Source organism: Blastocatellia bacterium, from assembly GCA_025055075.1.
Lineage (GTDB): Bacteria > Acidobacteriota > Blastocatellia > HR10 > HR10 > HR10.
This window is the reverse complement of record JANWYV010000018.1, coordinates 1-57671: the sequence shown is the minus strand read 5'-3', so window position 1 is coordinate 57671 and position 57671 is coordinate 1. Positions and strand designations below refer to the sequence as shown.

Genomic DNA, 57671 nt, shown 5'->3' with positions numbered 1-57671 from the left:
GAGCACATACGATGTGCCGTTCAGAAGAAGCGCCCGATCTCCATCTACCGCCGAACGCATCACGCGGTCGGCCCACGCCCTCAGTTCGGGGACGATCCGCACCTCCGCGCCCGGGAGGACGCGCAAGCGCCCCTGGAGCGCTCGGTTCAACTGTGCGACGCCCTCTTGAATCTGCTCCGGCGCGGGATTCGGAGAACGTCCCCAAAAGACATGGGGCGTGGTCACAGCGAGCGTGACCCCTTCTTCCGCAAGCCGAACGCCGAGCGCGATGGCTTCTTCCCACGTCCTCGGCCCATCGTCCACGCCGGGCAGAAGATGGCAATGCAGATCAATCACGACGCGCCTTCCGAAGACGAACGGTCGTCGGCGATCGTCGGAGGCGTTCCCGCGCGTTCCTCGCGCTCTTCCGCCTCGCGATCGCTCGCGTAGTAGTAGCGGTAGTAGTACGAGTATCCGTCCTGAGTCACGTCCACGCGATTGAGAACGACGCCGAAAATGCGCGCGTTCACATCCAGGAGTGCCTGATGCGCACGATGCACCAACTCGCGCGGCGTCTCTCCGCAGCGAATGATGAGGATGACGCCATCCACCAGCGCCGAGAGCACGAGCGCATCGGGCGTGGAAGCCGGGGGCGAATCCACCAATATGAAGTCGTAGCGCTCGCTCACCTGCGCGAGCAACTCCCGCATCTTGGCCGATCCCAGGAGTTCCGAGGGATTCGGTGGGATCGCGCCGGCGGGGATCACGAAGAGATTCTCCGCCGGTTGATGAAGGATAACGGCATCCACCTCGAGCGGACGCGTCAGATAGGCCGAGAGCCCCGGATGATTCTTCACGTTCAGGGCTTTGTGAAGCCCGGGCTTGCGCAAGTCGCCATCGATGAGAAGGACGCGCGCGCCCATTTGCGCGAGCGAGATCGCCGTGTTGACGGCGGTCGTCGTCTTCCCTTCGCCCGGACTACTTGAGGTGAATAGGATCGTGCGCGGCGGATGTTCGGCATGCGAGAGCAAAACCGAGGTGCGCAATGTGCGGAAGGCCTCGGCGAAGCTCGACCGCTGCCGCTGACTGATGAGGACCGGGCGCTCCTCCTCCTTCGCTCGATGGAGGCGCGGCAAAGTGGCCCATCGCTTCCGCTCCAAGCTCTCCAACGCCGGCACTAATCCGAGCACCGGCAGGCCGAGCAGGCGATCCACGTCCTCGGCAGATTTGACCGTGTTGTCCAAATACTCGACGAAGAGGGCGAGGCCAACGCCGAGGATGAGTCCGACGAGCACGCTGAGTCCGATGTTGAAGAGCTTGCGGGGCCGCGCTGGGCGCAAGGGAATCTCGGCTTTATCGAGAATTTGAACGTTGGTGGTCGTCAACGTCGAGAGCAACTTCACGTCGTTGAGTTTCTCGAGCAAGCCCTCATAAAGTTGCGTCGTCACCTCCACCTCGCGCTTGCGCAAGCTCAATTCGATGGCTCGCTCGTTCTGACGGAGCGTCTCGGCCCGCTGCCGCTCTAAGGCCGCACGAAGATCGCTCTCCCGTCGCACGGCCGCTTTGTATTCGGCCTCAATGTTGGCCAAAATACGCCGCTTGGCTAGCACGAGTTGGCGTTCGACTTCGGCGATCTGCTCGCGCACGCGAGCGACGCGCGGATGCGTCGGTTGATATTCGACATTGAGCTGCGCCAACTCTTGCCGCAGCTCGGCCAAGCGAGCGTTCAATGCCTGAATCTGCGGATCGGCCAATACCGGAGGCAAGGCATCCACTTCGCCTTCGCGACTCAGCCGATAGAGCGTCTCGGCCCGAATGCGATCGGTCTCGGCCTCGATCAAGCGCCGATTCAAATCGGCCAATCGCTCGACCGTGATCGTCTGATTCTCGCTGAGCTGCACAATTTCGTTCTCTCGGCTATAGCGAACCAACTCCTCTTGCGCCTTCTCGGCGCGATCGCGCAAAAGGGCCAATTGCTCCTGCAACCACTCGGTCGCCTTGCGGGTCGAATCCGAGCGCGCCTCGAGCATGTACTCGCCGTACTGGGTGAACAACTCATTGACGGCGCGCGCCGCCAACTGCGGATCGTGCGCGCTGTAGGTGACGGCCACCACGCGCGTATTGCGCACGAGTTCGACCTTGAGATTCGCCAGGAAGCGATCAATGAGCAACACGCGCCGCCGATCCGGATCCGCGACGCGCGTCGTGATGTCGGCGAACTCCGGATGTCGCTCCAAATGGAGCGCCTCGATGACGCGCCGCGCCAGCTCGCGACTCCGCAAGACGTTCTGCTGCGTCTCCAGATACTGCGCGTCGTTGGAGGAGAGATCAGCGCTGGTCTCCCTCTCCCGCGTCACCCGCAGGGGCAATTGCGGATTGATGATGATCCGCCCCGTGGCCTCGTAGATGACCGGCAATTGATACATGCGGATCGTCACGATGGTGACGACCACCAACAGGACGCTCAACACGATCCATCGCCGCTTTTTGATCACCCGCCAATAGTCGAGCAAATGGACATCGCGCTCCCTTCCCTCCTCCTCGCGAAAGACGCTCGCCGGATAGAACTTCATCACAGGCCCTGACGCTGCCCCGGGAGCCTGCAGCGACGACCGCTCCGGGGGCGTCGCTGGAAGAGAAGGCTTCTCGTTGGACTCAGCCATACGAATCTCCTCCCCACTTCATCGTAAGAGCCAGATCAGCTGCGAAGCCGCTCCCAAGCTGAACGCGTTCAACATCGCCATCCCCACGTTGCGCATCGAGGAGGAAGGCACGAAGACGATGTCGTTGGGCTCAAGCGGCACGTCCTTCACCTGGTCGCGCTCCACCTTATCTAAGTCCACAACGATCTCCACCCGCTCGCCTCGTCCCGGCACGTGTCGCAGGATTGTCACCTTGTTCTTCTGAGAATGCGGACGCAGACCGCCAGCGAGCGCGATCGCCTTGGTGAGCGTCATATCGCCGCGAATCCGAAAGGCGTTGGGGCTGACGACGTTCCCCGTCACGAAGATCTGATCGGCCTCGGGCACGCTCACGATGTCTCCCGGATAGACGCGCGTGTTGACCAAGTCCCACTGTCCGCTCAGTAGCTGTCGGAGGTCCACGATCTCCAATTGCGGTTCCACTTCATTCTCGCTCGAAGGGCGCTCCGCTTCTGCCGATCGCACGGGCCGCTTCCCCGTGCGGATGATGTGCACCATATTGCCCGCATTTTCAGTCACCCCTCCGGCCGCCGCTAAGAGATTCAGCAGGCGCATGCCGCGCACGACCTCATACCGATCCGGCTTGCGGACCGCGCCGATCACAGCCACAAATCGGCTGCGCGACTCTTTCACGCGAACGACCACCTGGGGATTCTTGAATAAGGCCATGAGCTTCTCGCGAATGATCTCGGCCAGTTGATGCTCCGTATATCCCGCGGCTTTGATCGGCTCCGGAAAGGGGAGGATGCGAATGTATCCTTTGAGGGAGACGCGCACCTCGCCGCTCAGATCCGGTTGCTCGAAGACGCGAATCTCCAACACGTCTTCGGGGCCAATGACATATTCCTCCTCCTCATCGGGCCACGAGAGCATCGGCGGCGCCCCTTGCTGCCCTTCTTGGACAGCAGGAGCTGGTGGGCGCGCGCTCGGCGCCTGCGTTCCCTCCACCAGAACGCTCCCACAAAGTCCGAAAATAATCGCGAGGTTCAAAATCCCCATAACCCCCTCTCCCTTTGCTTCACGCCGTGCCGGGACGCCCCGGCTCGCGTTCAAAACCCACACCGGTTAGTGGCGATCTCCCGCCCGACTTGCGTCACGACTTCGACGACGCCTCCAGCCGCCAGATCAGCGGGCGTCGCCGCAAAGAGGGCCTGGTAGTGGCCGAGGAAAGGTCCATCAGCCCCTGTGACGACATTCATCACTGTCAGGCTAGGAAGCCGATTCCGAAACAGCACGCGGACGATCACAGGTGCTCCTCCAATCGGCGTCGTGCCCAAGGCGACTCGCCCGACGACCCGAAGCCCATAACCAAACAGCTTCTCTGCCCGACACTGAATCACCAGTGGGGGGCGCTCGGTCACGTCCGGCACAAGCATCGGTCCCGGCGAATATCCCACGCGCGCGCGCTCGTCCCGCTGTAAAAGCGGCAACATAGCGAGCCCCGCGACCATTTCTGGCGCGATGGCACGAAGCGTCTCACTGGACCGAGAGCGCTCATCCACCGGGCGAACGAACAGCCTCTCCTCGCGCACGAAGAGCGAATAAATCGCTGCTCCCTTCGATGTCCCTTGACCATGTCGCGGACTCAAGCGAAGGGAACGATCCGGCCCTTCGACTTCGATCTCGTCTTGACTTCGGATCGTCGCCTCACCGTAGAGCACACGCACGCGTACGCGCGAGCGCTCGCGCGCGATCCGCACTCGACTGGTCGGGCCGATGAAGATTACTCCCCGGCTGTCGCGCAACCGCACAAAGGCCATGCTCGATGTCGTCTCAATATCGCTCCCGTCCACGACGGCGCTTCCCCAAAAGATCGGAACGCCATTGAGCCGCACAAGACCATCCCCGACGATGATCACCTCACCCAGGATTGCGCGCGCGGGGGGATTTTCTCCCTTCAATGCCAAAGGATGCGGTCCGCGACTCTCGGCCACCGATTCATCGGCCATCTCCGCCGACCCACGGCTTGTCCACGCTCCAACCATGAGGACGAGCACGGCGCACCCGATTCCCCATCTCACCACTCGATGTCCGCAGCCCCTACTCCTCATCCATTCGCTCCTTCACGAGAACGTTCGCGCGTCGCATGGGCCTGTCCGCTCGCACGGGCCCTTCAGCGCTCCACTCATCGCCATAGGAGACGCTCGTGGGATGCGCCAGCACGCCATCGCCCAAGACCAACGAGGCCGCCTCCATCTCCTTTCGCCGCTCGCATATGCTCCTGACTCCATTGGCCCGTATTGTAGGTTTCGCCCCTCGCAATGTCAAGGAGATTTTGGACGCGACGCGCTTGTTTTGTCGAATCCAGCGCATGACCTCTTTGGAGATTCACCACTTTCGAACTAAATCCCGAAATTGCCGAGTCTTACGATAGATCGAGACCCCTCCTGACTCCCTCCACGACGCGAATCCGTTTTTCTCAGTTAGCGCACAGCGTTGATGTGAAGTCTGAAATCGCGAGGGACTCGATCCGCCGGGATGAGCTTGTGGATGCTCTCGACCGGTGCTACACTGACCAGGCGATGAGACGGGTTCGGCATCGCATTCGCGCGTCGTCCTGCGCGAGCGGGAGCGACCGACCTCAGACTGTTGAGGCTGCGCAGAGGCGCCTTCGTATCGCGCTCAGCTTCCTCCTGATCCTGTGGGCCGCCGCTGGTGGCGCGATGAAGCGTTCGGCTCACTTACCCATTCCGTCGGCTTTTGCTCAATCGAAGCGACCGCAATATGTCCCCACTCACCTGATCGTCGGCTTCCGTCCGGGCGTGCCGCTTCCGTCCGAAGCTACAGTCGCCGCCGAGAAGCAGCCGGAAGGGATCTTTCGAGACCTCGTCAGGATGGCTGGGCTCCGCGAGATCGTGCGCCTGAGTCCCGCGCTCCCTCTCCCCCGCGATCGCCAGAGGGCGAGTCAAGTGCTGGCGCGACGAGCGCCGCGCTCGCTCTCGGAGGCCGCACTCCTTCTGGAACGCTTTGGCTTAGACCGTCTGATGCTGCTCAAGTTCGACCACCCCGTTGATCCTCCGCGATTGGCGGAGACGCTCATGCGCCGGTATCCGACGGCGATCGAATTCGCCGAACCCGATATCGTGCTCCGTCCCCAAATCGTGCCCAACGATCCGCTCTTCGGCCTTCAATGGTATCTTCGCGACCGCAACGTCTTCTTGGAGCGACGCGCGGATATCGGGGCCCCAGAGGCGTGGGACATCACGACGGGCAACCCGAACGTGGTCATCGCCGTCATCGACACTGGCATTGACGCCACGCATCCCGATCTCGCGCGGAAGCTGTTTGTCAATCCCGGAGAGATCCCTAACAACGGCGTGGACGATGATCGCAACGGCTTCGTGGACGACGTCTCCGGATGGGACTTCATCCGCCGAGATAATGAGCCCGACGATGAGAATGGACACGGGACGTGGATGTGCAGCCTGGCAGCCGCCGAGACCAACAATGCCCTGGATATCGCCGGCGTCAGTTGGGGCAGTCGCCTCCTTCCGTTGAAAGCAGGAGACGAACGAGGGAATTTTCCGACGTCCGCGATCATCCAAGCCGTGAACTACGCTGTGACGATGGCTCCCTTTGGCGTGCGCGTCCTCAACATGAGCTTCGGCGGACCGGGAACGAGCCTTGGACTCGAACGCGCGTTGAGCGCGGCCAACGACGCAGGCCTTATTGCCCTTGCTGCGGCTGGAAACGATGGGCAAAACAACGACGTCGCCTCCTATCTCCCTTCGTATCTCACGACGCGGCTTGACAACGTCGTCGCCGTGGCGGCCACGGATCGGTTCAATCAGCTCGCTTCTTTTTCTAACTACGGGCGGGTGAACGTGGACATCGGGGCACCGGGCGTAGCGATCCTTGGCCTCACGACGCGGAATCTTTCGGCGGAGCTGGGACGCAGCAGTGGCACCATCACTGGGAATGGGACCTCTCAAGCGACGGCCATCGTGAGCGGTATCGCCGCGTTGATCTACTCGGCTTATCCCGAAAGTGCGCCGATTCAGGTGAAAGTCCGCCTTCTGGCCAACGTCGATCGGATCCCAGAGCTGGCCGGGAAACTCGTCTCCGGTGGACGAGTGAATGCCTTTCGCGCCCTCGATCGAGATGAGGTCCCACCAGCCCCGATTACCGATTTGCGTCTCATGAGCGGTGCCGCTTCACTCGCGCTCACTTGGACGGCGACCGGAGATGACGATCGCGTGGGGCAGGCCGCTTTCTACGATATTCGTTACAGCGTGTCGCCAATCACGACGAGCACGTTGCGCTTCGCCACTCGGGTCAAAGATCCACCGCGTCCGCAACCGGCGGGGACGATCGAAACCTGGACGCTTCCCCTGGACCTCCCACGGCGCACGTATTATTTCCTGATCCGCGTCTTCGACAATGCCGGGAATGTAGCCGAGTCGAACCAGGTCGAGATCACCATTCCCTGAAGCCTTGGAATCGCGGGGAATAAATGGCGCGCTCGAGTGTGTTCTCTCAGTGAGCGAGCAGCGATGACGCTTGCGCCGAGCGTCCGAGAGCGCTCTCGCGGCGAGGGTTGACGATGATTCGGCGATGGCGAGCGCAGAATCACGCCGAGCGCGAATTCGAGCGCCAAGCCCTGGAATATTTGGAGGGACTGTACAACTTCGCCATGGCGCTCACGCGAGACCGAACGGAGGCGGAGGATTTGGTGCAGGAGACGTATCTTCGCGCGTTTCGTGGTGCGGCCCAGAGATTGCCGACCGGCGATGTCAAGGCTTGGCTCTTCACGATCATGCGGAACATCTGGATCAACGACCAGCGGCGAAAGCGGCGACAGCAGGATACCGAGGAACTGGACGTTAAAGAGGAGGATGAGGGAATGAGGGGGCGCCCTCTCGCCGACGAACGACATCGTCCGGATGTCATGCACGAACAACGTTCCCTCGGACAGGAGATTCGCCACGCTATTGAGAGTCTGCCCGCCGTCTATCGCGAGGTCATCGTCTTGCGATTCCTGGAGGGATTCAGCTACAGCCAGATCGCCGCAATCATCGGCTGTCCGGCAGGGACGGTCATGTCGCGCATCAGTCGCGCTCGCGCCGAGTTGCGGAAACGATTGAATCATCACGTGGTGGGCACTGTGAATGTGCCGAAAGAAGAGGGGCATACGGCGAGTAAGAGGATTCGCGGAGCAGGAGAGGCCTATGAGTGAACACATCGTCCATCTGATCGAGCTGTATCTGGACGAGGAGTTGGAAGGCGAAGAGCGCCAGCGATTCGAGGAGCACGTCGCCCAATGCGCAGAATGCCGCGTGCGCTTGGAGCGCGAGCAGCGCTTCATGGCCCTGCTCGCGCACGCGCGGCCGCTCTACACCGTGCCCGAGGGAGTCCGCAGGCACATCGAGCAGTTGTGGGCGCGCCCATCCGGATCCCGCATGCGCGTCTTCGCATGGGCGCTCGGCGTAGTCGCCGTGGTCCTGGCGGTGTTTGTCTTCCGGGCCTACGTCTACGATAGCGTCCGTCGCTCATGGGCTGATCCCGGGAACCGCCGTTCGGAATTTGCCCTTTTGGCCGTGGACACGCACCAACGCTGGGTGCGCGGACAACTCCCGCTTGAGATTCTCAGTCAGTCCCCTGAAGAGATCTCGGCCTGGTTCGCTGATAAGGTCCCCTTCAACCTGAAGCTCCCGAGCTTTCGCGAACTCCCCGGCCAGCCGAAGCCCTATCAACTGGAAGGCGCGCGCTTGGTAGGATTCAAAAATGACTACGCAGCCTATATCACCTACCGCATGCGCAATCGCCCGATCTCGCTATTGGTCACCTCGGAGACGGTCGCCCGTCCTTCTGGGGGCGAAGAGATTCGCTCCCAGGGCCTAGTCTTCCATTTCGAGGAGATCAACGGATGGAAAGTCCTCTCTTGGTCAGATCGCGGCCTGACCTACGCCTTGGTCTCCGACTTTGAGGAGCGAGGCCAAGCCTCCTGTATGGTCTGCCATCCGAGCGCCAGCGAACAGCATAAGCTCGAAGGCCTGCGGCGATGAGTCCCCGGCTTACGCGCTTTCGGCGTGATCCTCGCGGAAGCCTTCGCCCGAAGTCCCGGCCTTCTGGGTGAGCCGCTGAAGGAAGCGCGCCAACTCCACTGGCGCGCGCACGTGCGTGCCCTCGCCGATCTTCTCCCGCTCATCATACGCTTCGATGGCGAAGGTGACCGTACGCTCATCCACCGCGATGACTTCCGCGCGGGCCGTCACCCTCATCCCCGTCGGCGTTGCCGCCAGATGCCGCACCGATACGGAGACGCCAACCGAAATCCATCCGCTCGGGAGATAGGGCTGGATCGCCTCGGCCGCCGCGATCTCCATTAGGTAGATCATCATCGGCGTCGCGAAGGCCTCCGGGAGGCGAGCATCCAGGCGCGCGATCGTTAACTCCCGCGTCACTGTCCACGTCTTAGTCCCCGAAGCGCCGAGCGGAATGTTCATACTCGAACCTCCTCGACTTCGTCCGTCGTTTCAAACCGTCACATTATACTCGGCCTCGCATTGACACGCCTGTCCATCGTGCTATGCTAGAGAGGGAATTCATCCGAACCGAGGGAGTAGGGAGCATGTCGGAGTACAAAGTCGGACGTCCTGTTGGACTCATCGAGACGATCTTCGAGGACTTCCTCGCCCGTGTTGAAGAGAAGCTGGCCGATTCGCGACTCGATCGCAATGAGATCGTGCGCGATTTGCTCTATGAGCTCTACTTGGCCGAAGCTCCGAACTTCCAGAAGCTCGGCGATTACACATTTCCAATCGCCGCACGCGCGATGATCGCGTGTTTCGATCCGCGGAACGTGACATTAGAGGCCGAGGGGAGTCCGGACGTAGACCAGCAGAAGTACGCCGAGCGGAAGCCGCTCATCTGGTTCTGGCAGGTGTTCGACAGCTCGCCATTGGGACTGAATGCGCACGTGGGACAACGCTTGCGCCGCATCCTCGCGCCGTACATCTTCGCGCGCGTCGGAGCGAATTTCGTGTGTCATCGTGGGCTGCGATGGCGCTATGGTTATCAGATCGCGATCGGCGAGAACGTCACGATCGAGAACGATGTGACTTTGGACGATCGCGGCACCATCGAGATCGGGGATGACGTGCACATCGAGAATGGGGCGCATATCGCCGCTTCCGCTGTTGGAGCGACGAGCCTCGGGCGAGGGGTTCGGATCGGCGCGCGGGCGATCGTATTGGCCGGAGCCCGCGTCCCCGAAGGGACGACGGTTCCACCAGCAAGCATCGTAGGACCGTGAGCGAAATGGACCGACTGAGGATCGTGACACGAGTGTGGTATGGAATTGTGGGAGTGAGCCTGGTCCTCTCGCTCCCAAGAGGAAGCGCTCTATGGATTGAGGCCCGCGATCATGCACCACGGGGGCATTCATCCCAAGCGTCTTCGACGCCGTCCTCCCAAAAACCCCCAACGCCTTCCAGTGCGGAGGCTCAACGTTCGCAGGAGAAGAGAGAGCCGGAATCGGCTTCTCGCGATCCACTCACGGATCCGGAGCAAGAGCTTCTAGACCGCGCGGCGATCGAACATCGAAAGGCCGAGCATCGCCGCGCTGTCGAGGCATCGGAGCAGCTCCTGAAGCGAGCGCGGGAGTTGAGCGAACAATGGGAGAAACGCCATCACTCCCGACGCTCGGAGGAGTTATTGCAAGAGATCGAACGTTTCGCCCGTCGCATTCGCTCCATCAGCGGGGCTGGCGATCTGTCTCCCCGGGAGCCGTTGCCCGAAGATCCGGCGCGCGCGCTCGCACGATTGCGCGAATCGGCCGAACGGTTGCACGACGCGGTGAAAGCGCTCACGGCATATGTCATTTCGGTCGAAGTCATGGAGCGTGCGGATGAGATCGTGCGGCTAGCCCGCTACTTGCGCCAGCATGCGCGCACGGATCGGGGGACGTGAGATGCGCATAGGGAGTGCGCTCATCCTCATGGCGCTTGCGTTCAGCTCGGCGAGAGCGCAACGTCCCGAGCAAGAGCCCGTCATTCGCTTGGAAGCTCCACTGGTACTGATGAACGTCACGGTGACGGGGGGCGACGGTCGCTATGTCTCCAGACTGAGCGAGCGCGACTTCACGATCCTCGAAGATGGGCGCCCGCAGCCGATCGCGCACTTCAGTGCCGAGGAGACGCCCTTCGCCGTAGCCATTCTGCTGGACGTCAGCGGGAGTATGGAGCGCATGCTGCGGATCGCCCGAGCGGCAGCGCGCAGCTTCGTTCAAGGTCTGCGCGAGAACGACGTCTTCGCCCTCTATGCCTTCGCCACTCAATTCGCGCAGATTCAACCCTTCGGCGCGTATCCTGAGATCGAGCCAGAAATTTGGAGCCTGAAGGCCGAGGGGTATACGGCGCTCTACGACTGCTTGGTGCGCGCCGCTCGTGACTTGGCCGAACGTCCGGAGAAGCGACGCGCCATCCTGCTGCTCTCCGATGGAGCGGATACGGCCAGCCGCGCATCGCTTGATGACGCGCTTCGAGAAGCGCTGGCCGCGAATGTGACCATCTATGCCGTGGACCTCATGGATGAGGCGTCCGCTTCGGCGGCTGACGTCGTGCGCGCTCGCATGGCTTTGCGCACTTTGAGCGAGCAAACGGGCGGACGTTATATCCGCGATCCTGGCGGGGCCCAGATGTACGCGACGTTCCAGGCCATCGTTCAAGAGTTGGGCCACCAGTACACGCTCGGCTATTACCCGACATGGGAGCGACGCGACGGACGATGGCGCCGCATCGAAGTGCGCGTCGCGCGAACAGGCGTCACTGTACGCACACGGCGCGGCTACTACGTGCCACGAGGATAGACGAGACGGCTCCAAGGCCAAGCTCAGAGTGGGCGCGCGTTCATCCCCGTCAATCTCTGCGCCTCTCCCGAGAGCGAGGCATTGTCCTCAGGTCTCATCCCTCGATGATGACCTGGGCGATGGCCAGATCGCGCCCGTGCGTCAGGGAGACATGCGCGCGCTGTCCGCCGAGCGCACGCAGACGTTCGTGCGCGCCGGCGTGAAACTCGATTCGGGGTTGACCGCTCGGAGATGGTAAAATCTCCACGTCATGCCAGCGAATGCCGCCGCGTTTGCCGGTGCCGAGGGCCTTGAGCGCTGCTTCTTTGGCGGCGAAGCGCGCGGCGAAGCGTTCGGCCGGATGCGCGGATCGCTGACAGTAGGCGATCTCCGCTGGCGTGAAGACGCGCCGAAGAAAGCGCTCACCGAATCTCGCGATCGCGGCCTCAATGCGCGCGATCTCAACGATGTCTATGCCGATGCCAACGATCATGCGCGATTTTCAACTCCGAACGACCGACGGTCTCTCAGCTCTCGTCTGCGTTCCCCTTCTCTCCCTCGGCGTGCTCGTCGCCACGAGCACGCGGCAGAGGCAAGAGCATGCCGCAAGCGCCCTATCTTTTCAAGGCGCGCCGGACATGGTGTCACAGGGCGGACCGCCGATCGCGAGCGCGCGATCTGAAGACGGTGGGCGCGCGTTCGCGCAATTCCTCTCGGCCATGGGCTTGGCGCATCGTCCATTGCTCACCTTGCGGCAGCGGCACACGAACCACTGCGTCATCCTCGATCCGGATGCATGGGGCGGGACGCCAGACCCTCCGCCGCTTGGGGACGCCATCGCGACGCGGGAGAGCGAAGTCGTGCTCGGGATTCATACGGCCGATTGCGCACCGATCTTCCTCTTCGACGCGCGAACCCGCGCGCGTGCTGCTGTTCATGCCGGATGGCGCGGCACGCTCGGACGAATCGTCGAGCGCACTGTTCAGGCGATGGTCGAGCATTTCGGGACGCGCCCCGAAGACTGCTATGCGGCCATCGGTCCGACGATCGGCCCCTGCTGTTACGAAGTCGGTCCCGACGTCCTGGAACCATTTCACCAGACGTTCCCATATGCGGCGGCGCTCTTCTCATCGCCCACGGCATCGGGCACGGCCCACCTGGATCTCGTGGAAGCCAACGTGCGGCAACTGCTCGCCTGCGCGATCCCGCGCGCGCAGATCTTCACGAGCGGGCTCTGCACGGCATGCCACCCGCAGCTCTTTTTCTCTCACCGGCGCGATTTCCGAACCCATGGTCGCGTCGGACGCATGCTCTCAATCATCGCAACCGTCCGACCATGAGTCGCCTCGCGATCGGCACCTCCGGTTGGAATTACGCGCACTGGAAGAGCCGCTTCTACCCAGAAACCCTCCCCACGGCTCGATGGCTGGAGTTCTATAGTCGCCATTTTCGCACGGTCGAAGTGAACGCCACGTTCTACCGCACGCCAAGACCGACGACAGTGCGGAAATGGATCGAGGCGACGCCGGATGATTTCGTCTTCTCGGTCAAGATGAATCGTCGGATCACGCATCGGCGCCGACTGAGCGACGCTGAGGAAGCGTTGGAGACGTTCCTCGCGATGCTCTCCGAGTTCGGCGAGAAACTCGGCACCGTCTTGATCCAATTGCCGCCGAGCGTGCGCTTTGATCGGGAAGGCGTTGAGCGCTTCTTCAAGACGCTGCGCCATAAGAGCCCGCGCATCCGTTATGCGTTGGAACCGCGGCATCGAACGTGGCTGCAGGAAGAGGCTTATGCTCTGCTGCGCTATTACGAGATCGCCTTCTGTCAGGCCGATTCAGGCGGACGATACCCGACGGCTGAGGTCGTGACCGCGCCTTTCGTCTATCTTCGCTTTCACGGGCCGGGGGCTCTCTACGCCTCGGCCTACACGGACGAACAGCTTCGCGCCGTGGCTGAGAAGATTTGCGCGTGGCGCGACCGTGACCTCGATGTGTACGCTTACTTCAACAACGATTTCGACGGCTACGCTATCGAGAACGCGCGGAAGCTGATAGAATTCGTCAACTTGGGGAAAGAGGACGACAGCGCACGGGAGAGCGGGCCGCGATGCGTCGGAGTCGGGTGAGCTGGGTGGATGGGTTGCTCTTGCTGATGTCCACCGTCTGGGCGATCAATTTCACCGTGGTGAAGATTGCCCTGCACGATTTCTCCCCCCTCAGCTTCAACGCCCTGCGCTTCATCATCGCCTCGCTGGCGCTCGTGCTGCTCTTCCGGATGCGACGGGAAGCTTGGGCCGTTGAGAGCGAGGACCTCGGCTCGCTCATCGCGTTGGGCATCTTAGCGAACACGATCTATCAAATCGCCTTCATCGAGGGTCTGGCGCGCTCGCGAGCGAGCACGGCGGCTTTGATCTTGGCGACGACGCCCATGGTCGTCGCGCTGCTCAGCGCCGCGCGCGGACAGGAGCGCGTGACCGGGCGCATGGCTCTCGGCATCGGGCTCTCATTCCTGGGGATCGCCTTCATCATCGGCGAGGATTGGAGTCGCCTTCGAGCACCGCGCGCGCTCCTGGGAGCCGACGGATCTCTGCGCGAGACCGCATTCGGAGACCTCTTGCTCCTTGTGGCGACCGTGTGCTGGTCCTTCTACACGATCGGAGTGAAGCGGCATGTCCACCGCTATGGAGCGGTGAAGAGCACGCTGCTGACGATGATCGCCGGAACGATCCCACTGGTGTTGGTCTCCTTGCCCGCCCTGCGAGAGCAGTCGTGGACGACCATTCGCCCGATGGCGTGGGCGGCGCTCTTGTTCAGCGCGCTCGGCGCCATCGTCTTCTGTTTCATCGTGTGGAATTACAGCCTCAAGCGCTTGGGGAGCACGCGCACGGCCATCTACTCGAACTTGAGCCCGGCAATCGCCCTGCTGGTCGCGTGGATTGGATTGAACGAGCGTCCGAGCCCAGAGCAATTGATCGGGGCAGCGATGATCTTGTTGGGGATCTCTTTAGCGCGCACTCACGACGACGAGTCCGAATTCACGATCTCGTAATTCGTGCGGGCGCGCTCAGGGTTCTGGCGAAGCGACCCGTTCCTTCTCGGCGCTCTCCGGCGAGGCTGCGGACCGCGCGCGCGAATCCTCGGGACGCCAGCGCAAGACCGGATGCCGTGCGGCGGCGACTTCGTCCAAGCGCCCGAGGCGCGTGCGATGTGGCGCCGTGCGCACCAGCTCAGGATTCTCCCGACACTCGCGATCGATCGCTTTCATCGCGGCGATGAACAGGTCCAATTCCTCCCGACATTCGGTCTCGGTCGGCTCCACCATCAGAGCTCCTGGGACGATCAGCGGGAAGGACATCGTGGGCGGATGGAACCCATAATCAATGAGCCGCTTGGCGATGTCCACGTTCCGGACGCCATAGGCCCGTTGCCGTTTATCGGAGAAGACCACCTCATGCATGACAGGACCGGGATAGGCGATCTCGTAGGTGTCCTTCAGATGATGAGCGAGATAGTTGGCGTTGAGCACGGCCGTCTCGGCGACCTCGCGCAACCCCTCGGGCCCCATCGTCAGGATGTAGCTCAACCCCCGCACGAGCACACCGAAGTTCCCATAAAAGGCGCGCACGCGCCCGATCGAATGAGGCCGGTCGTAATCGAGCGCGAGTCGGCCATCGTGGCGACGCACGATGCGGGGTACCGGGAGGAATGGTTCCAATTCCGCGGTCACAAGGACAGGACCCGCTCCAGGCCCTCCTCCACCATGCGGCGTGGAGAACGTCTTGTGGATGTTCAGGTGAATGACGTCCACACCCATGTCTCCCGGACGCGCGATCCCGACCAGGGCATTCATATTCGCCCCGTCCATGTAGACCAATCCTCCGGCCTCATGCACAATGCGCACGATCTCCTCGATCTCCTCTTCGAAGAGCCCGAGCGTGTTGGGATTCGTGAGCATGAGCGCCGCGAGATCGCGATCGGCCGCGCGGCGAAGCGCGTCCAGGTCAATGAGCCCGCGCTCATTGGAAGGAATCGTTTGCACGCTATATCCGCAGATGGCTGCGCTCGCGGGATTCGTGCCGTGCGCGGAGTCCGGGATGAGGACTTTCCGCCGCGCATCGCCCCGCGCTTCCAAACAGGCGCGGATGAGCAGAAGACCCGTCAACTCCCCATGCGCTCCAGCAGCCGGTTGCAAACAGCCGGCCGCCATGCCCGTGATTTCGCAGAGCAACTCCTCCAATGTCTTGAGGACCTCCAAGCTCCCCTGCGACAGCTCCTCCGGAGTCAACGGATGATGAAAAGCGAAACCTTCCAGCCGAGCCACGCGCTCGTTCATCTTCGGGTTGTACTTCATCGTGCAGGAGCCCAGGGGATACAGGCCGACATCCACGGCATAGTTCCACCGAGAGAGCCGCGTGAAATGCCGGACGACGTCCACCTCGCTCACCTCCGGCATTCCGGCCACCGGCTCCGTGCGCAGAAAACGCGCTTCGATCCACGTCTCCAGCGGAACCGTTGGGACATCGAGCGGCGGCACACTATAGGCCGTTCGCCCCGGACGAGAGCGCTCGAAGATCAATGCTTCATCGCGACTGACGTGGCACGGTGTCTCCTTCATAGTTCATCCAGCACGTGCAAATATGTCTCCATCATCGAGCGCGTGATCATCTCCGTCACGCAGACGAGGAAACAATCGCGCAACTCGGGATAGTAGGGCCCCAAGGGGAGGCCGCCCAAGATCTTCCGCTCGCGCAATCGGTCGAGGACCAGCTCGACCGGCCGTTCCGACTGCACGACGAATTCATTGAAGTGCGAACCGGAGAAGCGAAGGCGGAATCCAGATTGACGAGAGATCTCGCGGGCCAAATAAGCGGCCTTCTGCGCATTCTGCTCAGCGACCTCACGCAATCCGCGCGGTCCCATCGTCGAGAGATAGATGGCTGCCATGATGGCGCACAACTCCTGACTCGTGCAGATATTGGAGGTCGCCTTCTCGCGTCGGATGTATTGCTCGCGCGTCGCCAAGGTCATGACGAATCCGCGTCGCCCTTGCGAATCGAAGGCTTGCCCGACGATGCGTCCAGGCATCTGTCGCACAAACCGCTCGCGCGTGGCGAAAATCCCCAGAGAGGGCCCGCCGAAACTGAGGGGGATGCCGAAGGATTGTCCCTCGCCGACGACGATGTCAGCCCCCAGCTCTCCCGGCGGCCGTATGAGGCCTAAGCTGATCGGTTCGGTGATGACCACAATGAGCAGCGCTCCCACTTCGTGCGCCCGTTCGGCGAGCGCTTCGATGTCTTCGATGACGCCAAAGAAGTTGGGCGATTGCACGACTAAGGCCGCCGTCTCCGCGCTCGGCGCAAGGCCGCGCTGAGCTATTCCCCCAGTCTCCGGATCGTACTCCAGCCTTCGAATGTTCACTCCGAGCGCCCGCGTGTAAGTGCGAATGACCTCTCGATACTCAGGATGCACGCTATCCGCCAGCAAGATCTCGCGCCGACGCGTCACCCGCTCGGCCATGAGCACGGCCTCTGCGAGCGCCGTCGAACCGTCATAAAGCGAGGCGTTAGCGACCTCCATGCCCGTGAGCTGACAGATGAGCGTCTGGTATTCGAAGAGCGCCTGCAACGTCCCCTGCGCGATCTCCGGTTGATAGGGGGTATAGACCGTCGTGAACTCCGCGCGAGAGATCAGGGCCTCCACCACCGACGGGATGAAATGATGATACGCACCCGCTCCCAGGAAGAGGGCGTATTCGGTCGCCGCCGCGTTGCGCGCGGCCAATTCTCGGGAGAACGCTAAGACCTCCGCCTCCGACCGCGCTGGTGGAAGCCGCAACGGTTCTCTCAATCGGAATCTCTCCGGAATAGGGCGAAAGAGATGCTCGACCGTGGGGCAGCCGATCTCCCGCAGCATCTCGGCCCGTTCTTCTGGCGCGTTCGGAATGTACCGCATGCCGATCTCCTCCCCTCACTCCCGCCGAACGCCGGACCGTCGCACACAGCGACGATCTCGAAGGCGGTTCCGCGGGGAGTCACTTCTTCTTCTCCTCCTTGACGTACTCCTCATACTCGCTCGCCGACATGAGCGTCTCCAACTCCGTCGGGTCCGAGAGCGCGATCTTCACCATCCAACCATCGCCATACGGATCCTCGTTGACGAGCTGTGGGGATTCGGTCAAGTCCGCATTGACCTCCACGACCTCTCCGCTCACGGGCATGTAGAGTTCGCTCACGGCCTTGACCGATTCCACGTTGCCGAATGGCTCGCCTTGACTGAAATGATCCCCCACGCTCGGCAGCTCGACGTAGACGATATCGCCGAGCGCCTCTTGCGCGTAATCGGTGATACCGATCACCCCCACGTCATCCTCGACGCGAATCCATTCGTGCTCTCTCGTATACAGGCAATCCTCAGGATACGTGGCCATCCTCACTTCCCTCCCTGTGAAACATCCATGAGGCCGCTTCTACCGCGGCCTTTTGTAAAACGGCGTGGGTACGACCTCCGCCTCGACCTCTCGCTCTCGCACGCGAATGTGGAATCTCGCCCCGATGGTGGTGTGCTCGATCGGCAGGTAGGTCAGCCCGATGTTCTTCTGAAGGAAGGGCGCGTAGCTGCCCGAAGTGACCTGCCCCACGACATGGCCTTGGACGAGGACCGGATACCCCTCTCGCGCCGGAGCGCGATCGTGGACTTCGAAGCCAACGAGCTTGCGCTGGAGGCCTTCTTCCTTCTGCCGCCGCAAGGCGTCGCGCCCGATGAAGTCCCCTTTCTCCAACTTCACGATCCACCCCAGGTCGGCCTCCCATACCGTCGTCGTCTCATCCATGTCGTGACCGTAGAGCAGCATCCGCGCCTCTAATCGAAGAGTGTTCCGCGCCGCTAAGCCGCATGGCTTCAATCCCGCCGCTTGGCCGACATCAAGCAACCGATTCCACACCCATTCGGCCGAAGCGGCCGGGACGTAGAGTTCGAAGCCGTCTTCGCCCGTATAGCCCGTGCGGGAGATCAGACAGGAGACGCCAGCGACCTCTCCCTGTTCGAACCAGTAGAAGCGGATGTGCTCCAACTGCACGTCGGTCAGCAGTTGAAGGATCTCGCTGGCCGCTGGGCCTTGGAGCGCCAGCTGCGCCAATTGATCGCTGACGTCATAGACCTCGGCCTCTTCTCCTTCCCGGTGTTCCCGGATCCAACGCGCGTCCTTCTCCCGATTCGCCGCATTGACGCAGAGCAGGAAATGGTCCTCGCGAACGCGATAGACGGTGAGATCGTCCACGAACGTCCCACGCTCGGTCGTGAGCGCGGAGTATTGGACCTGATGATCGCGCAGGCGCGCGGCATCATTGCACGTCACTTTTTGAATAAGGGCCAAGGCCCCTCGCCCGCGGATCTCTAAACGTCCCATGTGGCTCACGTCGAAGAGGCCCGCGGCCGTGCGCACGGCGAGATGCTCCTCGATCGCTCCCGTGTACTGCAGCGGTAGGAGCCAGCCGGCGAACTCGGTGAAGCGTGCGCCCAACGCTTCGTGCGTCTCGTGCAACGGCGATCGCTTCAGTTGCGCAGTCACCACGTCGTGATCTCCCCAAGCGTCCTCAGCGGATTTGGCAAGCTAGCATAGCTACTCCTTAGCGTCAAGCGCCATACTTCAGGAGCTTCTGCGCGTGCGCCAGAAGCTGCGGCAATCCTTCCACCAAGCGGAAGCGTCCCAATCCGCCACGCAGGAACGCCCGTTCGCTGAACTCCGTCACATCGTCCGATTGCAGATATTTCGCGTAAAGCAGATACGGGACCGGATGCCAACTGTGGCCCCTCAAGACCGAGGGCGTGCTGTGATCCCCCGTGATGGCGACGACATCCGGTCGCAAGGCGAGGATCGCCGGGATGAGGATTTCATCCACGCGCTCGAGCACCTGCACCTTGCCCTCGAAGTTCCCATCCTCGCCGTAGCTATCGGTCTTCTTCACGTGCACGTAGAAATAGTCGTAACGGTCGAAGTTCTCGCGCAGCCGCTCGGCGAGCGCTGAGAGATCTTCCTCCGGCGGCGTCTCGATGATCTGCATGCCGACCAATCGCGCCAGGCCGCGATACATCGGATAGGTGGCGATGGCAGCGGGCGTGAGGCGGAAGACTTCGGTCATCGGAGGAATGTCCGGCCGACGCGAGAAGCCGCGTAGAGTCACGCCATTGGCCGGACGCTCATCGGCGAGAATCTCAAAGGCGCGCTCCAGAAACCGACGCACGACGCGCGCGGTGCGCTCGGACGATTGATCGCGCACTTGGACAGGCTTCGGCTTCAAACCAACCCGCTGTGGATCTGTATCCTCTATGCCATCGCCCAGTCCCTCCCCGCGCAAGATCAATGCGAAGCGATGCTCTTTGACGGGACGAATGAGGACTTCGACGCCTTCGATCTCGCGGATCTCCGCTTGCAGTCGCGCGCACAACTCGACGCAGTGATCGGTGGAGATGCGCCCGGCGCGCCGATCCACGATCACCCCGGTTCCATCGAGCGTGACGAAATTCCCCCGCGCTGCCACGTCTCCCGGCTGCAGCTCAAAACCGATGCCCAACGCTTCGAGCACGCCGCGCCCGATCTCCCACACCAGCGGATCATACCCGAAAATGGCCAGATGGCCCGGTCCACTTCCGGGCGTGATCCCAGGGGCGACCGGATCCGCGAGACCGCAAAGCGCGCGCCGCGCCAGCTCATCCAGATTCGGCGTGCGCGCGGCCTCCAGCTCCGATCGGCCCGTCTCATTCGGCAGTCCGCCCAGGCCATCCAGGACGAGCTGCACGATCTTCGTATCCGTCTTCGTCGCGAGTTGTCGGAAATGGTTCAACGAGAGCATACCCCCTCCTTCTTCATGCCTTCGGCCATTCGGACCGAAGACGAGCCGCGTGCGCGCGCAGCAACTCCCACGCGCGCTGCACATGCCGTTCATTGGTCCGCACATTCCCGATCGCCAGGCGCAACGCCAGTCGTCCGCGTATCCGCGTATGCGAGAGGAAGCATTCCCCCGTGGCGTTGATCGCCTCCAGCAACGCGGCATTGAAGCGATCCAAGTCGGCCTCCGATAACGCGAGGCTTTGCGGACGCGCGCGGAAACAGACCGTGCTCAACGGCGTTGGCGCCACGCGCTCGAAATCAGGGTCAGCATCCACCCATGCGGCGAACTGCTGAGCGAGGCGAATGTGCTCGCGAATGCGCGCCGCCAATCCCTCTTGCCCGAAATACCGAATGACCATCCACAGCTTCAAGGCGCGAAAGCGGCGTCCCAATTGCGGTCCGTAGTCCATGAAGTTTCGCACCCCTTCCTCCTCCGTGCGGAGATACTCCGGCACCAAACTGAAGGCGCGCCGCAGCACGTCCATGCGCCGACAGTAAAACGCGCTCAAATCCATTGGCGTGAAGAGCCACTTGTGCGGATTGACGACGAGCGAATCCGCGCGCTCGCATCCGTCCAGGACGTGCCGAAACTCCGGCACGATCGCTGCCGCTCCGGCATACGCGGCATCCACATGCAGCCACACCCCATAGCGTTCGCACACGCGCGCGATCTCCGGGACCGGATCGCTGCTCGTCGTAGACGTCGTGCCCACGGTCGCCACGACGCAACACGGTCGCCATCCCATCGCACGGTCTTCCTCAATGGCGCGCTCCAACGCGCTCACGTCCATGCGAAAGGCCTCATCGGTCGGAATCTTCCGCACGCCTGCTTGCCCAAAGCCAAGGACGATCGCCGCCTTCTCGATGGAGGAATGCGCTTCCTCGGAGGCATAGATACGGAGGCGCGGCAACGCCGCTCGCCCCGCCAATCCTTCTTCGCGCACGCCTAATCCCAAGGCCTCGCGCGCCGCGGCCAATGCGCACAGACTGGAGATCGAAGCCGTATCGTAAATGATGCCCTCGAACTCCGGTGGCAACCCGAGCATCTGTCGCAGCCAATCGAGCACGACTTGTTCCAATTCGGTGGCTGCCGGCGACGTCTTCCACAGCATCGCGTTCACGTTCAACGCCGCGGCGAGCAGCTCGCCGAGAATTCCTGGTCCCGATCCCGTGATCGCGAAATAGGCCATAAAGCCCGGATGGTTCCAATGCGTGATCCCCGGCAGCACGACCTGTTCGAAATCGCGCAGGATCACCTCCAACGATTCCCCCTCGCGAGGCGGATGCGCGGACAAGCGCTGTCGAATCTCCCCCGGACGAACGCGCGCCAAAACGGGGTAGCGTTCGATTCCGGCCAAGTAATCGGCGATCCACTCCACCACTTGATGCCCGAACCGCCGGAAGTCCTCCAGGGGCATGTCCGATACCGCCCCTCCTGCCATAGCGCGTTCCATATGCTTCCTTCCCACGATGGCTCAAATAGTCGTAGTGTAGAGCCGCCCGTGGAAAAGTTCAAGCGAGTACGCTTCTCATTTCCCCAGACTTCACGCCGCATTGACAGCCCGCCGCTTTTGCCACACCATAGGCGCGATGATGGCCAGAACGATCCTCTTCAACGCTGCTGGACGCGTGCGCGCCGGGTGGCGCGTGCTCATATTTTTCGCGCTCTTTCTCGTGCTCGGCCCTCTTGGAGGAGTGCTCCTCAGCTTCGCCTATGATATCCTCCCAACGGGTGACGCTCCTCCTCAGCGAATGAACGCCCTCGGTTTTCAACTCCTCGCCTACGGCACGCTTCTTGGCGCGACGCTGTTGGCTTCAGCCGTGTGCCTGCGATGGCTCGATCGGCGTCCCTTTCAAAGCCTCGGCTATCAATGGCGCCAGCGCGGATGGTGCGAGTATCTCGTCGGATTCGGTCTCGCGGCGCTGATGATTACGATCGTTGTCCTCATCGAACTGCCTCTCGGTCATGTGGACCTGCAGTGGGAGGGACGCCCTGCCGCCGAAACGGCGAGCGGGACGCTCCAGGCCTTCTTCTTCTTCAATGTGGCCGCGGCCTTCGAGGAATTCCTCTTTCGCGGGTATCCGCTTCAGACGCTGCTTCTAGACGTGCGACCGACGCTCGCCGTGAGCGCGCCCTCGCTGCTTTTCGGACTCGGGCACGCGGGGAATCCAAACGCTTCGGCGCTAGGTGTTTTCAATACGGTGTTGGCCGGCGTCTGGCTCTCGATCGCGTACATGAAGACTCATCGGCTCTGGCTCCCGATCGGACTGCATGCCGGATGGAACTTCACGATGAGCACCATCTATGGCCTAACCGTGAGCGGCATCGAGGAGCGCATTGGCACATCCCTCTTCCGCGCATCCCAAACCGGTCCCGCGTGGCTCACCGGCGGGAGTTATGGCCCAGAGGGCGGTGTGTTGGTGACGGTCGTGTTGATCGGCGCGAGCCTGTGGCTCTGGCGAACCCCGCGCCTTCGCCCACACGAGGAGACCCATGAACCGCTCGCTCGAGGATGAAGCGCGCGCCCGGCAATGCGTTGAAAACCCTCGGGTGAGGTTGTTATACTCTGCCCCCGATGAAGCGAGAGAAGCATCAATCGGCACATTCGGGCAAGGCTGTCGCGCGATCGGAGAAGTCGCGTGATGCGAATCCCGAAGTGGAAGCGCTTTTGCGCTCCTATCGGTGGATTCGACGCGCCGCCGCGCTCGGACTGCTCTCAGCGCTCTATCTCACGTGGCACTATAAGCTCTTCCTCTCCGGAGCTGGCGATCAAGCGCTCTGCAACGTGAGCGAACTCATCAATTGCGATCGCGTAGCGGCCTCTTCCTGGAGTCGGCTCTTCGGACTCCCCTTGGCCGTTTGGGGCGCCGGGGGGTATTTGGCGCTCATCGTGCATACGACGCGCGTCTTGCGCCGCACGATACGAGAGCGTAGAGAACGCTGGCCGACCGCACCTTCAGATTATGCGGTCTCCACACTGTTGCTCATCGTGCCCTTCGTTATCGGATTAGCGATCTTGCCCTTCGTCTCGCTCGTGCACCTGCGCGCGCTGTGTCTGGGATGCGCGGTGAGTTGGATCGCTGATCTGGGGCTGCTCATCTTCGGCATTCATCTGCTGCGACGCGCGCGTGTCGCCAAAGAGCGCGCGGTGATCCTGCGCCCACTCTGGCCTTCGGTTGCGCTCGGTGCGCTGCTCATCGTTCCTCTGAACTGGTATGCGCGTCCGTCACCGCCTCCGACTCCCGTGGAATCGAAGAGGATGCTGGAAGAGAAGGCGCGCCCCGTCGCCGAGGCGACCGACGTGACGGCTCCCAGCCCGTTGAGTCCGACTTTCGGAAGTCCAGGAGCGCCGATCACGATCGTCTACTTCACCGATTTCCAATGCCCCTACTGCAAGCTGCAAACAGAAGCGCTGCGACAGCTCCTTGCGCGTCGCCCGCGCCAGGTGCGGGTTATCTACCGACATTATCCCCTCGATCAAGCCTGCAACTTGCGGTTGACGCGAACGGCCCATTCGTTCGCCTGTCTGTTGGCGCAACTGGCCATCGAGGCGCAGCGGCGGGGCGCCTTCGAGGCATGGTCCACCGAGATCTGGCGCGCACAAGAATCGCTCACGCTGGAGCGCATCCACGAGATCGCGCGCCGCTATGGACTCGATCCCACGCGCGTCGCACAAGACCCCGAGATTCAGCGACAGCTCGCGCGAGACATCTCCCTCGCCGAACGCTCCGGCGTAGACTCCACGCCCACGCTCATTATCAATGGTCGTCTCATCCGTGGCTATCAGCCCGTCGAACGCTTGGAATCCTTCGTCGCCGCTCTGCTCCAATCCCCTTCCGGTCCGATGAGCCCAGGAAGATGAAGGCTCGTACTTCGAGCCGTCTAGAGCGCTCAGACCTGAGCGAACGATGGCCCTGATGTCTCTGCCAAAGGGGAAAGACGTTCGATGCCCGCACTTGCTCGCGCACTGCCGCGAAGAGGCCAAGAGGAATTGAGGGTTGCTCTCTCGATGGAATCCCGACCGAGGTTTCTCAAGCGTGAACGACCTAGCGAGATGAGATCTCCAAGACTGCGAGCCTCGTCGTCCTTTCGGGGGATCCCCCTCGCGGCATCTAAAGCCGCGAGGGGGCAAAGCGTCGCGCGTCAGAAGACGAGTTTCAGGGCTAGCTGAATCTGCCGCGGATCGAAGGCCGCCGTCGGCTGTCCCGCCGTGAGGAAGTTATTGCTCACATCGCTCACGTTGACGCGATTGAAGGAGTTGAACATCTCGAAGATGGCGTCCAAGCGCCATCGTTCGGTGAGGAAGAACGAGCGCGTGAGCCGAATGTCGAGGCTGGCGAATCCCGGACGCATGCCCGTGTTGCGCCCGAGGTTCCCGATCTGTCCTTCGGGCGGGACGGCGAAGACGCCGAACGGCCGCTCGCGCGTGGGCGGTCCGACCAAGTTCGGCCGATCATTGTATGGGCTCGTGTCGAAGTTGTTGTCTTGCCCAAGATAGATCGTGAAGGGACGTCCCGACGAGAGCTCCAAGATGGGCGCGAAGGTGAAATCGGCCAGCAGCTTCCTCCAGAATCCGCTGTCCGAACGCCGATACGGGCTCTGAAAGACGCCGCTCAGGACGAAGCGATGTCGTTGATCGAAATTCGAGAGCGAGCGCTCCAGATCCGCGCGGAAGCTATCCTGCGGGATGAGCTGCGACTGCAGATCGGTCGAATCGTCGATCGCCTTCGAGAGGGTGTAGCTCACGAGGAATTGGAAATTCCGGCTGTAGCGCTTGTTGATGTTGAGCGAGAAGCCGTGATAGGTGGAACTGCCGGCCGTCTCCTGCAGGACGATCTGCGCATAGGGGATGAAGACGCCCGGTCCCTGCGGCAAGCCGAGCGCGCGCGCGATCTGCAGGGCTTGTTCGCGTCCGATCCCCGCGCGCTGCAATAGCGCGAAATTGGGGCCCGAGGGACGGAAGAAGTTGAAGAAAGCCGTCGGCACGACGCCACTCGCTGGATCGAAGACAGTGACCTGCAGCGGGTTCGTCCCCGGTGGGATGAGCCCAAGCTGCACAGCGCGATCTCGATTCCGGAGCAGCAGCGGGACGAGCGGTGGATTGATCTCGCGCGGCCGATTCAGGTGCGTCCCCTTCACGAAGAGGTAACCGACGCTGACGCTCACGTCGGAGAAGAGCTGCCGTTCGATCGTGAGATTGGCATGCTGGGCATAGGGCAGAACGTTCCCGCGCGCTGTCGGCAACATGAACGGAAGCAGAGGACTGACCTGCAAGATGCCCTCTTGGGTTTGGAAAGCTGGCGTCTTGATATCGAAGCGCTGTTCGTTCGGCAGATAGCCGGGGAAGACGAGCACACCTTGAAAGACCGAGGCGGCGTTGAGGCTCGTCGGCGCGGGCGTGCCGATAGGGAGCACCAGATGGCGCGTGCCATTGGCGACACGCGCATTCGCAAACGTCGCCAGGAACGATTTGTCGTGGAAGATCCCGTAGGCGGCGCGAATCACCATCTTTCCCGTGTTCCTCGGATCCCAGGCCAGAGCGAACCGAGGCTGCACATTGTTGTAGTCGCGCGCGATACCTTCGAGCAAGCCCAAAACGCGCTGAGCCTCAGCCGAGAGAGGCGTAGGCGGCGGGAGCGAAGGCGTCAGCTCGACCTCATACCGCACACCGTAGTTGATCGTCAGATTGGGACGCGGCCGCCAACTATCCTGACCGAAGACGGCCAGTGTCTTGTTTGAGCCCGCGACGTGCGGATCGCCGAATCCCTGGATGAAGTTCTGCGGCAGTCCGAGCCCATATGCCTGTACCGCCGTCAGCGGCGGCGCCAGACGCAGATTCGGGTCGAGGACCGACGCTGGCAGCGGCCCGAAGTTGTAGACCCCGCCGAAGTAGAGGTAGAAATCAGCCCGCAACGGAATGTAGTTGATGTCGGTCCCAAACTTGAAGCTGTGCGAGCCATGAACGATGGAGAGATTATCCATCCACTGGAACCGCTTCTCCACGCGATCCAAGGGAGAGAAGGCCTCTTGTCCGAAGAAGGCGAACCCGGCGATGTTGACGGCGACTCGCGTGCTTTGAGGCTTGAGACCGAGGCCACGGCGCGCTGCTTGAAAGCGCGCTTCGTTGACGATGTTCCCCCCCAAGACGCTCGTCATGTGCGCGGCGAAGGCGAGATCGCGGAATTGCTCGATGGCCGTGCGCGAGAAGGCGTTTTGTCCGAAGGGTTGATTCTGCGACGTCGTCTGAATGCCCGTCGTCGTGCTCGGCGTCACCGAGAGCCGCGTCGTGAGCCGATGCGCTGGCGAGAGCTGATGGTCGAATTTCGCCAGATAGAAGCTCACCTTCTGCGAGATCGGATAGTTCTGCCCCAATGGACGAAGCGGTTGAAATCCCGGAGGCAAGGGGCGACCGGTGGGAAAGATGCGCGGCCCCCCAGGACCGAGCGGACTGCCAAAGAGAGCCGTCGCCGAAGCAGCCGCAACCGTACGGAAGTAGGCCGCGCGCAACGGCTCGGGCACCGCCGGATTTGCGACGAATGCCGCTTGCTCTCGCGTCAAGAGCCCCGTCGTGCCACCGAAGGTCACCGGCACGAGATCGAAATTCCCCTGTCCGATTGTGGAGAAACCCGTCTCCTGACGTCGCGTCGTCTCGTAGGAGAAGAAATAGAAATGGCGATCGCGCACGAAGGGACCGCCGAGCGTCGCCCCCGTTTGCACGCGCGTGTAGGCCGGATCCGGCTCCGTCGAGAAGGCATTCGTGGCCTGGAATGACCGATGGCGAATGAAGCCGAAGACGCTGCCATGCACCTCGTTCGTCCCCGAGCGCGTGACGATATTGATGACACCGCCAGTAGCCCGCCCGAATTCGGCATTGTAGCTGTTGGCGATGATCTGAAACTCCTGCACGGCTTCCTGCGAGACCGTCGCCCGCACGGCGTTCACCGAGTTGTCGTTGTTGTCCACGCCGTCCACCTGCACGTTGTTGCCGCGCGCGCGCTGCCCGCCGAAGCTGAGCCCGGACGTCGGCGCCGGACCAATGGCCGGTGCATTATCGCGGGTCACAAGCGAACTGGTGAGGGCGAAGAAGAGATAGTTCCGCCCATTGATCGGCAGATAGTCAATGCGACGCTGATCAATCGTCTCCACAACGGCCGTGCGCGTGCGCTCGATGATCTCCGCCCCCGCTTCAACGGTGACCTCTTCGCCCAAGCGCGCGACTTCCAGTCGGACGTTCAACTCCGCGCTCTGTCCGACCGTCAACACGACATTCGGATTCACGACTTTGGCGAAGCCCGGCGCTTCGACGGTCACCTCATATCGCCCGGGAGGAAGCGCTAAGAAGCGGAATTGTCCGGCCTCATCGGTCGTGGCCGTGCGCGAGAAATTCGTCGCTTGATTTCGGATCGTCACGGTCGCCCCAACGACCACACGCGCTTGCGGATCGAGTACGGTGCCCGTGAGATCCGCCGAAGCCGCCTGCGCTTGCCGAGCGGCGATCGCAGTGGGGCTTGTCAAATACACCCCGAGGAAAAGAAAGGCCCAATAAACGAGCGCTCGTCTCATACCTCTCCCCTCCATAGTGGCCTCACCTGCTCGGTGGTCGGCCTAAGCGTATCACAACCTCGAGGGAACTTCAATGCGGAAATTCGCAGGCGTTGAAGGCGAGGAGGGTTGCTCCGATCGTGCAGGGCACACCTTCAGTGAAGGTCAACGAGGTCCCCACGCGCGCGCTCAGGCTCGCGCGAGGACCCTGTGCCTCACACCAGCGCGATGTCGAACTGCTCCTGATGGATCAAGGGGTCGGCTTTGACGGTCACGTTGCCGCCGAGATAGGCCTCGACCTCTTCGAGGAGCTTCGGATACTTCTCGCGCAGCGCGCGCGCGACTTCGGGATGGACGCGCACGATGACCTCTTTGCCATCTTCGACTTCTCGCGCGAGCGCCATACGCTTGGCCTCATCCAGGATCTCCAAGCAGACGGTTTGCGGCGACTTCACCAATCCACTCCCGTGACAATAGGGGCACGGTTCGCAGAGCGTCCGTTCGAGGCTCTGCTTGACGCGCTTGCGCGTGATGGCGACCAAGCCGAAATCGTTGAACTGCAGGATCTTCGTCGGCGCGCGATCCTTCCGCAGCTCTTCCTCCAGCACCTGCATGACCTTCTGCCGATTCTTCCGCTCCTCCATGTCAATGAAGTCGAGGACGATGATCCCACCCAGATCGCGCAATCGGATCTGGCGCGCGATCTCTCGCGCCGCTTCAATATTCGTGCGCGTGATCGTATCCTCGAAGCGGTTCGTCTTGCCAACGAATTTCCCCGTGTTCACATCAATGGCCACGAGTGCTTCCGTCTGATTGATGACGATGTACCCCCCGGATTTCAGCCACACCCGCGGGCGAATGGCTTTCTCGATCTCCGCCTGAATGCCGTAGTCCTCGAAGATCGGCGTCGGTCGCGTGTGCAGCTTCACCCGATGGAGCAGCTTGGGTTGCAGGCGGGCGACGAAGTTGACGATGCGGGCATAGTCGTCTTCATCGTCCACGCGAATGGCCGTGAAGTCATCCGAGAGGCGATCGCGCAGGATGCGCTCGACCAGATCCAGCTCGCGATGAATGAGCTGCGGCGCGCGCGCACGCTCGGCGCGTGTGCGAATGTCGACCCAAGTGCGGTAGAGGTAGAGCAGATCGTCGAGTAATTCCGCCTCGCCACAGCCTTCGGCGGCCGTGCGCACGATCACGCCCCCGGCGATCTTCTGCCGCGCGCGCAACTCGCTGACGAGCCGACGCAAGCGCGCGCGTTCGGTCGAGGAGGTGATCCGCCGCGAGACGCCCACATGCTCGAACGTCGGCAGATAGACGAGGTATCGCCCCGGGAGGGTGATGTGCGTCGTCACGCGCGCGCCTTTGGTGCCAATCGGCTCCTTGGCGATCTGCACGAGGATCTCCTGCCCTTCTTCGAGCAATTCGGTGATCGTCGGCTTCGCCTCCGCGCGCTCCTCGCTCGCCGGAGACTCAGCGGCGCTCGTGCGCCCAGTTCGCCGACGGCGAACGCGCCGCCGCGCGGCCAGGCGCGCGCGAATCTGCGGTGAGCGCACCGATGCCTCTCCGTCCGGAAGCGGCGGATCCTCCGGATCGCTCGACGTCGACTCCTCGGCACGAGAGGTAGCGTCCGCGTCCGTCGCTACTTCCTGCGACGATTCGACGATGGAGGCCGCTTCACCTGAAGCGTCCGTCTCCGACGTCGGTGAGCCCTCGGTCAGCAAATGATCCGACTGATCATCCACGATTCGCTGTCGTCGCGAGGACACACCAAGTTGCACGTGAACCGAGCCGACGCGCGGCGCTTGTTCTTCCGAGGGTGCGGACTCTTTGACCTCCGCGACCTCCGCGCGTTCTTCGGGCGTCAGTTCGATGCGCTCTTCCTCGGCATGCAACGCTTCGGTGATCTTCTCATCGAAGATCGCCTCTTTCAGGTCCACTTCGGGGAGGACTGCGCTCTCCTCGCCCGCTTCGACCGAAGGCAACTCCTGAACCAAACTCTCGACGAGAGCCTCCAGCTCGCGCTCCGGCTCTGCAGGAGGAGTCTTTTGCGACTCGCGCGCGCGCTCGGACGCTGCGGCCAGCGGCTCTGCCAACGCTTCAAGGATCTCCTCCACGGTATCTTCGACTTTGGACTCGCGTTCGACCGACGAAGCGACCAGCAGCTCCGCCGGCTCGAATTCAACGTCCAGATCCTCCATCTCGATGACATCGGAGACGTAGAGGAACGCGTCTCGTTCCAAACCGATGTCCACAAAGGCTGATTGCATACCAGGGAGGACGCGCGTGACGCGCCCTTTGTAGATGTTGCCGACGATCCCTTGGCTTTCGCCAACTCGCTCGACGTAGTACTCGGTGAGCACGCCATCTTCGAGGATGGCGATCTTCCGCTCGAAGTCGTTGGAGCTGATGATCATCTCCTTCGCCATTGCAGAACTCCCTCCGCGTGAGGATATCGCCGCCGATATTCGTTCGGGCCCGCCCTTCGCGGAGGCGGGCTCTTCCACACTCGTCCCCCGTATCCCCTCGCTACCGGCGGCGTCAATTCACATACCGATGCAAACGCACGTTGGCGATCAGCCCCAAGCCGATGAACGTGGCGACCAGGGCTGATCCTCCATAGCTCATCAGCGGCAGCGGGATGCCGATGACGGGCACAAGCCCGACGATCATGCCGAGGTTCATGAGGATGTGAAAACTCAACAGGGAGACGATCCCCGTGACGAGCAATGTGCCCATCGAATCCCGCGCTAACTTCGCATGATTGAGCGCTCGCAACAAGAGGAACGCATAGAGCGCGAGGACGCCCAATATGCCTAAGAATCCCAATTCCTCGGCCACGACGGCCGCGATGAAATCCGTGTAGGCCTTCGGCAAGAAGCGCAACCGGCTTTGCGTCCCGCGAAAGAGGCCGCGTCCGGTGAGTCCCCCGGAGCCCACGGCGATCATGGATTGATAGGTCTGGTACCCATAGCCGCGACGATCGGCGCGCTCCGGATGAAAGATCACTTCGATTCGTTGCACCTGATACGGCTTCAAGACCTGATGGCGGAAATACCACCCGAGGCTCAGCGCGACGGCTACTCCCACGACACCGGCTGTGATGATGCGGGGTCGTAATCCGGCGACAAAGAGCATCCCGCCTAAGATCGGGACGAACGTGAGGGCTGTCCCCACGTCCGGCTCAAGCAGAATCAGCAAGACCGGCGCTCCAGCGATCCCCGACGCGATGAGAATCTCGCGCATCGTCAGATAGGGATGCTTCTCCCGCCGATGCTCTTCCCAACGCTCGGCCAAGAAGAGGGCGAGCATGAGGATCGTGCCGATCTTGGCGAATTCCGAAGGCTGAATGCTGAAGGGCCCAATCCCCAACCAGGCCCTCGTCCCGTAGACCTCTTGCCCAAAAGGCAGGACCAGGACGAGCAGAAAGAGACAGATGCCGTAGATGAACGGGGCCACTTCGACAATCCGATGATAGTCCACCGTGGCCGTCACGAACATAGCCACAAGGGCGATGCCCAGCCATAGCAATTGCCGCTTCCAAAAATCTTCCTGCGGTTGCGAGCTATAGATCTCCAGCACGCCCAACAGCGCCAAGATGAGCGCCCCGCCCAGCAGCCACCAATCGAAATCCAGAAGGAAGCGCCGCTTTTGTCGGTACGTGATCATCATTGGCTCACGTTCGGTGCGCGCATGGGCAATCGGCGCCGAATGGCCTCCAGCGCCACAGGCGACGCGGGCATCCGTGACGGATGTCCTGATGGGGCGCCATCAGGCACTGGAGATGTCGCGGCGGCGACTTCGCGCGTCGGCTTGTATTTCTCCTTGTACGTCTCGTAGAGGACGCGGGCCACGGGCGCACTGAATCGCCCGCCGAACCCCACGTTTTCGATGAGCACGACAACGGCGATCTCCGGATTATCGCGCGGAGCGAAGCTCACGAACCACGCATGATCCTTCAAGTGTGCGGCCGCTGCGGCTTTCTCCTTCGCGACGACTTGCGCCGTTCCTGTCTTACCCGAGACGTCTAAGCCCACGACGCGCGCCGCCCCACCCGTCCCGCCGCCCTCGTTGACCACTCCCCACATCGCCGAACGAAGCGCCTCGATCGTCGTCTTGCTGAGCGGTACAACGAGCGGACGATCCGCCGTATAGGTCGTGCCTCCCGGCCCGATCGCTTCTTTGAAGATATGCGGCGTGTGAAAGACGCCCCCGACAGCAATCCCCCCAATCGCGCGCACAAGCTGCAGCGGCGAGATCGCGACTGATCCCTGCCCGATCGAAGCGATCACCGTATCGAAATCCCTCCAACGCGGATCGCGCGGATTGAGCCTTGCCTTGAGGGCTCGGCTTGGCACGAACCCGGCGACTTCGTCCGGCAGATCAATCCCCGTGCGCTGCCCTAACCCGAACCGCTTCACCCACTGCTCCATGCGATCAATGCCGAGCCGAAGTCCCAACCGATAGAAATATCCATCGCAGGAGACGACGATCGCTCGATGCAAATCCGGCATCCCATGCGATCCCAAACATCGCACGAACCGATTTCCCACTTGGATCCCTCGGCCACAGGGAATCGTCGAACGCTCGGGCGTAATGAGCCCCTCCTCCAAAGCCGCCGCGGCGACGAAGATTTTCCACGTCGAGCCCGTCGGGTAGATGCCTTGAATCGCTCGATTGTAGAGTGGACGCTCCGGATCAAGGAGCAATTGACGATATTCGGCTCGTCCTTCGGGCGTGTTGATTCGCTGCGAGAAGAGCGAGGGATCATACGCCGGATGACTGGCCAGGGCCAAGATCTCGCCGTTCTGCGGATTCAGGGCGATGATGGCGCCGCGCCGCCCGCCGAGTTGCTCCTCAGCGACCCGCTGCAGGTCGAGATCAATCGTCAGCTTGATGTCGTGCCCCGGGATCGGATCCACGCGCTCGATCTCGCCCACTTCATGCCCGGTGCTGTCCACGATCACGCGCCGATAGCCGTCGCGCCCCCGCAAGAGACGATCGTAGACCAATTCCACGCCGGCGCGTCCGATCAGATCGCCAGGCCGATAGTCCCGAAACTCGGGCCGAGCGAGTTGCTCGCGAGAGATCTCCCCCACGTAGCCGAGCACATGGGCGAGCAAGGTCCCGTGGGGATACCGGCGCTGCGGTTGCTCCATGATGTCCAATTCCGGATATTCGATCTGCCGTGCTCGGACCCATGCGACTTCTTGCAGCGTCGCGTTCTCCTTGAGGACGACCGGATAATAGGCCGGCTGCGTGCTCATCGCCTCCAAGCGCTGCCGCACGCTCTCGCGATCGAGCGCCAAGCCTTGGGCGATCAGCTCCTCCACCAGCTCCTGCGGCTTCCGCCCCCGAGCGCGCAGTTCTTCGCGATTCAGGATGATGCTGAGCGTCGGACGATTGTCCACGATGACGCGCCCATGCCGATCGAGGATTGCCCCCCGGGGCGCGGGGATCGGAATCAGGCGAAGGCGATTGTTCTCGGCCGCGCGCAAATACTTCTGATGCTGCACCACTTGCAGGGACCAGAATCGCACGCCCAATCCGATGAAGAGCACCAGCAACAGATATTGGAGGAGCGTGAGGCGATCGGTGGCCGCCGTCACCTCCTTCGCTCGCTCCAAGAGATCCAACCCGCGACTCGCCATATTGTCACCATCGGCGCCGAGCCGGTCGGCCCAACTTCCGCTCCCGCTCGGCGAAGACCCAATCTAGGAGCGCGAAGAGTATCAAGGCCGCCACTCCGTTGGCGCCCGCCAGCCACGCCACCTCGCCAAGGAGCGTCGGCCACACGGGATTTCCAAGTAAATTCTGCCCGAAAAGCCAATGCAGGCCAAGATAGATCAGCGCATGCAATGCCGTCGCCAGGACCAGGGCAATAAACCGCAACGGGAGATGATCTAACGCCACGCGAACGCTCACCAACGAGACCAGAAGGGCGACGACCGTCTTGGCCAAGCTCTGTGCTCCCACGATCCCGCTGGAGAAACCGTCCTGCAGCAGTCCTGCTCCCGCTCCAACCAACATCGCACGCACCGGATCTCGCGCGAATGCCACGTACACGGTCACGATCAACACCACATCCACCGGGCGCAAGACGCGCACATACCGCACGATGAGCAAGTGCACGAGCAAAGCCGCGATGATGACGACGACCGTCTTGGTCAGGCTCACTGTGACGCCGCGCGAGGCTCGACTTCCCCGAAGAGCGACCTCCAAAGGGCGGCTCGCGAAAGTGCCCTCGTGGTGAAGCCGAACATGCCTCTCCTCGTTCTCCGAAGCGCTCTCCCTCGCTCGGGAGGCGCCCCCGATGATCTACAGTGTGGGCACTCGCACCTCCGAAGGGCGTTCGAGGAGGATCAAAACTTCTTCCAGGCGACTGAGCCGAGCCGCCGGTTCGATCAAAATGTCATGCGAGACCAACGCCGATCCACGCCGCACGGCGATGACCCGGCCAATGGGAAGGCCGCGCGGATAGATCCCATCCTGACCGGTCGTGTAGACCATCTCGCCCTCTCGGACGGGCTCGCTGCCGGGCACATATCGCATGCGACAAAGGGCTTCGTTGCTGCCCACGACGACGCCAATGGCGCGCGTCTCTTCCAGAATCCCAATGGCCGCCCCTACACCGCTCCGTTCATCGGTGATGAGTTGCACCCGGGCGACCGTCGGACCGACTTCGATCACTCGTCCGACCAATCCCTCCGGGGTGATCACGGCCGCTCCCGAGCGCACGCCGTGGCGCGCTCCTCGATTGACGATAAGGGATTGGAACCAGACGCTTGTATCGCGCCCGATGACGCGCGCGGCGATCGTGCGCACGGGCAGCTCCCGTTGCAGCTCCAGCAGTTGGCGTAGGCGCTCGGCCTCGCGCGCTTCCTCCCGAAATCGCGCCACTTCACGCCGCAGCTCGGCCACCTCCTCGCGCAAGGCGCGATTCTCCCGCTGGACCTCGTCCACGCGCGCGTAGCTCTCCCATACATGCTCTGCCCAAGAGACGACCGCATGCACCGAGGAGAGGACGGGCGCTGCCGCCGTCACCGACCACACGCGCAGCAGCGACTCTCCCGATTGAGGATGCCGCGCCTGCGCCGACATCAAGAGCATCTGTGCGCTGAGCAGGGCGAGAAAGACGATGACGACCGATCGCCCCCTCGGAGGTGTGCCCATGTCAATATTCCAGACGCTCCAGATTCGTACAGACCCGCTTGAGCAAATCAATATCGTCGAGCATCTTGCCCGCTCCGAGGACGACGGCCGAGAGCGGATCCTCGGCCAAGATGACCGGGACGCTCGTCTCCTGCATGAGCCGCTTATCCAACCCCTTCAGGAGCGCTCCTCCGCCAGCCAGCACAATGCCATGATCAATGATGTCCGCCGCCAGCTCCGGCGGCGTGCGCTCCAGCGCCACTCGCACGGCATTGACGATCGTGGAGACTGTATCGGCCAAGGCCTCCCGAATCTCCTCGTCCGTGATGGTGATCGTCTTGGGCACTCCCTCGATCAAACTGCGACCGCGAACTTCCATCGAGAGCGGCTCCTCCAATGGATAGGCCGATCCCAACTCGATCTTGATCTGCTCGGCCGTCCGCTCCCCGATGAGCAGATTGTACTTCTTCTTGATGTACTGGATGATCGCCTCATCCATCTCATTGCCGGCGATCCGAATCGAGCGGGAGTAAACGATCCCCGAGAGCGAGATCACGGCGATATCGGTCGTCCCGCCACCGATGTCCACAATCATATTCCCAATGGGCTCGGTGATGGGCAACCCGGCTCCGATGGCGGCGGCGATGGATTGCTCAACCAAATAGACCTCGCTGGCGCGGGCCCGATAGGCCGCGTCAATGACGGCTCGCCGCTCCACCTGCGTGATCTCGCTGGGAATCCCGATCACCACGCGCGGATTCACCCATGAGCGCCCGTTGTGGGCTTTCCGGATGAAGTTCTGCAGCATCGCCTCGGTCAGCTCGAAGTTCGCGATGACCCCATCGCGCATCGGGCGGATCGCCACAATATTCGCATGCGTCCGCCCGAGCATCTCCTTGGCCTCCCGACCGACCGCCTCCACCTTCTGCGTCACCTTGTTGACGACGACGATCGAAGGCTCGCTGACGACGATCCCCCGGCCCTTGGCGTAGACCAGCGTATTGGCCGTCCCCAGATCAATGGCGAGATCGCTCGAAAACCATCGAAAGATGGAGAACGCGCTCATTGATCCCTCTGACCACCTCAGGTCTTTCAAACATACGGTTCAGGCATCCAATTTAACATACCCCCGTGGGACATTCAACGGCGTGCTCGAAAAATCCCATCCCTCTCGGTTGCCCCATCTGCCGATCCCGGTCTACAATCAAAGCTTCCGAAACGAGAGGAGGTCGACGCATATGTTGCGATTCTTGAGCGAGAAACAACGCGCCCGGAATATCCTGCTGGTGTTCGTCGCCATCATGATGGTCGTGGGCCTGGTGATCCTCTACATGCCCATCGGCCAAGCGCTCTATCGCCGGGCGGTCGGTCTGAGCGAAGTCACCGATTCCACCGTAGTCGCAGAGGTGATGGAGGAGAAGATCACGGCTGGAGAATACCGTGCTGCCCTCATGCGCCTCACTCAATCTCGCCTAGGCCGTGGCTTTGAAGACCCGGCCTCGTTGAAGCCCTTCAGCTCGACGATCCTCAACGAGCTGATCGAAGATCGCCTCGTCCTCATCTTGGCCCGGCAATGGGGACTCTCGGCCACTGACGAAGAGGTCTTCAAAGCCTTGTTGCCGATGTTCCGCGACGCTAGCGGTCGCTTCATCGGGCGCGAGCGCTACTTCCGCGCCGTCCAGCAAAGCGGCCAAACGGTCGAAGAGTTCGAGGAGAACCTGCGCCGCTCGATCCTCCGAGATAAGGTGCGTCATCACTTGACGGCTGCCCTGGACGTCAGCCCGCGCGAGGTCGAGGAAGAATTCCTCCGCGAGAACGCGGCCGTGGATCTTGTCTATGTCGTCATCCGGTCGAAGGACCTGCGCGCTGCGATCCCGGTGAGTGAGGATGAGGCTCGCGCCTATTTCGAGAAACATCGTGGGGAGTTCGCCATCACTCAGCTCGAGCGCCAGGTCGAATACCTCCACATCCCTATGGCGCGCATCCCCGTCTCCATCTCCGAGACGGAGATTCGCGAGGAGTACGAACGAACGAAATCCGAACACACGACAGGCGCCTACGTGAGTCAGATCGAGTTGCCCTTCACCGAGCAGAACGAAGCCGACGTTCGTCGCCAAGCCGAAGACTTAGTCAAACGCGCGCGCGGCGATGAGAAGACGCCAGCCGAGGATTTCCAGAAATTGGGTGGCAAGAGCATTGGCTTCGTCAAAAAAGATTCCAAGGACGCATCCTATCGCCAGCGCGTCTTCACGCTGAGCGATTTTCAGAAAGACGTCACCGACCCCATTCGCGAGGAGGGGAAATTCTACATTCTGAAGGTGACGCGCTGGCAGCGGAAGCCGTTGGCCGAAGTGCGCGATGAGTTAGTCCGACGCCTCCGCGAGCGCAAACAGCGGGATGAGGCTGCTAAGCTCGCCGATGAGATCAAGAAGCGTCTGGATGAGGTGAAGGACCTGCGTCGCGTCGCCGCCGAATTCTCGCCGAAGTTGGGGAACCTGCCCGTCGAACAACTGGTGCGGCGGACGGGCTTCTTCGCGGCTGGGGAAGATCTTCCCGAGTTCGGCGACTACGCTTCGGGTTTCAGCAGCGCGGCTTCGGAACTCGATGAGATCGGTCAGATCGGGAGCAAGATCTACTTGAGCGATGGATATGCCATCCCTCGCCTGATCGCCAAGCGCGAACCGAAGACGCCGACGTTCGAGGAGGTGAAGGAGCGCGTCATTCGAAAGCTGCAGGAGCAGAAGGCCATCGAGCGCGCTCGCCAATTGGCCGAACAACTGATCGCTCAATCGCCGACGATCGAAGCGTTGCGCAAGGCCGCGGCTGCTCGGAAGCTCGAGGTCAAAACGCAAGAGGAGTTCAAGCGCGGGACCTTCCTCCCCGATTTGGAGCGATCGGAACAATTGGAGGGTATGGCCTTCGCCCTCGAGGTCTCGCGCGTCGCGTCACGGCCAGTGCGCATCGGGAAGGATTTCGTCGTCTTCGGTATCACGAAGCGTAGTGATCCGGATCGCGCTAAGCTCGAATCGGAACGCAAGGCCATCCGCGAGCGCGTGCTCTCGACCAAGCGCGACCAATTCTACCGTTCCTATCTGGAGACGCTGCGCGAGAAGATGATCGCCGACGGGCGCATCCGCATCCATCAGGACGTCATCGAGGCGATCTTCTCGACGATGACCGGCTCGGCGCCGGCACGAGCGGAGCGGTGAATTCGACGCGTTCCCTGATGGTCCTAGCCGGCGAAGCCTCAGGCGACGAGCGAGCCGCCGAGGTGTTGCGCGCGTTGAAGACGCTCGCTCCCGAAGGTGCGCTTCCTGTCTTCGGTTGTGGAGGGCCGGCCTTGCGCGCCGAAGGCGCTGAGACGCTGGCCGACATCGCAGAGACGGCGATCATCGGCCCTGTGGAAATTGCCCGCGCTCTCGCTCGTTTCTACGCCCTCTATCGCCGTCTGCTCCGCATCGCGCGCGAGCGACGTCCCACGGCCGCTCTGCTGGTGGATTGGCCCGAGTTCAACATGAAGCTCCTTCGTCCGCTCAAACGCATGGGCGTGCGAACGATTTACTACATCGGCCCACAAGTGTGGGCCTGGCGCACGTATCGCGTGCGGGCGCTTCGTCGCTATGTGGACCGGCTCATCGTCATCTTGCCCTTCGAGGTCGAATTCTATCGCCGCCATGGCATCGTGGCCGAATACGTCGGCCATCCGCTGGTGGATGTGGTTCGTCCGACGCTCTCGCGGGCCGCGTTCTACGCGAAGCATGGATTGTCTTCGGATCGGCCAGTGATCAGCCTCTTACCGGGGAGTCGGCGAACGGAAGTCGAACGCATCCTCCCCTTTCTCGCTCGCGCCGCGCGCGCGCTTCACGCCCAATGGCCAGCGCAATTTCTGATCCCGCTCGCGGCAACCATCTCCCCCGAGATGGCTTGGTCCCTGCTACGTCATACGCTGCAGCCGATGGACCTGCCCGTGCGCGTCCTGGAGCGGGAGACCTATGACGCTCTGGCCTACTCGGATCTGGCCGTGATCACCAGTGGCACGGCGACGCTCGAAGCGGCCTTGCTCGGAACCCCGATGATCGTGGTCTATCGCGCGCGAGCGATCAATTACCTGCTGGTCCGTCCGCTCCTGCATCTCGATACGTTCGGCATGGTGAATCTGCTCGCCGGAGAACGCATCGTCCCCGAACTCATCCAATGGGATTTGACGCCGGAGCGACTCGCGGGGACAATGATGGAGCTGCTCGCCGATCCGAAGCGGCGAGAGATCATGCAGGCGCACTTGGCCGAGGTCAGAAAGCGCTTGGGAGAAGCTGGAGCCGCTCGTCGCGCGGCCGAGATCATTTGGCGCGTCCTCACCGCCGAAGCGCCTGGAATCGTAGGGAGGGATTAGCGATGACGACCGTATCGTTCGAAGCGCTGGTGGAGCTGGTCGAGAAACTGCGCGGTCCCGATGGATGCCCATGGGACAAACAGCAAACCTATGAGACGCTCGCTCCGATGACGATCGAAGAAGCCTACGAACTGCTCGAGGCCATCGAGACGGGAAACGTCGAGCAGATGAAAGCGGAGCTCGGCGATCTCATCTTCCAGGTCGTCTTCTACGCGAAGATCGCGAAAGAGCGAGGCGAATTCACCATCGAGGACGTCATCGCGCACGTTCACGAGAAGATGACCCGGCGCCATCCGCACGTCTTCGGCGATGCGACGGCGCGAACGAGCGAAGACGTCCTGCGCCGTTGGGAAGCGATCAAGCTGCAGGAGAAAGCCCAACGCGGAGGGCCTGAGCCCCCGTCTATTCTCGACGGCGTCTCCTCGCGATTGCCCGCGCTCATTGAGGCCACGCAATTGGCCGAGCGCGCTTCTCGCGTCGGCTTCGATTGGGGCGACGCCGTGAGCGCTCTGGAGAAACTCGACGAAGAAGTCGCCGAATTCAAACACGCGATGGAGACGATGCCCGAGAATCGGGAACGGCTCAAGGAAGAGATCGGCGATCTCCTCTTCATGGTCGCCAACCTCGCTCGACTCCTCGGCCTGGATGCCGAGACGGCACTCAAAGCGGCGAATCGGAAATTCAAGGAACGCTTCCGCTACATTGAGAGCGAACTGCGGCGTCAGGGTCGTTCGCCCGAGGAGAGCACGCTGGAGGAGATGGAGCGTCTCTGGCAAGAGGCGAAGCGAAAGGATGTCTCATCCTCGGAGTGAGCTTCGAGGACTGCTTGTCTCATGGTGCACCTGGGAGTGCGCGCTCGATCGCCTCGCACAATCGAGCGAGCCCAGCGCTCACCTCTCCCTCGATCTCCACGCCGAGTTGACGACGTCCCCGCCGGGCCAAGACCGCGAAATCCCCATACGCTTGCGCGCGCTTGATGAGGCCGAACGTGTACGATCGCCCCGGGATCGCATGATCCCACGCATCGCTACCGATCACGTGCAGGAACACGCCCGTATTCGGCCCTCCCTTATGGAGCTGCCCCGTCGAGTGCAAGAAGCGCGGCCCAAATCCGAGCGAAGTCGCCACCCGTCGTCCATCCCGCACGCGATGCCGAATGAGGCGAAGTTGCTGCCGATGCGCGTTGCTCCGCTCCACGTAGGCCAAGAGCGCGAAATAATCCCCTTCCCGCAAGCGTTCTAGGTGCGCGCGCAAATACCCTTCGAGCGAACGCTCCCCCGCGCGCGCATTCAGCTCACGCCGATTTGCCTCGTCAGCGAAGAGCACGAGATTCCCATCGCGCAGCAGGACCTCAGGATGCGCGAGCACGCCCGTCTCCTCGTACGCGCGAGCCAACGCTCGCGCTTCCGCCTTGCTCGCTTCGACATCGGGCTGATCGAACGGATTCACGCCGAGGATCGCGCCGAGCACTGCCGTGACCATCTCCCAGAGGAAGAATAGCCCGCCAAGATCGTAGAGGTCCGAGAGCGTGAGCTGAAGGATCGGAGGTCCCACAACGGAGCGCGAAGCGATGTCCGAGCGTTCGAGAAGAGCATGTCCGGCGGCTCGAAGGCGATCCGCGGGACGCTCTTCCGATGAATCGGATTCGAGTTGGAACCCCACGAAGACCCGATCTCGACCATACACGTCCGGCGGTCCGAGCGCTTCATCGTCCACGGGGACGACGCCTTTGCCGTCCTTGCCCGTAGACTCAGCCAGAAGCTGTTCCAGCCATGCTCCGAAGGCAGCGAGGCTCTGCGAGGCGAGGATCGTGATCTTATCCTGCCCGCGCTGCGCCGACTCGCCCAGAATCGCTCCGAGGACGACGCCCGGATTCTCCGCGATCGGAACTTCGGGGCGACATCGTCGGATCATGCGTTGAGCGCTCTCCAAAAGCCGCTCGACCTCCACGCCCATGAGCGCCGCCGGAACGAGCCCGAAGACCGACAGCGCCGAATATCGTCCCCCGATGCTCTCAAGCCCATAGAAACAATGTCGAAATCCCTCGCGCACGGCGATCTCGCTCAGCGGAGTCCCCGGATCAGTAATCGCCAGGAAATGCTCGCCCGCGCGCTCTGGCCCGAGCGCGCGCTTCATCCGAGCGAGGAAATACTCCAGCAGGAGATTCGACTCCAGCGTCGTCCCCGACTTGCTGGAGACGATGACGAGCGCGCGGCGAAGATCAATCTGTGCCTCGACGGCACGAACGTCACCGGGATCAATCGAGTCCAATACGAGGAGCCTCGGGGCTCCTTCTCCAGAAGGGAATACACGAGCGAAGACCTCTGGCGCCAAGCTCGATCCCCCCATGCCGAGCAGCAACACATGCGCGATCCCAGCACGTTGCGCGCTCTCTCGCAACGCGGCGTACATTGGTGCGCGCGCCTTCTCCTGCTCGACGACGCGCAGCCACCCCAACCAGCGGTCCTCTCCGTCGTTCGTCCAAATCGAGGCTTCGCCCGCCCACAGCCGCTCGACCATCCGATCTCGCTCCCATTGTGCGAGTCGCTCTCGGACGGCTTGCGCGAGGGCTTCCGGCACGAACCATTCTTCCCTCATGCTCCCCCCTCGCTCGAAGTCTCGACGGTCGCCGGCACGCGGTTGTAGTCATCCGCCAGTCGCACGATGTCATCCTCGCCGAGATAGTCCCCGTACTGCACCTCGATGAACACGAGCGGCTCCGTCCCCGTGTTCTCGATGCGATGAGGTGCTCCCTTGGGGATGACGATGCTCTGATTCGCCGAGACCGGAATCACCTCTTCGCCGCGCGTCACTCGCCCGAGTCCGGCGACGATCACCCAATGTTCGGTCCGATGGTGGTGATACTGCAAGCTCAACCGATGTCCCGGATTCACCGTGATCCGCTTGATCTGATAGCGATCGGCCTTCTCCAAGACCTCGAATTTCCCCCACGGACGCTCCTCAACGTAGCGATCCATGGCTCCTCACCTCCTCCAGGAAATCGCGGAGCGCCAGTGACCAAGAGCGAAGCGCTGGGAGTCCCAGTTGCTCCGAGAGCAGACACCGCAGCGCCGTGTACAGCGGACGCTGGGCCGGGCGATTCAAGTCGGTGCTCCGAATGGGCTCGATGCGCACGTCTTCGCATCCCAATTGGCGCGCCACCTCGCAAGCGAACTCATACCACGAGCACACGCCGCTGTTGGTGACGTGATAAGTCCCTGGGTGTCCCCGCGCGAGGATCTCAAGGAGACGCGTCGCCAGATCCGCAGCATACGTCGGTGATCCCACTTCGTCCACAATGGCTCGCAGCGGTTCCCTCGCGCGCAGTCGTTCGGGCAGCGAGCTGGCGAAATTCCGACCGCCGAAGCCGAAAAGGCGCGCCACTCGGACGATATAGTGCCGCGCCCACGTCCGCCGTACGGCTTCTTCCCCGGCCCATTTCGACGCTCCATACCGATTGAGCGGGCGCGGGGGATCGGCGATCGTGTACGGCTCGCGCTTGTGGCCGTCGAAGATATAATCGGTGCTGATCTGCACGAGCGCGGCTTCGATCTCGCAGCAGACTTCGGCCAAGTGTCGAGGCCCCTCGGCGTTCACTTGGAAGGCCAGCTCGGGATCCCGTTCGCATGCGTCCACATCCGAGATCGCCGCGCAGTTGATGACGACCTGCGGGCGCACGGCGCGCAACACGCGTTCCACTTGTTCGCGGTCGCGCACATCGAGATCCGCGCGTCGCATGGCCCATACTTCGTGCTCGCGGGCGAACGTTCGAACGACGTAGCGCCCCAAGAGTCCAGCTGCTCCGACGACGAGGACGCGCGCTTTCATCCGATCACCCTCCGCCGTCCGTACATCCGCTCGTAATATTGCTGATACTCGCCGCTGCGCACCTTCTCCACCCACGCGCGATTCGCGCAATACCACGCGATGGTCTTCCGTAATCCGCTCTCGAACGTCTCCTGCGGCCGCCACCCGAACTCGCGCTCGACCTTGCTCGGATCAATGGCATAGCGCCGATCGTGCCCGGGACGATCTTCGACGAATCGAATGAGCGATCGCGGCTTGCCGAGCAACTCCAAGATCAACTCCACGACCTCCAAATTCGTCCGCTCCGAGCGCGCGCCCACGCAATAGATCTCTCCCGCTCGCCCTTGGCGAAGGATCACATCCAGCGCTCGGCAATAGTCTTCGACGTAAATCCAATCGCGCACGTGCTGGCCATCTCCATAAATCGGGAGGGGGAGATCGGCCATGGCGTTGGTGATCATCAGCGGAATCAGCTTCTCGGGGAATTGATAAGGCCCATAGTTATTCCCCGCGCGAACAATGAGGACGTCCATCCCGAACGTGCGATGAGCAGCGCGAACGAGCAGCTCAGCCGCCGCCTTGCTGGCCGCATACGGGCTGTTGGGTCGCAGCGGACTCTCTTCGGTGAAGTAGCCCGTCGGCCCCAAGCTCCCCATCACCTCATCGGTCGAGATCTGCACGAATCGCGCGACTCGACGCACGCGCGCCGCATCGAGCAAAACCTGAACGCCGAGAACGTTCGTCCGCACAAAGGGCGCCGCCTCCTCAATGCTCCGGTCCACGTGCGTCTCCGCGGCGAAGTTCACGATCGCATCTGTCCCCTCCTCCAAGGCCGCGAGCACCGCTTGCGGATCGCAGATGTCTCCGCGCACGAACCGATAGCGGGGGGAATCCGCCACATCGCGCACGTTGTCGAGGTTCCCGGCGTAGGTCAACTTGTCGAAATTCACGATCTCGCAATCCCGATGCGTCCCGAGCATGTAGCGAATGAAGTTCGAACCGATGAATCCCGCCCCTCCGGTGACGAACAACTTCACGGACATGCCCTCCTCCGCGCGTATTGACCAACGGCGTAATTCTAGCGCATCCGGACGTGGAAGGCCCACGTCGCGCGCGTGCCCCCAGAGGACACAAAAAAAGGGATGGGAATCCCATCCCCCTTAGCGTGAGAAAGCCGCTTTCGAAAATCCTCACCGAGCGCTTCCGCAGCGGACCGACGTCAGCGCCGGAGCCAGATGCGCTCGGAGATCCTCACTTCTTGCCGCCCTTCTTCTTGGTCGCTTTCTTCTTGGCCGGCATGTTACTTCTTGCCTCCTTTCTTGGCGGTCTTCTTGGCGGCGGCCTTCTTCTTCGTGGCGAACTTCGCCATCGAAGCGCGCGCCGTCATCTTCGCGGCTTTCTTCGTGGTCTTCTTCGCCGCAGCTTTCTTCTTGGCTGCGGTCTTCTTCGCAGCGGTCTTCTTCGCTGTCGCTTTCTTCGCCATCGTCCCCTCTCCTTGCTGAGATTTTCGGCGACCACAATATCCTGTGGTCACCTTGCGCTTGTGCACAATCAAAGATCAGCCCCAACATCTTGGCCTATCTTATAACCCGTTTCCCCCGAAATGTCAACAACTTTTTTCTCCGGGCTCGCGCCTCTGGCGCCTCGGGATTCGACGGAGAGCCGCGCCTCACCGCGTCAGGCGGCGATAGATGCTTGGCAAGCGTTCGGGCAAGCTCAACACGTCGTCGATGATCGTGTATCCCACCTCGCCGTACATGTCGCGGAGTTGGACCTCGGATTCGCGATCAATGGTGATGCAGAAGGGGATGACACCGGCCATGCGAGCTTGGCGCAAAGCGATCTTGGTATCCTCGCGCGCGTATCGCGCATCGCCGTAGTCGTGATCGTAAGGTCGGCCATCGCTCAGGACGATCAAGAGCTTCGTGCGCGCTTCCTGACTCATCAGACGAGCCGTCGCGTGACGGATGGCCGCGCCCAGGCGAGTGTTATTCTGATAGGTGATGCCCCCGATGCGCGCTTCGACTTCGGGTGAGTGCCTCTCATCGAAGTCCTTGATGATGTAGAACTTCACATTGTGCCGCCCTTCGCTCGTGAATCCTTGGATGGCGTAGCGGTCGCCGACAGCCTCTAAGGCTTCGCTCATCAGCACCAGGCCTTCCTTCTCGATGTCAATGATCCGCTTGCTCGGGCGCGACGTCCCAGCTCGCGACGAACGCGGCGAGACCGTGCGCGCCGTGGAGCTGGACATATCCAGCAGAAACGAGACGGCCACGTCGCGCTGACGACGCAGGCGTCTCACGTATAAGCGCTCGGAGACGCGTCCGGAGGTCTGACGATCCAAGGCGTAATCGATCACCGCTTGCAGATCGAATTCCTCGCCATCCAGTTCTCCTCGCACTTTCTGCAACGCCTCCGGGCGCAGCAGCTGGAACTGGTATCGGATCGAGGAGATCATCGGCCCATACTGCGCGCGCACGGCTTGGACGAACTGCCGCGCGCCGCGTCGCGCCGGGCGCTCGATCACCCGACACCAAGCCATGCGAAAGTCCGCCAGCTCGTGATCCCATTCCTCGTAATAGAACGCCTGATCGCCCGGCTCCAACTCTTGGGCCTCCAACTCCTCGGCGAACGGCGACTCCTCGATCTGCTCCCACTCCACGGAGTCCGAATCGCGATGGCGGCGAATCCAGAAGTTGAATGGCTCGAGGCGATCGGCCGGACGCGGCTGACGGTCAGTGAGGACGCGCGGATGCACGGGCTGTTCTCCCATCTCGGGTTCGGCCTCATCCTTCGGCTCCTCCGCGGCAGATTGCTCCGATGTGGCTTCAGCATCGCGCAAAGCGCCTTGTGCCTTCAGGAGCTGGAGGACCAGGTGCGTCGCCCGTAAGCTATCAGCGACTGTGGCGTCCACGCGTCGGATGAACTGATCCAGGACGTTTTCCAAAAGCGTCACCAGATGCGGCAGTCGATGGCGCACCTCGTCGGCGACGCCTCCGAGAAGAGCTAGGCGGAAGAGGACCTCCACGACGAGGTCAGCAGGCGACAACTCTTCCAAAGGCGGACGCCGCTCGCGCATCCGTTGCCGCACGAAATCGAGATCCCGACGCAATCCGCGATAATGATGGCGAAGGAGGAAATCTATGCGACCGTTCTCGAACGTCGTGAAGAGGCGTTCGGCCAATTCCCGATCCGGCAAAAGCGCGAGGATCGTCGAGAAGGTCACGGGCTCGGACGCCGAACCCTCGTCGCTTGGGCAAGAGGTGCGCCGCAGCTCGTGAACCAGGGCGATCAACTCGGGCAGGTCGCGCGCATACGTGCCGAACTCCAACTGTCCCGCCGCATGAGCGGCCAAGACCTTGTAGAGTTTGAAATCGGCCTCCTCGTCCCCGAACTCAGAGATGACCGCGGGCAGAGCAATCGTCTGACCATCGGCAACGGACACTTGATCGGGCAGATGGTTCAACGGACGAATGGTCACCGAGCGTCCGGTCATCCCTTGGATGTAGAGGCGCAGCGTCTGACTCACGCGCTCGAGGGTGACGCCTCCCGCCGTTTGTTGGAGGGCGTGTTGGCTCGCGCGCGTCTCCAGAGCATAATAGGCCTGAGCGCGACGGCTGTCCTTGGGATAGAGCGTCAATCCGGATTGGGCCCATTGCACGAATTGCTCGAGAGTGGCCGAGGCCAGGGCTCGCGGACTGGAGCGGAAACATTCGATCCCTAACGCGATGCTGCGATCGCTCACCTGGCGCACGACCTCAAGGACATGTGGGATGAGCGCAGGCGCCGCCGGCCCCTGCGTTTGCGTGAGCGCCTCCAGGACGCGCGGCGTGAGCTTCAGGAAGTTGTACACGGCAGCGTTGTCTTGCCGGGCGATCTTCCACGTCAGATCCGTCCATCGCGCCAAGCCGTCGGCCCCCGCCAGCGCGAGCACGCGGATCGCGACCTGAAAATACTGCAAGGCGATGCCCCCGCCCCGTTCCAAGAACGCATGCGTGTGATCGAGCAATTTGAGCTGATCCTCCAGACGAGCGGCGACTGGCATGCGCGCGAATGTCGAAAGGAACTCCGTCGCTAAGCCTCCGGCCTTCTCCGCGAAGAAGGCCGTCAGTGCGAGCGCTCGTTCCAGGAGCCGGCGCGTGCCCCCCGTCTCATCGGAGAGGTCGCGCGCTACGGATTGACGCTCGCGTCCGTGCCGAAAGCGCGCGATCAGCTCGGGCGCGCGGCCCAAGAACTCCGCGCTTTGTGTCGCACTCCGACGAGCGATCTCCCCAGCGATGAGATAGAGGCGCGCGGCCAGGTCTTCATCCCCGATGCGCCGCAGGACTTCGGGCGCGCGCTGAAAGCATTCGAGTGCCACCGTGCTGGAGATCAATGATTGCCGATGCACCGTCAGCAACAATTCGCGCCGCACGCGAAGGGGAAGGGCTTCGAGGACCGAGGGACTCGCTTGGAAAAAGGCGATCGCGCTCTCCGGACTCACGCTCGCCAATCGTCGGCCGACTTCTCCCCAAATCTTCAGCTCCTCCGGTTCCAGTTGCATTCCCACCTCAGGGGCGGCGCGCACGAATTCCGCCGCTGCCCGAACGCTCGCCGTCGTCAAACTCAAGCCCATCTCCACTAAGAGAAAGGCCCGATCGGCCGGCAGTCGCAGCAGTCGCCCGACGAGATGCTCGGCTTTCTCTGGCGCCACCCCCTTCAATTGCCGCTCCAATGTCCTTCGCATCGAATCGTCCATACGTTCAGATGATCGTCGTCACAATCTCGCGGAGGCTCCGTTGGATCTCGGGATCGTCCGTGATCGTCTGGATGATCGCGGCCTCGCACGCCTCATAGGGGGGGATGCCGCTTCGGATGAGCTGCGCGGCATAGACGAGCAAGCGCGTGGAGACCCCTTCCTCCAGGCCATGTCCCTTCAGATTGCGCGCCTTCTGGCCGATGCGCACCAGATCGCGCGCCGTCTCCTCGTCCACGCCACCTTCGTGCATGACGATGCGCACCTCATTCTCAAAGGAGGGGTAGTTGAATTCGAGGCTCACGAAGCGTTGCCGCGTGGATTGCTTCAGATCTTTGAGCACGCTCTGATAGCCCGGATTGTAGGAGATGACGAGCATGAACTCATCGGGGGCTTCCAGCAGCGTCCCTAACTTCTCAATGGGAAGAATGCGCCGATCGTCCGTCAGTGGATGGATGAGCACAATCGTATCCTTGCGCGCTTCGACGACCTCATCCAGATAACAGATCGCGCCGATCTTCACGGCCGTCGTCAACGGCCCATCGTGCCAAACCGTCTCCTCCCCCTCGAGCAAGAACCGCCCGACCAGATCCGTCGCCGACAAATCCTCGTGACACGCGACGGTGATGAGCGGTCGTCCGAGTCGCCACGCCATGTACTGAACGAATCGGGTCTTGCCGCATCCGGTGGGTCCCTTCAACATCACGGGGAGCTTCTGAACATATGCCGCCGTGAACAACTCCACCTCATTGTTCGTCGGCAGGTAGAACGGTTCGCGCTTGATCCGATACTTCTCCGCCACTTCCATCATAGCCTCTGCTATAATAGCATCTTTGAAGGAGGCGCGCTACCACATGGACGGAGCAAGGACCATGCGGATTGCCGTCGCCATGAGCGGAGGTGTGGACAGCTCGACGGCCGCGGCTCTGTTGAAGGGCGAAGGGCACGAGATCGTTGGTTTCTCGTTGCAGCTTTGGAACCAGCGTCGCTTCACGGGGCCGAACGGGGAACCTCTGCCCTCGCGTTGCTGCTCACTCGACGACATCTACGATGCGCGACGTGTCGCCGCGCAATTGGGCATTCCCTTCTATGTCCTCAACCTCGAGGAGGAGTTCGAGCGAGAGATCGTCCTCCCCTTCGTGCGCGAGTATCTGCGCGGGCGCACGCCCAATCCCTGCGTCCCCTGCAACTCGCGGATCAAGTTCGCCACCTTCCTCCGCTTCGCCGAGCAGTTGGGGTTCGAGCGCGTGGCCACTGGCCACTATGCGCGCGTCCAGTGGGATGAGGAGCGCGGCCGCTTCCTGCTGCGGCGCGGCGTGGATCGTCGGAAGGATCAGTCCTATTTCCTCTTCGAGCTGACGCAGGAGCAACTGGCGCGCGTGGTCTTCCCCCTTGGCCATTTGACGAAGTCGGACGTCCGACGTCTCGCACGCGAGCTTGGCCTCCCCGTGGCGGAGAAGGCTGAGAGTCAGGACCTCAGCTTCGTCCCCGATGGGGACTATGTTCGCTTCGTCGAGCAGTACGTCGAGACGGGCCTCGTCATAGATGGCCACGATCCTCTGGCTGAGGAGCGTCGGACGTTGCCGCGACCGCGGCGCGGAGAGATCGTCACCACTGACGGCCGCGTCGTCGGCTATCACGACGGGATTCATCGCTACACGATCGGACAGCGACGAGGGCTCGGCCTCGCTTTGGGACGTCCCGTCTACGTCGTGGACCTCGACGTCGCTCGTAATCGCATCATCGTCGGCGAGGAGCGCGACCTCTATCGAGAGCAGCTCCGCGTCGTGAACCCGAACTGGATCGCCATCGCTGAGCTGCGCGAGCCCATGCGCGTCACAGCGAGGATCCGCTATCGGCACGAGGAGGCATGGGCGACGATCGAGCCGAACGACGATGGCTCCGTGCTCGTCCGTTTCGACGAGCCGCAGCGCGCCATCACTCCGGGTCAGGCGGCCGTCTTCTACCAGGACGATCTCGTCATCGGCGGCGGCTGGATCCTTTAATTCTCATCAACACGGAGGCGCTGACCGAGACCGACGTTCCCTTGCGACGTCCCTGACGCCGGAGAAGCCATCGCGCCAACTTCACCGAGAAGGCCCCCCGCAAGCGTCCTCAGCGCGGACGCGCACCGAGCTGCGCGCAGATGGCGCGGCCGAATTCGGCAGCCGCTTGTGGTCCACTGGCCGTGATGATCCGCCCATCGGTGACGACATCCACGCCCTGATAGTGAGCCCCTCCACGCTGCAGCTCGTGCATGGAGTCCTCCGTCACGTATACGGTCGCGCGACGTCCGCGCAAGAGACCGGCGCGCGCGAGAACGGCTGGCGAGAGACAAATGGCGCCGATGATCTTCCCCTTCTCATCGGCCTCGTGCAGCAACCGATGCAGTGCCTCATTGGACCACAAGTATGTCGGCGATCCCATCCCTCCGACGACGACGATCGCATCGTAATCGTCCGCCCGCGCATCGGCAATGAGCAAGTCGGGCGAAGCGCTCCCGCCGAGCATTCCGCGGGCCGGACCGAGCCGCGTCGAGGCGATCTTCACCTCCGCCCCTTCGGCCTCGAAGATCTCTTTCGGCGTGAAGAGTTCCTCATCTCGGAACTCCTCCGGCGCGATGACCATGAGGATCCGCTTCCCCTTCAAGCCCTTCTCCTCCATAGCTCCCTCCCGGGATGGAGGGAGGAGATCCCCCCTCCGAAGCGCTCAGAATTTCGGCTTCGCGAGCCAATATCCCCACATCTTCGGATGCCGGGTTGAACAGAAGCTCGCCCGATCGTCCGATTGACGAGAGACCCCTCGCTCCCCAAGCTCGACGTGCGGCATGATGACACGATACCTCTCACGCATAGCCATTCGTCGTCTTCTGCAAGCCCCATGCCGCTTCGCTGCTTCTCGCTTTTAGTCCCTACGCCTGCAGAGAGTTATCCTCGCGCGGGCGACGAGCACGCCGAAGAAGAACGCATGAGATTTTCCCCAGGAGTGGGGGATTTCCCCCTCCACGAGATGCTCGCCGAAGGGTCGAAAACTCGCACTGAGCGAACGGAGCGCTTCAATTCGAGGACTTAGAGACTCTGATGAAGGCCACGGGTTCGCCCTACGAGATTGGCGGCGTGACGACAATGTAGAGCGCGATACCGGCCAGTGGCGCGCGCACCTCAGCGATCGTCCGACCGAAGAAGTCGGTGATCGTAAGTGTTCCAGCCACCACGTACGGCTCGCGCTCCACCTTCGGATACGGGATTCCAGTCGCCGGACTTGTCGCTACTTGCGTCGGAAGTCCCGATCCACGCACCAAGATGAAAAAATGCAAAGGGGCTAACGATGAGGACGCTTCCTGTCACGCATCGCCGCGTGCGAGATATGCCGGGTCTCTTTTATAAAGACTGGAACGCGCGTTCTCGTTCACGCCTCAATCAGGCGCGTCCAGGCGCGAAAGACCGCGTGCCCGATTCGCTCCAGCTCGGGCAGATGCTGTGCGGCTTGTCGGACGATCTCCTCACCGGAGAGGCTCGCCTCGCGCAATTCCTCGGCGAAGGTTCGAACCATCTCAGCGATGATCGGCTCGGTCACCTCCAGATGGAAGAGCAATCCGTAGGCGTTCGTCCCATAGCGGAAGGCCTGACATTCGGTCAACTCCGAGCGCGCTAGCGAGACAGCTCCCGACGGACAATCGAAGACGTCGCCATGCCAATGATAGGCGATGAACGAAGGCGGCGCGCTGGCAAAAAGCTCATCCGTGCGCGCTGCTTCCGTGAGCGTGATAGGGAACCATCCGATCTCCTTCTGCAGCCCTTTCCGAACCCGAGCGCCGAGCGCGGCCGCCAGCAATTGGCTCCCCAAGCACACGCCGAGAATAGGCTTACCCGCCGCGAGCGCGTGCTCGATCAAGCGGATCTCCTCGGTGAGGAACGGATACCGATCCTGCTCGTAGACGCCCATCGGCCCACCCATGAGGATGAGACCGACGGCCTCGCCCATGTGCTTGGGGATTGGATCTCCGGCGAACGCGCGGATGTACACGGCTCGCACATGCGCGCGTTCCAGTGCGGCCGCGATCGTGCCGAGCGTCTCACAGGCGGCGTGTTGCAATACGAAAACGGTTCGCACTAGCCTCCCTCCACGTTGAGGATTCGCGCGATTCTCCCCAGAGGTCACAGCCACGTCCACCGTGTGCGTCAAGTCCGCGAGCGCGGCTCGGAGGGCTCTGCGATGGACTCCTGCGCGAGCAATTGGCGCGCGACAGCGAGCGCCTCCTCCAAGGTCGTGACCTTTCCGTCCAGTTGCATCTCGTATATCGTCCGCAAGAGGCGCCCCATTTCGGGACCGGACTTCATCCCCAATTGGAGCAGATGGCGCCCCATGAGCAAGGGACGAGGCGGCGCGTGCTCAACTCCCAATGCGCGCGCTCGCGCGATGAACCATTCTTCGGCTTCGGCGTTGGACGCCGGCCCGCGCGCCAACGCATCGGCTTTCGCCACAAGATACAACAACTCCAGATCGCATCGCGCCGCCAAGCGACGAAAGGCGCCATCGCTCACGCGCTCGCGGTCTCTGTAAAACTGCGCAGGCTTCAGATGATCGGCCACGAGCGCCAAAACGTTCCCGCGAACGTCGTAACCGTTGATCGTATGGACATTCAACCGATCGAGCACGCGACGGCTCGGTTCCAAGCCCGCTTCTTCGTGCCCGATGGAGCGAATACGTCCCTTCTCCTCCCTCGTCGTGAGCGGCTTTCCGATGTCATGCAACAGCACGGCCAACATCACCGTCAGCCATTTCGCCTTCGGCAACTGATGCTCCCGAACGAGCGTCGCCGCCTGATCCACGGCCAGGAGCGTGTGCGTCCACACGTCCCCTTCCGGATGCCAAATCGGATCCTGCGGACATCCGACGAGCCACTTCAAGTCGGGGAAGAGCTTTTCGATGATGAGCAGATCGAGCGCGACTTGAAGACCAATGGAAGGTCGCCGCGCCAGGAGCAAAAGCTTCTCGACTTCCCCCCAAATTCGTTCGCTCGGCAGGTCCGAAAGGTCAATCGAGCGGCAGAGCGCCTGCGTCTGCGGCTCGATCGTGCACTCGAACCGCGCCGCTAGTTGCATGGCGCGGAGGACGCGCAGACTGTCCTCCGGAAACGTCCGCGCATCCACCATGCGTAAGATCCGCTGCTCGAGGTCCATGCGCCCCCCGAAAGGATCAAGCAGCTCCTCGGCCAGCGGATCGTAGAGCATGGCATTGATCGTGAAATCGCGCCGACGCGTGGCTTCCTCGAGACTCAGAAAGGGATCGCCCGTGACGAGGAAGCCGCGATGTCCGCGTCCACTCTTGACCTCCCGACGAGGGAGGCTCACATCCACATCCCACCCATTGAGTCGCAGCTTGTAGACAGTGAAGCTCTCGCCGACCGTGTTCACTTCCCCGAAGCGTTCGAGCTGCTGCTTCAACGCCTCGGCGGAAAGCCCGTACACCTCCAGGTCGAAATCCTTCCACGGCAGACCGAGCAGCCGATCGCGCACGCCGCCACCGACCAGAAGCGCACGCCCTCCCGCCTCTCGAATCGCCCGACAAAGGGCGAGAATCTTCTCCGGGACATCGAATGTCGCCATCGCCTCCCTCATCCCCGAAGAGTCCACCACATCGAGAGCCTTTATCCCACAAGCGACGATCGGAACTGTTCGGCGAAATACTCCCCCAGACGAGCGATGGGAAGCCGCACCTGTTCCATCGTATCGCGATCGCGAATGGTCACCTGCTCGTCCGAGAGCGATTGAACGTCCACGGTCACGCAATAGGGCGTGCCGATCTCATCCTGACGGCGATAGAGCCGTCCGATCGAAGCCGTGTCATCGTAGACGACGCGTCCAGGAACGACTCGGCGTAAATCGGCAGCAATTCGACGGGCTAGCTCCACCAACTCGCTCCGGTTCCTGAGCAGAGGAAAGACAGCCACCTTGATCGGCGCTAAATCCCGATGCAGTCGGAGCACGACGCGCTTCTCCCCGCGCACGGTTTCCTCGTGATACGCATCGCACAAGAGCGCCAGGAAGATACGATCCACGCCCGCCGAAGGCTCGATCACATACGGCGTGATGTGCTCTGACGTCGCCTGATCGAAATAGGTGAGATCGTCCGTCGCATGCTCGTTCCGCGGATCAGACTTCGAGTGCGCCCGCAGATCGTAATCCGTCCGATTGGCGATTCCTTCGATCTCCCCCCAGCCCATAGGGAATCGGTACTCGATGTCCACGGTGCGCTTGCTGTAGTGGGCCAGCTCCTCCGGCGACTGCTCCCGCCGCCGGAGATTCTCCGCGCGAAAGCCCAAGCGGAGATACCAGCGGAAGCGTTCCTCGACCCAGTGCTCGAACCACGCTTCGTCCTCGCCCGGGCGCACGAAGTACTCGATCTCCATCTGCTCGAACTCTCGCACGCGGAAGAGGAACTGTCCGGGCGTGATCTCATTACGAAAGGCTTTTCCGATCTGGGCGATGCCAAACGGCAGTTTCCGCCGCGCGCTCCCGAGCACGTTCAGAAAATTCACGAAGATGCCTTGCGCCGTCTCCGGCCTCAAATAGACGAGCGCCGATTCTTCTTCAACGGGTCCCATGAAGGTCTTGAACATGAGGTTGAACCGACGCGGCGGGGTGAACGACGCAACCGCTCCGCAACGAGGACAGCGCAGTGCCTTCTTCTCATTCAGAAGGACGAAAAGCTCATTCCACGCCGCGCGCACCACGTCGGTCGTCCACGGCCGATACGTCACGATCGCTTGCCGAAGAAGTTGGGCCTCAGACTCATAGGTCCGCCCGAAGCTCGCCTCGAGCGCTCGAATCGCCTCCAGCCGCTCACGGAAGAGCGGCCCGACCCGTTCCAGCACTTCCGCCCACGCTTTCACCGGACCGGAATCTATCTCTGGCAAAGGCCGCCGAAGCGATTCCGGGATCCGACGCTGAAGTTGCTCCCGAATCTCAGGGTTTTGCGTCACTTCGGTGACGAACGCCCATCGGCTCGGATAGACGCGCCCACGTTCTCGCTCTTGCCGCTCGAGCTCATCAAGGAAGGCTGCACTCTCCTCAACAAATCGCGACAAGTCCTCCCAAGGAACATCAGCCATCACTTGCTCCGCCGCCCATTTGAGGGATTCCTCCAAGACGTCATCGGCTCGGAATCGGCGCTTGCACTCGCGGCAATCCACCAGCGGATCGGAGAACGTCTCCTCATGCCCCGAATATTTCCACACCAGCCGGTTCATCAGGATGGCAGCGTCCAGCCCCTCGATGTCGTCCCGCTCATAGACGACGGCCCGCCACCATGCGCGCTTGATATTGTTCTTCAACTCGACGCCAAGCGGCCCGTAATCCCAGATGCTTTCGATTCCCCCGTAGATCTCCGAGGACGGGAAGACGAATCCCCGACGCTTGCACAGACTGCGAATCGTTTCCAAGCTCACGCTCATCATCCCTTCTCCATCCGCAGCGATGTCAGCAAGACACGTTATGATACCAGACGATCCGATGGGAAGGGTATAGGGCGACGCCCGGTCCGCCGCGTCGAATTCGATGAGAGATCTGTCGCATCGGTTCTCATTTGACATCGCGGGCTTTTGGTGATACGGTGTGCAAGCCGAGTGGCGAACGTCGGACGACGGGCGATCGCGAGCGATGCGAAGACGCGGAACGGACGGGCGAGGCGATGAAGACCTATCTGGCGCTGTTCATCCTAGCTCTCGCACTCTCTGCCGTACTGACGCCTCTCGTACGACATTTGGCGATTCGATGGGGAATCCTCGATCGGCCGGATCGGCCGCAGAAGATTCACGAACATCCGACACCCCGGCCAGGCGGACTCGCCATCTACGCGGCCTTTCTTCTGGCGCTTGCCGGGCTGCTCTTTGTGGAGAATCGAGTCGCGCTCCATTTCCGGGCGCAGCTCTCGGAGGTTGCGAAGGTCCTCGTGCCGAGCACGCTCATTCTCCTGCTCGGCCTCTACGACGACCTGCGCGGCACCAACGCCCGCATCAAATTCTCCGTGCAAATCGCGGCGGCCCTACTGGCTTATGCCCTCGGCGTTCAGATCACCCGAATTTGGAATCCATTCGGAGGGACGATCGAACTGGGCCTCTTGTCGCTCCCATTGACCCTGCTGTGGCTCGTCGGCATCACGAATGCCTTCAACCTCATCGATGGACTCGATGGCCTCTCGGCAGGGGCAGCGCTCTTCGCTACGGTGACGCTCCTTGTGGCCGCACTCTTTTACGATCAGCCGCTGATGGTCACCCTCACAGTCGCGCTCGCCGGGGCGATCGCCGGGTTCCTCCGATATAACTTCGCGCCAGCGACGATCTTCCTGGGCGATTCGGGAAGCCTTTTCTTGGGCTTTCTGCTCGGGGCACTCGCCGTGGAAGGATCACAAAAGAGTGCCACGGCTGTCGCCGTCGCGATTCCATTGGTCTCCTTTGGTCTTCCGATCCTGGACACCCTCTGGGCACTCGCTCGTCGAGCCCTCAGCCGACGACCGCTCTTTCAGGGTGATTTGGAGCATATTCATCACATGCTGTTGCGACGGGGACTGACGCGGCGACAGGTCGTGCTCGTGCTCTACGCCGCCTGTGCGGGCTGTGGGTTGTTCAGCCTCCTGTTTGTGAACCCACAAGGGAAGCCACTGGGCATCCTCCTCTTCGTCCTCGGCGCTTCGGTCTTCTTCGTCATTCAATCGCTCGGGTATCCCGAATTCCAAGAACTGCTCTCCTCGCTGAGGAGGGCTCTTCGACATCATCGTGTCCTGACCAAGAATATTCAATGGCGGCGCGCGATCATGGAGCTTCAACACGTGGAGTCGCCACACCAGTTGCGCGCCGTGCTCGCCCATTTGTTGGAGATCGGCGATTTCGACTCGGCTGAGGTCCGATGGAGGGAGCACTGGGGGCTCGTGCTCTCTCGACGGGCATTGCTGGAAGGGTGCGCGCCGATCTGGAGCGTCCATCTTCCTCTGGCCGATGCGCGGGGGGAGCTTCAGGGCGAACTTCGGCTTCGCGGCACGTTGGGAACGAGCGATCCGCTTACGGGAGCTTACTTTCTCGTGCCCCTGCAGCAAGAGCTCGCCCGCGCGCTCGAACGCCTGAGCGTGGAGTCTATCCTTGCCACGCGCTCCTTTTCTCCGGCCAGGCGAGGAGTTTGAGCGGCGGCCCAGGGCGCGAAGATTTCCGTTGCATTGGCGCGCGATTGTCTTTATCATTAAGGGTCCGCGCCGGAACAGGTTTTTAAAAACGAAAGACCGAAACTAAGGAGGGAACGATGAGCCCAAGGATCAGGAGAACCTCCCCATCCTTCGCGTTCAGGTGGTGGCGAGCGCTTGTGTGCATGTGGGCAGGGCTTTTGCTCCTCCCGTTTGGGCCCTTCCCAATCCAATCATCAGCCGTTGTCCCAGCGAAAGAGCCCTCTGCGACTCCGGAGGTCGTGTGGCGTAACGCGGACGCGCCCGTGCCGAACCCTGCCGGATCACAAAGCGCTTCGGGGCAAGTCACGCGAGTGACCACTTCGACAGATCAGTCCTTGCAAGAGCAATTCATTCGGCTCAAGTCGGAGCTGGTCTTGCTCTCCATCAGCGTGACCGATCAACTAGGGCGCTTCGTTACGGGGCTGAAATCGGATCATTTCACCGTTTACGAGGACGATGTCCCGCAACAGGTC

General features: G+C 62.1%; 48 protein-coding genes (1 of these 48 running past the window's edge). 17 read left to right on the top strand and 31 right to left on the bottom strand.

Features of this window, described 5'->3' with window-relative positions; translation table 11 throughout:
* The 5 genes in view from NZ746_05055 to NZ746_05035 are tightly spaced (at most 50 nt apart) and all read right to left on the bottom strand, a layout consistent with a single transcriptional unit that may run on beyond the window.
* Positions 1-336: the 5' portion of a hypothetical protein gene (locus tag NZ746_05055; GenBank protein MCS6816735.1), read on the bottom strand. The gene continues 402 nt to the left of window position 1, outside the view; 336 of the gene's 738 nt are visible here — the first part of the coding sequence; its start codon is at positions 334-336; its stop codon lies beyond the left edge, outside the window.
* Positions 333-2642, bottom strand: coding sequence for a polysaccharide biosynthesis tyrosine autokinase (locus NZ746_05050; GenBank protein MCS6816734.1), 2310 nt, complete (start codon positions 2640-2642; stop codon positions 333-335). Before NZ746_05050 ends, NZ746_05055 begins: the two co-directional genes overlap by 4 nt.
* A gap of 18 nt (positions 2643-2660) precedes the next feature.
* The gene (locus tag NZ746_05045; protein ID MCS6816733.1) at positions 2661-3680 is read right to left on the bottom strand and encodes a polysaccharide export protein; all 1020 of its coding nucleotides are present in this window, start codon (positions 3678-3680) and stop codon (positions 2661-2663) included.
* A 50-nt stretch (positions 3681-3730) separates the two neighbouring features.
* A complete protein-coding gene (locus NZ746_05040; protein ID MCS6816732.1) occupies positions 3731-4732 on the bottom strand; it encodes a hypothetical protein in 1002 nt (333 codons plus the stop codon).
* Positions 4722-4877, bottom strand: a complete 156-nt coding sequence (locus NZ746_05035; GenBank protein MCS6816731.1) for a hypothetical protein — start codon at positions 4875-4877, stop codon at positions 4722-4724. The genes NZ746_05040 and NZ746_05035 overlap by 11 nt, the downstream gene beginning before the upstream one ends.
* A gap of 326 nt (positions 4878-5203) precedes the next feature.
* On the opposite strand from NZ746_05035, the gene NZ746_05030 reads away from it, so the two are divergent.
* The 3 genes from NZ746_05030 (at position 5204) to NZ746_05020 (ending at position 8686) form a co-directional block, all read left to right on the top strand.
* Positions 5204-7111: a S8 family serine peptidase gene (locus tag NZ746_05030; GenBank protein MCS6816730.1), complete on the top strand. Its 1908-nt coding sequence runs from the start codon at positions 5204-5206 to the stop codon at positions 7109-7111.
* Between the two features lie 113 nt (positions 7112-7224).
* On the top strand, positions 7225-7857 hold the full coding sequence (locus NZ746_05025) for a sigma-70 family RNA polymerase sigma factor (GenBank protein ID MCS6816729.1): 633 nt from the start codon (positions 7225-7227) through the stop codon (positions 7855-7857).
* Positions 7850-8686, top strand: coding sequence for a zf-HC2 domain-containing protein (locus NZ746_05020; GenBank protein MCS6816728.1), 837 nt, complete (start codon positions 7850-7852; stop codon positions 8684-8686). Before NZ746_05025 ends, NZ746_05020 begins: the two co-directional genes overlap by 8 nt.
* A gap of 9 nt (positions 8687-8695) precedes the next feature.
* Here NZ746_05020 and NZ746_05015 read toward each other — a convergent pair whose 3' ends face one another.
* On the bottom strand, positions 8696-9127 hold the full coding sequence (locus tag NZ746_05015; protein MCS6816727.1) for a thioesterase family protein: 432 nt from the start codon (positions 9125-9127) through the stop codon (positions 8696-8698).
* A 125-nt stretch (positions 9128-9252) separates the two neighbouring features.
* Between NZ746_05015 and NZ746_05010 the strand changes: the two genes are divergently transcribed.
* From NZ746_05010 to NZ746_05000, 3 genes are read left to right on the top strand one after another with little or no spacing between them, the layout of a single operon-like run.
* Positions 9253-9936 (top strand): hypothetical protein, encoded by a 684-nt coding sequence (locus NZ746_05010; GenBank protein MCS6816726.1) that lies wholly within the window; start codon positions 9253-9255, stop codon positions 9934-9936.
* A 23-nt stretch (positions 9937-9959) separates the two neighbouring features.
* Entirely contained in the window at positions 9960-10592 is a 633-nt protein-coding gene (locus NZ746_05005) for a hypothetical protein (GenBank protein ID MCS6816725.1), read from the top strand.
* 1 nt (position 10593) lies between these two features.
* Positions 10594-11490: a VWA domain-containing protein gene (locus NZ746_05000; GenBank protein ID MCS6816724.1), complete on the top strand. Its 897-nt coding sequence runs from the start codon at positions 10594-10596 to the stop codon at positions 11488-11490.
* A 94-nt stretch (positions 11491-11584) separates the two neighbouring features.
* On the opposite strand, the gene acpS is transcribed toward NZ746_05000, so the two are convergent.
* Positions 11585-11962 (bottom strand): holo-ACP synthase, encoded by a 378-nt coding sequence (gene acpS, locus NZ746_04995; GenBank protein ID MCS6816723.1) that lies wholly within the window; start codon positions 11960-11962, stop codon positions 11585-11587.
* On the opposite strand from acpS, the gene pgeF reads away from it, so the two are divergent.
* From pgeF to NZ746_04980, 3 genes are read left to right on the top strand one after another with little or no spacing between them, the layout of a single operon-like run.
* Positions 11943-12809 carry a peptidoglycan editing factor PgeF gene (gene pgeF / locus NZ746_04990; GenBank protein ID MCS6816722.1) on the top strand — a complete coding sequence of 289 codons (867 nt, stop codon included), beginning with the start codon at positions 11943-11945 and terminating at the stop codon, positions 12807-12809. The two genes, acpS and pgeF, sit on opposite strands and share 20 nt — an antisense overlap.
* Positions 12806-13597 (top strand): DUF72 domain-containing protein, encoded by a 792-nt coding sequence (locus NZ746_04985; protein ID MCS6816721.1) that lies wholly within the window; start codon positions 12806-12808, stop codon positions 13595-13597. The genes pgeF and NZ746_04985 overlap by 4 nt, the downstream gene beginning before the upstream one ends.
* The gene (locus tag NZ746_04980; protein MCS6816720.1) at positions 13579-14520 is read left to right on the top strand and encodes a DMT family transporter; all 942 of its coding nucleotides are present in this window, start codon (positions 13579-13581) and stop codon (positions 14518-14520) included. Before NZ746_04985 ends, NZ746_04980 begins: the two co-directional genes overlap by 19 nt.
* 15 nt (positions 14521-14535) lie before the next feature.
* Here the strand turns inward: NZ746_04980 and gcvPB are convergent, their stop codons facing one another.
* From gcvPB to NZ746_04950, 6 genes are all read right to left on the bottom strand, one after another.
* Positions 14536-16086, bottom strand: coding sequence for an aminomethyl-transferring glycine dehydrogenase subunit GcvPB (gene gcvPB, locus NZ746_04975; protein ID MCS6816719.1), 1551 nt, complete (start codon positions 16084-16086; stop codon positions 14536-14538).
* A complete protein-coding gene (gcvPA, locus tag NZ746_04970) occupies positions 16083-17423 on the bottom strand; it encodes an aminomethyl-transferring glycine dehydrogenase subunit GcvPA (protein MCS6816718.1) in 1341 nt (446 codons plus the stop codon). Before gcvPA ends, gcvPB begins: the two co-directional genes overlap by 4 nt.
* A 79-nt stretch (positions 17424-17502) precedes the next feature.
* Positions 17503-17898: a glycine cleavage system protein GcvH gene (gene gcvH / locus NZ746_04965; protein MCS6816717.1), complete on the bottom strand. Its 396-nt coding sequence runs from the start codon at positions 17896-17898 to the stop codon at positions 17503-17505.
* A gap of 39 nt (positions 17899-17937) precedes the next feature.
* Positions 17938-19038, bottom strand: coding sequence for a glycine cleavage system aminomethyltransferase GcvT (gcvT, locus tag NZ746_04960; protein ID MCS6816716.1), 1101 nt, complete (start codon positions 19036-19038; stop codon positions 17938-17940).
* 64 nt (positions 19039-19102) lie between these two features.
* Positions 19103-20320 (bottom strand): 2,3-bisphosphoglycerate-independent phosphoglycerate mutase, encoded by a 1218-nt coding sequence (locus NZ746_04955; GenBank protein ID MCS6816715.1) that lies wholly within the window; start codon positions 20318-20320, stop codon positions 19103-19105.
* Between the two features lie 13 nt (positions 20321-20333).
* Positions 20334-21812 carry an aminotransferase class I/II-fold pyridoxal phosphate-dependent enzyme gene (locus NZ746_04950; protein ID MCS6816714.1) on the bottom strand — a complete coding sequence of 493 codons (1479 nt, stop codon included), beginning with the start codon at positions 21810-21812 and terminating at the stop codon, positions 20334-20336.
* Positions 21813-21951: 139 nt separating this feature from the next.
* Here NZ746_04950 and NZ746_04945 point away from each other — a divergent pair, with 139 nt between their 5' ends.
* Positions 21952-22875, top strand: coding sequence for a CPBP family intramembrane metalloprotease (locus NZ746_04945; GenBank protein MCS6816713.1), 924 nt, complete (start codon positions 21952-21954; stop codon positions 22873-22875).
* 59 nt (positions 22876-22934) lie between these two features.
* The gene (locus NZ746_04940; protein ID MCS6816712.1) at positions 22935-24221 is read left to right on the top strand and encodes a thioredoxin domain-containing protein; all 1287 of its coding nucleotides are present in this window, start codon (positions 22935-22937) and stop codon (positions 24219-24221) included.
* A 281-nt stretch (positions 24222-24502) separates the two neighbouring features.
* On the opposite strand, the gene NZ746_04935 is transcribed toward NZ746_04940, so the two are convergent.
* The 7 genes from NZ746_04935 to NZ746_04905 all read right to left on the bottom strand — a co-directional run bounded on the left by NZ746_04935 (position 24503) and on the right by NZ746_04905 (position 36116).
* The gene (locus NZ746_04935; protein MCS6816711.1) at positions 24503-27922 is read right to left on the bottom strand and encodes a TonB-dependent receptor; all 3420 of its coding nucleotides are present in this window, start codon (positions 27920-27922) and stop codon (positions 24503-24505) included.
* Between the two features lie 194 nt (positions 27923-28116).
* Entirely contained in the window at positions 28117-30327 is a 2211-nt protein-coding gene (locus tag NZ746_04930; GenBank protein MCS6816710.1) for an Rne/Rng family ribonuclease, read from the bottom strand.
* A 112-nt stretch (positions 30328-30439) separates the two neighbouring features.
* The gene (gene rodA / locus NZ746_04925) at positions 30440-31567 is read right to left on the bottom strand and encodes a rod shape-determining protein RodA (protein ID MCS6816709.1); all 1128 of its coding nucleotides are present in this window, start codon (positions 31565-31567) and stop codon (positions 30440-30442) included.
* Positions 31567-33549 (bottom strand): penicillin-binding protein 2, encoded by a 1983-nt coding sequence (mrdA, locus tag NZ746_04920; GenBank protein MCS6816708.1) that lies wholly within the window; start codon positions 33547-33549, stop codon positions 31567-31569. Before mrdA ends, rodA begins: the two co-directional genes overlap by 1 nt.
* 4 nt (positions 33550-33553) lie before the next feature.
* Positions 33554-34120 carry a rod shape-determining protein MreD gene (gene mreD / locus NZ746_04915; GenBank protein MCS6816707.1) on the bottom strand — a complete coding sequence of 189 codons (567 nt, stop codon included), beginning with the start codon at positions 34118-34120 and terminating at the stop codon, positions 33554-33556.
* Between the two features lie 96 nt (positions 34121-34216).
* On the bottom strand, positions 34217-35071 hold the full coding sequence (gene mreC, locus NZ746_04910; GenBank protein MCS6816706.1) for a rod shape-determining protein MreC: 855 nt from the start codon (positions 35069-35071) through the stop codon (positions 34217-34219).
* Between the two features lies 1 nt (position 35072).
* Positions 35073-36116, bottom strand: coding sequence for a rod shape-determining protein (locus tag NZ746_04905; protein ID MCS6816705.1), 1044 nt, complete (start codon positions 36114-36116; stop codon positions 35073-35075).
* A gap of 172 nt (positions 36117-36288) precedes the next feature.
* Here NZ746_04905 and NZ746_04900 point away from each other — a divergent pair, with 172 nt between their 5' ends.
* The 3 genes from NZ746_04900 to mazG are packed head-to-tail and all read left to right on the top strand — an operon-like array spanning position 36289 to position 40252.
* The gene (locus tag NZ746_04900; GenBank protein ID MCS6816704.1) at positions 36289-38259 is read left to right on the top strand and encodes a SurA N-terminal domain-containing protein; all 1971 of its coding nucleotides are present in this window, start codon (positions 36289-36291) and stop codon (positions 38257-38259) included.
* Positions 38256-39440: a lipid-A-disaccharide synthase gene (gene lpxB, locus NZ746_04895; GenBank protein ID MCS6816703.1), complete on the top strand. Its 1185-nt coding sequence runs from the start codon at positions 38256-38258 to the stop codon at positions 39438-39440. Before NZ746_04900 ends, lpxB begins: the two co-directional genes overlap by 4 nt.
* Positions 39441-39442: 2 nt before the next feature.
* Positions 39443-40252, top strand: coding sequence for a nucleoside triphosphate pyrophosphohydrolase (gene mazG / locus NZ746_04890; protein MCS6816702.1), 810 nt, complete (start codon positions 39443-39445; stop codon positions 40250-40252).
* Positions 40253-40271: 19 nt separating this feature from the next.
* On the opposite strand, the gene NZ746_04885 is transcribed toward mazG, so the two are convergent.
* The 7 genes from NZ746_04885 to NZ746_04855 all read right to left on the bottom strand — a co-directional run bounded on the left by NZ746_04885 (position 40272) and on the right by NZ746_04855 (position 48793).
* Positions 40272-42038, bottom strand: a complete 1767-nt coding sequence (locus NZ746_04885) for a bifunctional transaldolase/phosoglucose isomerase (protein ID MCS6816701.1) — start codon at positions 42036-42038, stop codon at positions 40272-40274.
* Entirely contained in the window at positions 42035-42418 is a 384-nt protein-coding gene (locus tag NZ746_04880) for a phosphomannose isomerase type II C-terminal cupin domain (GenBank protein ID MCS6816700.1), read from the bottom strand. Before NZ746_04880 ends, NZ746_04885 begins: the two co-directional genes overlap by 4 nt.
* Entirely contained in the window at positions 42402-43268 is an 867-nt protein-coding gene (gene rfbD, locus NZ746_04875) for a dTDP-4-dehydrorhamnose reductase (GenBank protein MCS6816699.1), read from the bottom strand. Before rfbD ends, NZ746_04880 begins: the two co-directional genes overlap by 17 nt.
* On the bottom strand, positions 43265-44284 hold the full coding sequence (gene rfbB, locus NZ746_04870) for a dTDP-glucose 4,6-dehydratase (GenBank protein MCS6816698.1): 1020 nt from the start codon (positions 44282-44284) through the stop codon (positions 43265-43267). Before rfbB ends, rfbD begins: the two co-directional genes overlap by 4 nt.
* A 263-nt stretch (positions 44285-44547) precedes the next feature.
* Positions 44548-44730: a hypothetical protein gene (locus tag NZ746_04865; protein ID MCS6816697.1), complete on the bottom strand. Its 183-nt coding sequence runs from the start codon at positions 44728-44730 to the stop codon at positions 44548-44550.
* 186 nt (positions 44731-44916) lie between these two features.
* Positions 44917-47973, bottom strand: coding sequence for a VWA domain-containing protein (locus tag NZ746_04860; protein ID MCS6816696.1), 3057 nt, complete (start codon positions 47971-47973; stop codon positions 44917-44919).
* 16 nt (positions 47974-47989) lie between these two features.
* Positions 47990-48793: a CbbQ/NirQ/NorQ/GpvN family protein gene (locus tag NZ746_04855; GenBank protein ID MCS6816695.1), complete on the bottom strand. Its 804-nt coding sequence runs from the start codon at positions 48791-48793 to the stop codon at positions 47990-47992.
* Between the two features lie 43 nt (positions 48794-48836).
* Here NZ746_04855 and mnmA point away from each other — a divergent pair, with 43 nt between their 5' ends.
* A complete protein-coding gene (mnmA, locus tag NZ746_04850) occupies positions 48837-49988 on the top strand; it encodes a tRNA 2-thiouridine(34) synthase MnmA (GenBank protein MCS6816694.1) in 1152 nt (383 codons plus the stop codon).
* 109 nt (positions 49989-50097) lie between these two features.
* Here mnmA and NZ746_04845 read toward each other — a convergent pair whose 3' ends face one another.
* From NZ746_04845 to NZ746_04830, 4 genes are all read right to left on the bottom strand, one after another.
* Positions 50098-50646 (bottom strand): DJ-1/PfpI family protein, encoded by a 549-nt coding sequence (locus tag NZ746_04845; GenBank protein MCS6816693.1) that lies wholly within the window; start codon positions 50644-50646, stop codon positions 50098-50100.
* A gap of 744 nt (positions 50647-51390) precedes the next feature.
* Complete coding sequence (locus NZ746_04840; protein MCS6816692.1) at positions 51391-52095, bottom strand: gamma-glutamyl-gamma-aminobutyrate hydrolase family protein; 705 nt, start codon at positions 52093-52095, stop codon at positions 51391-51393.
* Between the two features lie 68 nt (positions 52096-52163).
* Positions 52164-53591, bottom strand: coding sequence for an HD domain-containing protein (locus NZ746_04835; GenBank protein MCS6816691.1), 1428 nt, complete (start codon positions 53589-53591; stop codon positions 52164-52166).
* 41 nt (positions 53592-53632) lie between these two features.
* Positions 53633-55438 carry a glycine--tRNA ligase gene (locus tag NZ746_04830; protein MCS6816690.1) on the bottom strand — a complete coding sequence of 602 codons (1806 nt, stop codon included), beginning with the start codon at positions 55436-55438 and terminating at the stop codon, positions 53633-53635.
* A gap of 158 nt (positions 55439-55596) precedes the next feature.
* On the opposite strand from NZ746_04830, the gene NZ746_04825 reads away from it, so the two are divergent.
* Positions 55597-57159: an undecaprenyl/decaprenyl-phosphate alpha-N-acetylglucosaminyl 1-phosphate transferase gene (locus NZ746_04825; GenBank protein MCS6816689.1), complete on the top strand. Its 1563-nt coding sequence runs from the start codon at positions 55597-55599 to the stop codon at positions 57157-57159.
* Positions 57160-57437: 278 nt separating this feature from the next.
* Positions 57438-57671: hypothetical protein (locus NZ746_04820; protein ID MCS6816688.1), on the top strand; the 234-nt coding region annotated here is incomplete at its 3' end.

Excerpts from the sequence above, each read along its gene's own strand:
- NZ746_05050 (MCS6816734.1), bottom strand. The coding sequence starts at position 2,642 with ATGGCTGAGTCCAACGAGAAGCCTTCTCTTCCAGCGACGCCCCCGGAG.
- NZ746_05045 (MCS6816733.1), bottom strand. The coding sequence starts at position 3,680 with ATGGGGATTTTGAACCTCGCGATTATTTTCGGACTTTGTGGGAGCGTT.
- NZ746_05040 (MCS6816732.1), bottom strand. The coding sequence starts at position 4,732 with ATGAGGAGTAGGGGCTGCGGACATCGAGTGGTGAGATGGGGAATCGGG.
- NZ746_05035 (MCS6816731.1), bottom strand. The coding sequence starts at position 4,877 with ATGGAGGCGGCCTCGTTGGTCTTGGGCGATGGCGTGCTGGCGCATCCC.
- NZ746_05030 (MCS6816730.1), top strand. The coding sequence starts at position 5,204 with ATGAGACGGGTTCGGCATCGCATTCGCGCGTCGTCCTGCGCGAGCGGG.
- NZ746_05025 (MCS6816729.1), top strand. The coding sequence starts at position 7,225 with ATGATTCGGCGATGGCGAGCGCAGAATCACGCCGAGCGCGAATTCGAG.
- NZ746_05020 (MCS6816728.1), top strand. The coding sequence starts at position 7,850 with ATGAGTGAACACATCGTCCATCTGATCGAGCTGTATCTGGACGAGGAG.
- NZ746_05015 (MCS6816727.1), bottom strand. The coding sequence starts at position 9,127 with ATGAACATTCCGCTCGGCGCTTCGGGGACTAAGACGTGGACAGTGACG.
- NZ746_05010 (MCS6816726.1), top strand. The coding sequence starts at position 9,253 with ATGTCGGAGTACAAAGTCGGACGTCCTGTTGGACTCATCGAGACGATC.
- NZ746_05000 (MCS6816724.1), top strand. The coding sequence starts at position 10,594 with ATGCGCATAGGGAGTGCGCTCATCCTCATGGCGCTTGCGTTCAGCTCG.
- pgeF (MCS6816722.1), top strand. The coding sequence starts at position 11,943 with ATGCCGATGCCAACGATCATGCGCGATTTTCAACTCCGAACGACCGAC.
- acpS (MCS6816723.1), bottom strand. The coding sequence starts at position 11,962 with ATGATCGTTGGCATCGGCATAGACATCGTTGAGATCGCGCGCATTGAG.
- NZ746_04985 (MCS6816721.1), top strand. The coding sequence starts at position 12,806 with ATGAGTCGCCTCGCGATCGGCACCTCCGGTTGGAATTACGCGCACTGG.
- NZ746_04980 (MCS6816720.1), top strand. The coding sequence starts at position 13,579 with ATGCGTCGGAGTCGGGTGAGCTGGGTGGATGGGTTGCTCTTGCTGATG.
- gcvPB (MCS6816719.1), bottom strand. The coding sequence starts at position 16,086 with ATGAAGGAGACACCGTGCCACGTCAGTCGCGATGAAGCATTGATCTTC.
- gcvPA (MCS6816718.1), bottom strand. The coding sequence starts at position 17,423 with ATGCGGTACATTCCGAACGCGCCAGAAGAACGGGCCGAGATGCTGCGG.
- gcvH (MCS6816717.1), bottom strand. The coding sequence starts at position 17,898 with ATGGCCACGTATCCTGAGGATTGCCTGTATACGAGAGAGCACGAATGG.
- NZ746_04955 (MCS6816715.1), bottom strand. The coding sequence starts at position 20,320 with ATGCTCTCGTTGAACCATTTCCGACAACTCGCGACGAAGACGGATACG.
- NZ746_04950 (MCS6816714.1), bottom strand. The coding sequence starts at position 21,812 with ATGGAACGCGCTATGGCAGGAGGGGCGGTATCGGACATGCCCCTGGAG.
- NZ746_04945 (MCS6816713.1), top strand. The coding sequence starts at position 21,952 with ATGGCCAGAACGATCCTCTTCAACGCTGCTGGACGCGTGCGCGCCGGG.
- NZ746_04940 (MCS6816712.1), top strand. The coding sequence starts at position 22,935 with ATGAAGCGAGAGAAGCATCAATCGGCACATTCGGGCAAGGCTGTCGCG.
- NZ746_04935 (MCS6816711.1), bottom strand. The coding sequence starts at position 27,922 with ATGAGACGAGCGCTCGTTTATTGGGCCTTTCTTTTCCTCGGGGTGTAT.
- NZ746_04930 (MCS6816710.1), bottom strand. The coding sequence starts at position 30,327 with ATGGCGAAGGAGATGATCATCAGCTCCAACGACTTCGAGCGGAAGATC.
- rodA (MCS6816709.1), bottom strand. The coding sequence starts at position 31,567 with ATGATCACGTACCGACAAAAGCGGCGCTTCCTTCTGGATTTCGATTGG.
- mrdA (MCS6816708.1), bottom strand. The coding sequence starts at position 33,549 with ATGGCGAGTCGCGGGTTGGATCTCTTGGAGCGAGCGAAGGAGGTGACG.
- mreC (MCS6816706.1), bottom strand. The coding sequence starts at position 35,071 with ATGGGCACACCTCCGAGGGGGCGATCGGTCGTCATCGTCTTTCTCGCC.
- NZ746_04905 (MCS6816705.1), bottom strand. The coding sequence starts at position 36,116 with ATGAGCGCGTTCTCCATCTTTCGATGGTTTTCGAGCGATCTCGCCATT.
- NZ746_04900 (MCS6816704.1), top strand. The coding sequence starts at position 36,289 with ATGTTGCGATTCTTGAGCGAGAAACAACGCGCCCGGAATATCCTGCTG.
- mazG (MCS6816702.1), top strand. The coding sequence starts at position 39,443 with ATGACGACCGTATCGTTCGAAGCGCTGGTGGAGCTGGTCGAGAAACTG.
- NZ746_04885 (MCS6816701.1), bottom strand. The coding sequence starts at position 42,038 with ATGAGGGAAGAATGGTTCGTGCCGGAAGCCCTCGCGCAAGCCGTCCGA.
- NZ746_04880 (MCS6816700.1), bottom strand. The coding sequence starts at position 42,418 with ATGGATCGCTACGTTGAGGAGCGTCCGTGGGGGAAATTCGAGGTCTTG.
- rfbD (MCS6816699.1), bottom strand. The coding sequence starts at position 43,268 with ATGAAAGCGCGCGTCCTCGTCGTCGGAGCAGCTGGACTCTTGGGGCGC.
- NZ746_04865 (MCS6816697.1), bottom strand. The coding sequence starts at position 44,730 with ATGGCGAAGAAAGCGACAGCGAAGAAGACCGCTGCGAAGAAGACCGCA.
- NZ746_04860 (MCS6816696.1), bottom strand. The coding sequence starts at position 47,973 with ATGCGAAGGACATTGGAGCGGCAATTGAAGGGGGTGGCGCCAGAGAAA.
- NZ746_04855 (MCS6816695.1), bottom strand. The coding sequence starts at position 48,793 with ATGATGGAAGTGGCGGAGAAGTATCGGATCAAGCGCGAACCGTTCTAC.
- mnmA (MCS6816694.1), top strand. The coding sequence starts at position 48,837 with ATGGACGGAGCAAGGACCATGCGGATTGCCGTCGCCATGAGCGGAGGT.
- NZ746_04845 (MCS6816693.1), bottom strand. The coding sequence starts at position 50,646 with ATGGAGGAGAAGGGCTTGAAGGGGAAGCGGATCCTCATGGTCATCGCG.
- NZ746_04835 (MCS6816691.1), bottom strand. The coding sequence starts at position 53,591 with ATGGCGACATTCGATGTCCCGGAGAAGATTCTCGCCCTTTGTCGGGCG.
- NZ746_04830 (MCS6816690.1), bottom strand. The coding sequence starts at position 55,438 with ATGAGCGTGAGCTTGGAAACGATTCGCAGTCTGTGCAAGCGTCGGGGA.